The organism is Isoptericola sp. NPDC057191, assembly GCF_042670225.1.
Taxonomy (GTDB): Bacteria; Actinomycetota; Actinomycetes; order Actinomycetales; family Cellulomonadaceae; genus Isoptericola.
This window is the reverse complement of the sequence record NZ_JBHUWC010000003.1, coordinates 1-56479: the sequence shown is the minus strand read 5'-3', so window position 1 is coordinate 56479 and position 56479 is coordinate 1. Positions and strand designations below refer to the sequence as shown.

The window sequence follows — 56479 nt, the reverse complement described above, 5'->3', positions numbered from 1 at the left end:
GCGGCCTGCTCACCACGGTCGGCGTCATCGTCGCGATGGACACCTTCGGCCCCGTGAGCGACAACGCGCAGGGCATCGCCGAGATGTCGGGCGACGTCGACGAGGAGGCCGCGCAGATCCTCACCGACCTCGACGCCGTCGGGAACACCACGAAGGCCATCACCAAGGGCATCGCGATCGCGACGGCCGTCCTCGCCGCGACGGCGCTGTTCGGCTCGTACGCCGACGCCGTGTCCGGCGCGCTGGGGGACGTGAAGGAGGTGGGCGCCGGGCTGGTGCCCGCGATGCTCAGCTTCGAGATCGTCTCGCCCGTCACGCTCGTCGGGGTGATCCTCGGTGCCGCGACCGTGTTCCTATTCTCGGGCCTCGCGATCGACGCCGTGACCCGCGCCGCCGGCGCGATCGTCTTCGAGGTGCGCCGCCAGTTCCGCGAGCACCCGGGGATCATGACGTACGAGGAGCGGCCCGAGTACGGCCGCGTCGTCGACATCTGCACCCGCGACTCGCTGCGCGAGCTCGCCACGCCCGGCCTGCTGGCCGCGTTCGCACCGATCGCCGTGGGCTTCGGCCTCGGCGTCGGCCCGCTCGCCGGCTTCCTCGCCGGCGCGATCGGCGCCGGCGTGCTGATGGCCGTGTTCCTCGCGAACTCCGGCGGCGCGTGGGACAACGCGAAGAAGATCGTCGAGGACGGCGCGTACGGCGGCAAGGGCTCCGAGGCGCACGACGCCACCGTCATCGGCGACACCGTCGGCGACCCGTTCAAGGACACCGCCGGCCCCGCGATCAACCCGCTCATCAAGGTGATGAACCTGGTGTCCGTGCTCATCGCGCCGGCCGTGGTGATGCTGAGCGTGCCCGCGGACGCGAACCAGGTGGTGCGCATCGTCATCGCCCTGGTCGCGGCGGCCGTCGCCTTCGGGGCGGTCATCATGTCCCGCCTGCGCGCCGCCCGCGTCGACCGCGAGCAGGCCGACGAGACCGCGAGCGTCCCCGCGAGGTAGTCGAAGAAACCGCGAGGTAGTTCAGGTCCCGGCGAGGTAGTTCACCGAACCGCGAGGTAGTTCAAAGCACCGCGAGGTAGTCCGGGTTCTCGCGAGGTAGTTGAGGGAACCGCGAGGTAGTTGGCTACCTCGCGGGTTCCTCGACTACCTCGCGGTTTCTTCGACTACCTCGCGGTGCTCGGAACTACCTCGCGGTGCTTGGAACTACCTCGCGGTGCTTGGAACTACCTCGCGGTGCTCTGGACTGCCTCGGCGGGTGGCTACTGGCCGGTGCGGCCGTCGATGCACTCGCGCAGGAGGTCGGCGTGGCCTGCGTGGCGCGCGTACTCCTCCACCAGGTGCTCCAGGACGTCACGGACGGGCAGCAGCTCGCCCCGGCGCTCGACGGTGCGGCCCATGTCGGCGTCGGTCTGGGTGGCGAGCCAGGCGTCGGCGTGCGCCGTCTCGCGCCGCCACGTGGTCCACGCCTCGTCGACGACGGCGGGGTCGGCGACGGCGCCGTCGAAGTCGGTGTCCGGGACCTCGTCGCAGTCGTACAGCGACGGCAGGTGGGCCTCGCCCTGCAGGACGCGGCAGAACCACGCGTGCTCGACCTTCGCCAGGTGTCGCACCAGGCCGAGCAGCGACAGGGTGGACGGCGGCACGGCGCGACGGGCGAGCTGTTCGGCGTCCAGCCCGTCGCACTTCATGACGATCGTGTGCCGGTACATCTTGAGGTAGGACCAGTGGGTCTCCAGCTCGCCCACCGGGTGCGCCCACTGCTCGCGGGGGTCGTCCTCGGGGTCCACCCACATGTCGGGGGACTGCCTCTGCGTGGTGTCGCTCATGCGCTCATCCGACCGTCGGGCGCGGGCCGGGGCAAGCGATTTCTCCGCAGCACGCCGGCGGTGACGGCCGAGCCGACGCACACGGCCGCCGCGATCCCGCACGCCCACCACAGCTGGCTCCGCAGCGGCACGAGGAGCGCGTCGACGATGTCGTCCACCGCCTCGCGGCCCGACGAGCTCACGTCCAGGCCCGCGACCACCGTCTGCGCCGCCTCCGGGAGCAGGACCAGGAGCAGCAGCATCGCCGCGGCGACCAGGCCGCCCGTGACGGCGAGCGTCCGCAGGTGGCGGCGCGGACGGGCGACGACGGCGGCCAGCACGGCGAGGAGGACGGTCGCCGGCAGCGCCCACGGCGTCCACCGGTCGAGCGTGGCGACCACGGACTGCGCGGTCGACAGGTCGTCCGAGGAGTAGAGGACGACGTCCGCGCCCGTCGTCGCGAAGCCCTCCGGGACGGGGAGGCCGCGGTCGCGCAGCGCCTGGCCGACGGACTCCAGGAACGGGTCCAGCGGCAGCGTCACCACGCCGTCGGCGGCGTCGACCACGTCGCTGTCCTCGCGCAGCACCGCCACCGTGGCGGCGTGCCCCTGCCGGCTCGCCTCCTCCCACGCGGGCGCGAACGCGTCCGACCGCACGAAGACGTCGGCCACCTCACCGATGACGGGCCGCAGCGCCCCGGCGAGGAGGCCCGAGTCGATCCCGCCGGCCACGGTGTCGGTCAGCGCCTCGGCGACGGCGTCCTGCGTGGTGACGTCGTCCGCCAGCGGCGCGGTCGCGGCCACGTAGGCGTCGGTGTCAAGGAGCGTGCCCTCCACGTACCGGGCCGGGACGGTCACCATCGCCGCCAGGACGGTCAGCGCGACGAGGACGCCGCTGAGGAAGCTCCGCATGGTGGCACGCTACGCGGCCGGACGGCGCGACGGCCCGGCACCGCGCGGTCCTGGCTAGAGGCCCGTGCGCCCGTCGATGCACTCGCGCAGCAGGTCGACGTGGCCCATGTGGCGGGCGTACTCCTCCAGCACGTGGAGCAGCACGTCGCGCGCCTCGACGGTGCCGCCGTCGTACGGCACCTCGCGGCTCATGTCCTCGCCGGCGAACCAGTCGTCGGCGACCTCGACGGCGCGGTGCCAGGCGTCCCAGGCCTCGTCGACGCAGGTGGCGTCGGGGAGGGCGCCGTCGAAGTCGACGTCGGGGTAGCCCGGGAGCTCGAACGGGCCCCGGTCGGAGGTGCCCTGCAGCACGCGGCGGAACCAGTGGTGCTCGACGTTCGCGAGGTGCCGCACCAGGCCGAGCAGCGACAGGGACGACGGCGGGACGGAGCGGCGCGCGAGCTGGCCCGCGTCGAGACCCTCGCACTTCATGACCAGCGTCATGCGGTACCGGCAGAGGTACTCCCAGAGCGTCTCCTTCTCGCCGACAGGGTCGACGCCTGTCGCTCGAGGATCGTTCTCGGGATGCACCCAGAGGCCGGGCGTGGTAGAGGTCACGCGCGTAATCTGGCCGAACGCCAGCCGCCGGTCAAGCGGCGCCCTCCCACCTGGGGCGACATACCGCCCGGGCGGCCTCCAGCGGTACCCTTCGCGACCATGAAGGCCAGCCGGACACGAGCGCGAGGGCTGCCGCGCGCCTGGTCGCGACCGGTGCCGGGCCCGTGGCGCCGGCGCTCGTCGCTCGCGGCCGCCGGCGCCGTGGCGCTGCTCGCCGGGCTGGGTGCCGGATTCGCGACGGGCCTCGTGCCGGGTTCCGGCGGCGACGCGCTGCCCGACGGTCCCGCCGACGCCTGCGGCGTGGTGCAGGCCGCGTGGTCGCGGTCGGCGAGCCTGCAGGTCGGGATGACGGTGGACGACCCGGAGTCGCTGCGGCACGGGTTCGTGGGCGCGCGCGACGCGCTCGCGGACGTGCGCCCTCCGGACGCCGTCGCGGAGGACTGGCGGACCGTGACGACCTACGTCGGGACGGTCGCGGACGCCGTCGAGAGCGCCGACGAGGACGACGTGGCAGCGGCGGTGGCCTCGGCGATCGCGACGCTGGACACGGACGCGATGACGCAGGCCTCCGACCGCATCACGACGTTCCTCAAGGACGACTGCGGGGCGGGGACGGCGGACGAGGGCGCCGGCTGACCCCGGGCAGCGGGCCCGACGGCGCGGGGCCTGCGGGAATTTCCGCGCGCGCCGACGGTGGTTCACCATAGGTGGATGCGCCGCGCCCGCCTCCAGCCACGTCAGCTCTCGATCGTCGTCGCGGGGATGCTCGTGACCGGCGCCGCGCTGGCGGCGTGCGGGCAGGCGGGCGGCGACGGTGCGGAGCCCGCTGCGGCCCCGGCCCCGGCGGTGTCGATCCCCGCCGACCTGAGCATGGGCATGGAGGGCGAGGGGTCGGGGTCGGCTCGCACGTCCCCGAGCCCGACGGGTGGCGCGAAGGACGACGCGGCGGCGGTCGACGCCGAACGGTGCACCGCGCTGCAGCAGGCCTGGTCGACCACGAACCGGGCGCTCGTCGACCTCAGCCCCGACCACCCGCGTGCGCTGGTGCAGAGCTTCCGGACGGCGGACCGTGCGATGGAGAAGGCGGAGCCGACGGAGGACGTCGCGACGGCGTGGGGCACCATGGCCGACTACCTGGGCAGCGCGGTGTCGGCGTTCGAGGACGTCGACGAGGACGACGCGAACGCGGTGAGCTCCGCGATGGCCGGCGCGATCACCGCGGACGACACCGCGGAGGCGACCTCGGCCGCGAAGGACATCACGCAGTACCTCTCGACGTCGTGCGCCGCCCGATGAGCGCGGCCGCGGGCGCCTCGACCCCTGTGCCCGGCGCGACGGAGGACGCCGCCCCGCTGGTGGGTGCCCTGCGGGCCGACCTCGAGTCCGCCGGCTACACGGTGGACGGCGTCGAGGAGGCGCTCGGCGAGGTCGCGTCGGCGGCGCTGCACCGCGAGCAGACCGTGCCGGCCCGGCGCGCCCTCGCGCGGTCGGTGACGCCCGCCCGTGCACCGCGGGCGGCCCTCGCCCGGCTGTTCCTGCTCGGCGACGACGTGTCGCGCGGCGAGCTGGACCGCGCGCTGCCCGGCCTCGGGACCTCGGGAGCCGTGCGTCTCGGGCTCGTGACCGCTGCCGGCGAGGGTGACGACGACGCCGTGCGCGCCGTCGTCGACCTGCGCCCGTACGCCGCCGTCGACGCCGCGGGCGAGGCGTCGTGGTGGCTCTCGAGCGACCTCGCCGAGCTCGCCACGGGCGGCCGCCTCGCGACGGACCACGTGCTCGGCGCCGGCGGGGCGTCCACGACGCTGGCGCAGGTCACGGCCCGGACGCCGGTCGGTCGGGTGCTCGACCTCGGCACGGGCTGCGGCATCCAGGCCCTGCACGCCGCGCGGCACGCCCGCGCGGTGGTCGGCACGGACCTCTCGCGCCGCGCCCTCAACTTCGCGCGCTTCAACCTCGCGCTCAACGCGCCGACGACGGGCCCCGCCGCGGCGGTCGAGCTGCGGCACGGGTCGATGCTGGAGCCGGTGGCCGGCGACCGCTTCGACCTCGTCGTGTCGAACCCGCCGTTCGTCATCACGCCGCACGCGGGCGCGGCCGGCCGGGCGGTGGCCGCGGCGCTGGGCGACTACGAGTACCGCGACGGGGGCCGGTCGGGCGACGACCTGGTGCGCGACCTCGTGCGGGACGTCGGGCAGGTGCTCGCCCCGGGCGGTGTGGCGCAGCTGCTGGGCAACTGGGAGCACCGTCGCGGCGAGCCGTGGTCGGAGCGCGTCGGTGAGTGGCTCGACGCCTCCGGCCTGGACGGCTGGGTGATCCAGCGCGAGGTGCTCGACCCGGCCGAGTACGCCGAGACGTGGATCCGCGACGGCGGCACGACGGCCGAGCGCGAGCCGGCCGCCTGGGCGGCCGCGTACGGGGCGTGGCTGGACGACTTCGCCGGCCGTGACGTCGAGGCCGTCGGGTTCGGCATCGTCACGCTGCGCCGGCCCGTCGACGGCGGGCGCCCGACGCTGCGTCGCCTGGAGGAGCACACCGGCTCGGTGCACCAGCCCCTCGGCGCGCACGTCGCGGCCTCGCTGGCGGCGCACGACTGGCTCGCCGCACGCGACGACGCCGCGCTCGCGCAGGCGCACCTCGTGGTCGCGGACGACGTCTCCGAGGAGCGGTTCCACACGCCCGGCCAGGCCGACCCGAACGTCGTCGTGGTCCGCCAGGGCGACGGGCTGGGCCGTGGCGTGCACGCGTCGACGGGCCTCGCGGCGTTCGTCGGGGTGTGCGACGGCGAGCTCGCCGTCGGTCAGATCGTCGGCGCGCTGGGGGCGCTGCTCGACGTCCCCGTGGACGACCTGCGGGCCGAGCTGCTGCCCGCCGTCCGCGGCCTGGTGCGCGACGGCTTCCTGCGCCCGGCAGGCTGAACCGTCCGGGCCCTGCGGCCCGGGGACGGGCCGGTGGGGAGCTCTCCCCACGCGCGGGGTACCCGCGGGCGGCGCGGGTCCGTCACCATGGGTCCATGCGCAACCGACAGACCATGACCCGTGCCATGACCCGTGCCACCGCCGTGGCTGCCAGCGCCCTGATCGCCCTCGGCCTCGCCGCGTGCAGCGGTGGGGGCGAGGAGGGCTCCGCGGACGACGGCGGCAGCGCCACCGCCGGGGAGCAGGCGACCCCGGAGGGCGCCACCGAGGAGACCCCGCAGGAGGAGGCCCCGCAGGAGGAGGCGGCGGCCGGCGACGGCGACGTCTGCTCGGCGTTCGCCGCCCTCACGGACGCCTCGTCCGCCATGAGCGACGTCGACCCGTCCGACCTGCAGCCCACGCTCGACAAGCTCGAGGACCTCACGACCACGCTCGAGGACGTCAGCGAGCCGCCCGCCGAGATCGCCGACGACTGGGCGACCCTCACGACCTCGTTCCGCACTGCGACCGACGGCATCGGCGCCGCGGTGCAGGACCCGACGGACGCCGACGCGCTGTCCCAGGTCAACGACGCGATGACCGCGATGACCGGCTCGGACTTCCAGGATGCCGCCCAGTCCGTCGCCACCTACGCGGGCGCGCACTGCTGACCACCGGCAGGGCCGACCACCGGGCGGCGCCGACCGCTCCGCGGGGCTGAGAGCCTCGCGGAGCGGAGCGCGCCCGCCCGGGTGTCAGCCGATGACCGTCAGCCGATGACCGTCAGCCGATGACGACGGCCGCCCGGGGGCGCCGGTACAGCCGCTGCCGGTCGCGCATCGCGAGGCCGGTGCCGAGGGTGATGGGTCCGAGCCGGCCCAGGAACATCAGGGCCACGAGGACCAGCTGGTGCCAGGCCTGCATGTCCGCGGTGATCCCCGTCGACAGGCCCGTGGTGCTGAAGGCGGACACCACCTCGTAGAGGACCTGGTCGAGCGTGAAGCTGCTGGTGGACAGCGTGATGGCCAGGGTCGGCAGGACGACGGCCGCCACCCCGATGAGCGCCACGGCGAGGGCCTGCCGCTGCGTGCCGGGCGCGAGCCGGCGGTCGAAGAGGGTGGCGTCGGGGTCGCCCCGCAGCTCGGACCAGATGGCGACGGCGAGGACGGCGAAGGTCGTGACCTTGATGCCGCCTGCCGTGCCGCCCGACCCGGCACCGACGAACATCAGCATGTCGGTGAAGAACCAGGTGCCGTTGTTGGCCTGCGACAGGTCCACCGAGTTGAAGCCGGCGGTGCGGGGCATGACCGCCTGCGTGAACGCCGCCAGCACCTTCGCGGCCGGGTCGAGCGGGCCGAACGTGCCGGGGTTGCCCCACTCCGCGGCGAGGAAGAACCCGGTGCCCACCACGAGCAGCACCGCTGTCATCAGCAGCGTGAGGCGGGTGTGCACGCTCCAGCGCGACAGGCGCCGCAGGTCCGTCGGCCCGTCGTGCGTGCGGCGGGTGCGGTGCAGCCGCCACAGCTCCAGGAGCACCGGGAAGCCGAGACCGCCCACGATGATCGCGGCACAGATCGGCAGGCACACCCACGGGTCGGCCACGAACGGCATGAGGTTCTCGCTGTAGATCGAGAACCCGGCGTTGTTGAAGGCTGACACGGCGTGGAACAGCCCCGACCAGACCGCGTGCCCGAGGGGCTCGTCGTAGGCGGTGGCGAACCTGGCCGCCAGGACGGTGCCCACGACGAGCTCGCTGACGACGGTGAACCGCAGCACGCCGAGGAGCACCCGCCGCACGTCGCCCATCCCGACGGAGCGCGTGGACTCGGTGGCCACGAGCCGGGTGCTCAGCCCGAGGTGCCGCGTCAGGAGCAGGCCGAGCAGGGAGGCGAGCGTCATGACGCCGAAGCCGCCCACCTGGATGAGCAGCAGGATCACGGCCTGCCCGAACGGGGTCCAGAAATGCTCGGTGTCGACGACGGCGAGGCCCGTCACGCAGGTCGCGGACGTCGCGGTGAACAGGGCCTCGACGAACCCGGCGCTGCGACCCGTCGCGCTGACGGGGAGGCTCAGGAGGGCGGTCCCGGCGCCGATCGTGGCGAGGAACGCGAGGGTGACCACCTGGGCGGGGCGGCGGCGGAGGCTGGCGGGGGAGGCGGACACCGACACGGGTCGGTGCCACGGGATCGTGCGCACGACCGCCCAGTGTGGCACCGCCCGGGGCGATGCCGCGCGTCAGTCGACGACGGGGCGCCCGCCGGGGGCGGCGAGCGCGGCCGCGAGGATCGCCTCGATCGCGAAGGCGGTCTCCTCCGCGAGGTCGACCGCGTCCGGCGCGAGCAGCCACTGCACCTGCAACCCGTCCATGACGCCGATGACGGCGCTGGCGGCCCGCCGCGCGCGGGCCTCGTCCAGCTCGACGCCCCGCTCCCGCGCCACCTGCAGCAGGGCCCGGGTGATCTCGCCGCGCAGCACCGCGAACCGCTCGGTCACCCAGGCCGCAGCGGGGTGGCCGTCGGTCACGGACTCGCCGGTCAGCACGGAGTAGGCCTGCACGATGCCGCGCCGGTCGGTGTTGATCCGCGCCGTGGTCATGAGGTGACGGAACAGGTCGAGGCCGCCGGGGATGTGCTTGCCCTCGAGGTGCTCCACGTCCACTCGGTCGCGGTACTCGAGCACCGCCCAGAGCAGCTTGTCCTTGCTGCCGAAGTGGTGCAGCACCCCGGCGTGGGTGATGCCCACCTGCTCGGCCACGTCCACGAGCGAGCCCGCGTGGTAGCCCTTCGAGCCGAACACGCGCGTCGCCGCGCCGAGGATCTCCTCGCGCCGCTCGGCCTTCGAGGGGCGGGTCCGCCGGGGCGCGCTGCCGTCTGCCATGGCGTCACCATACTGTGACCTTGCTCTACTTACTTACCTGTCAGTAACTGTGGTTCACTGGCGCCAGTCGACGCCGACCGGGACGAGGGAGTACCACCGCGTGTCATCGCAGACCGCCACCACCAGCACCGCCGCCGCCGCGCGGGTCGTCGCCCCCAGCGGCGCCGGCACGCGACGCGGCGACACCTCGATCCCCGAGCCGTCGGCAGCGACGATCGACGCGCTGGTCGACCGCCTGGACCTCGAGGAGAAGGTCGCCCTCGTCGTCGGCGCCTCCCTGTGGACCACCACCCCGGTCGAGCGTCTCGGCCTCGAGCCCGTCGTCATGTCCGACGGCCCCGTCGGCGTCCGCGACCCCCACCACGGCGGCACCTCCGCGATGCTGCCCGCGCCGTCGGCGCTCGCGGCGACGTGGGACGTCACGCTCGCCCGCCGCGCGGGTGCGCTGTTCGCGGCGGAGGCCCGCCGGCACGGGGTGGACATGGTCCTGGCGCCCCAGGTGAACCTGCAGCGCACGCCCGTGGGCGGGCGGCACTTCGAGTGCTACTCCGAGGACCCGCACCTCACCGCCGAGGTCGCCGTGGCCCTGGTGACCGCCGCGCAGGAGCGCGGGGTCGGCATGTGCGTCAAGCACTACGTGGCCAACGACTCCGAGACCGATCGCACCCGCTACGTCGCCCGGGTGGACGAGCGCGCCCTGCGCGAGGTCTACCTCGCGCCCTTCGAGCGGCTCGTGCGTGCCGGGGCCTGGAGCGTCATGGGCGCGTACAGCGGCGTCGACGACGGCCGCGTGGCGGCGCCCGCCCTCGAGCACCGTCCGCTGCTCACCGGCGTGCTCAAGGAGGAGTGGGGTTTCGACGGGCTGGTCGTGAGCGACTGGGTGGCCACGCAGTCGGTGGCCCCCGCCGTCCGCGGCGGCCTCGACCTCCAGATGCCCGGGCCGGACGGCCCGTGGGGCGACGGGCTGCTGGACGCGGTGTGCTCCGGAGCCGTCGACCCCGCCGACCTCGACGACAAGGTCCGCCGCGTCCTGCGCCTCGCGCACCGGGTGGGCCGGCTCCGGCTGCCCGGCGACGACGCGCAGCCCGCGGACCACGCCCCCGTGGACGCGGTGCCGCTGCTGCGCGAGCTCGTCGCGCGCTCCGTCGTCGTGCTCAAGGACGACGCCAGGCTGGTGCCGCTGGTCGACCCGGCGGCCGGCGGGGCCAACCCCGTGCGCGTCGCGCTGCTCGGCGCGCACGCCGTCGAGCCGTTCTTCCAGGGCGGGGGCTCGTCGTTCGTCGTGCCCGACCGCCTCACCTACCCGGCGGACGCGCTGCGCGACGCCTTGCCGGCGGGCTCCGTCGTGGACGTGGTCGCCGGGTCCCGGGTGCTGCGCAACCCGCCCGCGCTGGACCTGGCACGCTGCACCGACCCGGTCACCGGCGCCCCCGGGCTGCGGGTGGAGCTGCTGGACGCCGAGGGGACGGTGCGCCGCACCGAGACCCGCACGACGTGGGACGGCTGGTGCGCCGACGTCGGCCCCGACGACGTGACGCTGCGCCTCACCGCGCGGGTGCGCACGGACGAGCCCGGCACGCACGAGCTCGGGGTGGGGACCGTCGGTGTCCACCGGGTCCTCGTGGACGGGCGCCTCGCCTCCGCCGGCGACGCGCTGGCGCGCGAGGACGTCATCCTCGCCTCCGCGCACAACCACCCCGTCGCGGCGACCGTCGACGTCGAGGGCGGTGAGGACGGCGCCCTGCTCCAGGCAGACCTGCAGGTGGTGCACCCGGTGGGCTACGACCGGTTCGTACGCGGCGCGCTGGTGCACCGGCTGCCCGGCCCGTCCGCCGACGACGAGCTCGCGGCGGCCGCCGACGCCGCCCGCGCGGCGGACGTCGCCGTAGTCGTCGTGGGCACCACGCCCGAGGTCGAGTCCGAGGGCTACGACCGCGCCGACCTGGCGCTGCCCGGCACCCAGGACGAGCTGGTGCGACGTGTCCTCGCCGCCAACCCGCGCACCGTGGTGGTCGTCAACGCCGGCGCGCCCGTGCTGCTGCCCTGGTACGACGACGCCCCGGCCGTCCTGTGGGCGTGGCTCCCCGGCCAGGAGGCCGGCACCGGCCTCGCCGACGTGCTCACCGGGATCACCGAGCCGTCCGGGCGCCTGCCGTGGACGCTGCCCGCACGGGCCGAGGACGTCCCCGTCCCGGACGCCGTCCCCGTCGACGGCGTCGTCGACTACGCCGAGGGGCTCGACGTCGGCTACCGCGCCTGGGAGCGCCGGCTCGACACGGCCGGAGGGCCCGCGCCCGCCGCCCCGCTCGGGCACGGCCTCGGCTGGACCACGTGGGAGCACGAGTCCGCGGCCGTGCTGCCCGGCGGCGCCGCCGACGACGTCGTCGTGCGCGTGACCGTGAGGAACACGGGCGATCGCCCGGGCCGCGAGGTCGTGCAGGTCTACGTCGTGCCGCCCGCCGGCACCGCCGCGACCGACCCGGCCCGCCCCGTGCGCTGGCTCGGCGGCTTCGCCGTCGCCGACGCCGCACCCGGCGAGCGCGCCACCACCGACGTGCGCGTGCCCCGCCGCGCCCTCCAGACGTGGGACGCCGCCGCCGGCGGCTGGACCACCCCGCCCGGCACCTACCGGCTCGTCGTGAGCCGGTCGGTGCGCGACCCGCGGCTCGACGTCGACCTCGTGGTCGATCCCGGCACCGGCCCCCGTACCGGTCCCCACGCCGAGCCCGACAGCCAGCACTGACCACCCACCCCAACCGCCCCGCCGTCGGCGGGGCACGTGCAAGGAGGCACACCGTGAGAATCCGCAAGCTCAGCACGGCGGTCGTGAGCGCGGCGGTCGTCGCCCTGCTGGCCGCAGCCTGTGGCGGCGGCGGCACCGGCGACGGCGGTCCGTCCGCCTCGGCGGACGGGGTCGGCACCGAGACCCTGACGGTCGGCATGCCCAACGGCGTGCAGACGGAGAACCAGTCGCCGTTCGCCACCGGCTCGTCCGCGCTCTCGCTCGGCTACGCGTTCGTCATCTACGAGCCCCTCATGATGCGCAACCAGGCCAAGCCGTCCGAGGAGCCGAAGCCCTGGCTGGCCGAGAAGATCGAGTGGAACAAGGACTACACGCAGGCCGTCATCACGCCCCGGTCGGGCGTGACGTGGTCCGACGGCGAGGACTTCACCGCGAAGGACGTCGCGTTCTCCATCCAGCTGCGCATCGACAACGACGGCCTCAACGCCGCCGCCCTGCCGTACGACAAGGTCGAGACCGACGGGTCCACCGTGACCGTGTCGTTCACCGCGCCGCAGTACGTCAACCAGTCCAAGCTGTACGACCTGCTCATGGTGCCCGAGCACCTGTGGAAGGACGTCAAGGACCCGACGACCTACACCAACACCGAGCCCGTCGGCACCGGGCCGTACACGCTGAAGTCGTGGACGCCGCAGGCGGCGACCGTCGTCGCCCGCGACGACTACTGGGGCGGCCAGCCCAAGGTCCCGGAGATCCGGTACTCGTCGTACAACGACAACAACGCGCTCACCACGGCGCTCACCACCGGCGAGGCCCAGTGGGGCTGGACGTTCATCGCCGACTACGAGAACGTCTACATCGCCCAGGACCCGGAGCACTACCACCAGTACGCCGCCGCGGGCCTCGGCATCGACGCCCTCTTCCTCAACACCGAGAAGAAGCCGTTCGACGACGTCGCGTTCCGCAAGGCGCTCAACATGGTGATCGACCGCCAGGAGCTCGTGGACGTCGCGACGTCCGGCGTCAACCCGCCCCTGACCAACGCCACCGGCCTGCCGCTGCCCGCCGGCGAGGAGTTCCTCACCGACGCCTACGCGGACACCGACCTGGCCGTCGACGTCGACGGCGCCAAGGCGCTGCTCACCGACGCCGGCTACACCTGGGAGGGCGACAAGCTCGTCGACCCCGACGGCGAGAAGGTCACCTTCGAGCTCACCAACCCGGCGGGCTGGAACGACTACCTCACCGCGCTCGACCTCATCAAGAACGCCGCCGCCAAGCTCGGCGTCGACGCCACCGTCAACCCCGTCAACCAGGACGGCTGGTTCGCCGACGTCATCCCGCCGGGCGACTTCCAGGCCACCCTGCACTGGACCGACGGGGGCGCGACGCCGTGGGACATGTACGCCGACCAGTTCGACGGCGCGCAGTACAAGAAGCTCGGCGAGGCCGCGACGTGGAACTTCGGCCGCTTCCAGGACGACGACGCCACGAAGGCGTTCGCCGACTACGCGGCGGCGACCGACGACGCGACCCGCGCCGCCGCGATGGAGACCATCCAGAAGGTGTACGTCGAGCAGGTCCCGGCCATCCCGATCTGGTCGCGCCCCGCCACCGCGCAGTACTCCTCGCTGAACTACACGGGCTGGCCGTCCGAGGACGACCCGTACAACCAGCCGCAGCCGACGGGGGTCCAGGCCGCCCAGATCGTCATGAACCTGGAGCCCGCGTCCTGATGCCCGTGCAGACCACCTCCCCCGGGGCGCCCGCCGGCGCCCCGGGGGAGACCCCCCAGCCCGATCCCGGGGCGCCCGTGCTGGAGGCCGCCGGGATCACGAAGCACTACCCGGTCAAGGGCGGTCGCGGCACCCGCCGCGGCGCCGTCGTGCACGCCGTCGACGGCGTCGACCTCACGCTGCACCGCGGCCGCGTCGTCGCCCTCGTCGGCGAGTCCGGCTCCGGCAAGTCGACCGTGGCGCGGCTGCTCGCCCAGCTGCAGCCCCTCACCGCCGGGCGGCTGCTGCTCGGCGGCGAGGACGCGCAGGCCCGCGGGCGGCGCGCGTTCCGGCGCTACGTCCACCGCGTCCAGATGATCTTCCAGGACCCGTTCGCGTCCCTGAACCCCGTGCACCCCGTGCGGTACACGCTCACGCGCGCGCTGCGGATCCACCGCGGCCGGCTGCGCGGTCCGGAGCTGGAGCGCGCGCTCGGCGAGCTGCTCGAGCGCGTGCACCTCACGCCCGCCGCACGGTACGTGGACAAGTACCCGCACGAGCTCTCCGGCGGGCAGCGGCAGCGCATCGCCATCGCGCGGGCGCTCGCCGCGGACCCCGAGGTGCTGCTGGCCGACGAGCCCATCTCGATGCTCGACGTGTCCATCCGGCTCGGGATCCTCAACCTGCTCGCCGACCTGCGCGACCGCCTGCACCTGGCGATCCTCTACATCACGCACGACATCGCGTCGGCGCGGTACTTCGCCGACACCACCCTCGTCATGTACGCCGGGCGGATCGTCGAGTCGGGGGACAGCGAGTCGGTCACCCAGGACCCGAAGCACCCCTACACGCGGCTCCTCCTGGCGTCCGCGCCCGACCCCGAGGACCTGGCCGAGCGGCCCGCGGGCGCGGCGCGCGGCGAGCCGCCCAGCCTCGTCTCCCCGCCGAGCGGGTGCCGGTTCCACCCGCGCTGCCCGTTCGCCACCGACCTGTGCCGCACCGAGGCGCCGCCCCTGCTCGACGTCGGCCTCGGCCCGGCGGGCGAGCCGCGGCAGGCCGCCTGCTGGGGGTACTCCGACCGGGACGACGCCCCGGCGCTGACGACGACGGGGGTGGACGCATGAGGTTCGTGCTGCGCCGCGCGCTGTTCTACCTGTTCACCGCCTGGGCCGCGATCACGATCAACTTCTTCGTGCCCCGCCTCCTGCCGGGCGACCCGGTCACCGCCCTCATGGGGCGGATGCAGGGCCGCATCGACTCCAACGCGGAGGAGTCGCTGCGGGTGCTGTTCGGTCTCGACCAGGACATGTCGCTGTGGGACCAGTACGTGCACTACTGGCAGATGCTGCTGCACGGCGACCTGGGGCTGAGCTTCACGCACTTCCCGACCCCCGTGTCCGAGATCGTCGTGCAGGCGCTGCCCTGGACCGTGGGGCTGGTCGGCATCGCCACGATCATCGCGTTCTTCCTCGGCACCGCCGTGGGCACCGGGATCGGCTGGCGCCGCGGCACCTGGGCCGACTCCCTGCTGCCGATCACCACGTTCTTCTCGGCCGTGCCGTACTTCTGGCTGGGCCTCATCGCCATCGCCGTCTTCGCGGTGAACCTGGGCTGGTTCCCGTCCAACGGCAGCTACGACCGCGGCATGGTCCCGTCGCTCAGCTGGGACTTCGTCGGCTCGGTGATCTACTACGGCACCCTGCCCGCCCTGACCATCGTCGTGTCGTCGGTCTCCGGCTGGATCCTCGGGATGCGCAACATGATGGTCACCGTCTCCAGCGAGGACTTCGTCACCGTGGCGCACGCCAAGGGACTGCCGTCCCGGGCGGTCGTCGTCGGGTACGCCGCACGCAACGCCGTCCTGCCGCAGGTGTCGAGCTTCGCGCTCGCCCTCGGGTTCGTCGTGGGCGGCACGCTCGTGATGGAGATGGTGTTCAGCTACCAGGGCATCGGCTACACCCTCTACCAGGCGGTCTCCACCCACGACTACCCGCTGATGCAGGGCTGCTTCCTCGTCATCACGCTGTCCGTGCTGGTCGCCAACCTCGTGGCCGACCTGGCGTACGCGGCACTCGACCCCCGCACCCGGCAGGAGGGCTGACATGGCCACCGGAACCACCGCGATCGAGGTGGCGGCCCCGACCGGGGCGGACGACGTCGGCCCCGGAGTCTCGCGCCCCGGGCGGCGCCCCCGGCTGCTGTTCCTGCGCAACTCCAAGGCGCTGGCCGGCATCGTGATCCTCGTCTTCTTCGGGATCCTCGCGGTCGTCGGCCCGTGGATCGCGCCCTACGACCCGAACCAGGTGAGCACCGCCCTGCTGCAGCCCCCGTCCGGCGCGCACTGGCTGGGCACCGACCACACGGGGCGGGACATCCTGTCGCAGATCATCGTCGGCACCCGCGGCGTGCTCGTCGTCGGGCTCGTCGCAGGGCTCAGCGCCACGGCGCTCGGCGTGGTCGTCGGCGTCACCGCCGGCTTCGTGGGGGGCCTGGGCGACGAGGGCCTCTCGGCGCTGTCGAACGTCTTCCTCGTCATCCCGCAGCTGCCGCTCATCATCATCATCGCGGCCCAGCTGCCCGGCGCCGGCGGCCTCACGGTGGCGCTCGTCATCGGCGCCACCGGGTGGGCGTGGGGAGCCCGGGTGCTGCGCGCCCAGACCCTCTCTCTGCGCAAGCGCGACTTCGTCGAGGCCGCGCGCGCCAGCGGCGAGCGCACCTGGCGGATCGTGCTGGCCGAGGTGCTGCCCAACCTCACCGCGATCATCGCGGCCGGCTTCGTGGGCACGGTGACGTTCGCGGTCCTGAGCCAGGTGACGCTCGCCTTCATCGGCATCACGCCGGTGAGCGAGTGGAACTGGGGCACCATCCTGTTCTGGGCGCAGAACAACCTGGCGCTGCAGCGCGGCGCGTGGTGGTGGTTCGTCCCCGCCGGGCTGTGCATCGCGCTGCTCGGCATGGCGCTCACGCTGATCAACTTCGGCATCGACGAGCTGGTGAACCCGCGCCTGCGCAGCACCGGCATGCACGCCCGCACCCTGCGCCGGCGGGGCATCCGCCCGCGCGTCGGCTTCACCCCGGTGGTCCGGGCCGCACGCCCGGCCGCCGCCCCCACCCCGACCTCCCGGGAGGACCGATGAGCGAGCCCGTGCTGGAGATCCGCGACCTGCGCGTGGACTACGGCTTCGGCGAGGACCCCACGCACGTGCTGCGCGGCGTCGACCTGACGCTGCACCGCGGCGAGGTGCTGGGGCTGGCGGGGGAGTCGGGCTGCGGCAAGTCGACCCTCGCGTACGCCGCGACGCGGCTGCTGCCTCCGCCCGGCCTCATCACCGGCGGGGAGGTGTGGCTCACCGACCGCGACGGGCGCCGCAGCGACGTCCTCGGCCTCACGGACGCACAGCTGCGGGCCGCGCGCTGGCGCGACGTCGCCATCGTGTTCCAGGGCGCGATGAGCTCCCTGAACCCGGTGTTCCGGATCGGGCGTCAGCTCACCGACGGCATCCGCGCCCACCGCCCGGGGCTGTCCGCGCGGGACCTGGAGGCGCGCGCGGCAGAGCTGCTGGAGATGGTCGGCATCTCCGCCGACCGTCTCCGGGCGTACCCGCACCAGCTCTCCGGCGGCATGCGGCAGCGCGTGATGATCGCGATGGCGCTCGCCCTCGAGCCGCAGGTGCTCCTCATGGACGAGCCGACGACGGCGCTGGACGTCGTCATGCAGCGCCAGATCCTCGAGCAGATCATGGAGCTGCGCGACCGGCTCGGGTTCTCCGTCGTGCTCATCACGCACGACGTGTCCCTGCTGGTCGAGGTCGCCGACCGCATCGCGATCATGTACGCGGGGGAGATCGTCGAGGAGGCCACCGCGCAGGAGGTCTACCGGCGGCCGCGGCACCCCTACTCCGCCGGGCTGCTGGGCTCGTTCCCCCCGCTGCACGGGCCGCGCCGCGAGCTGACCGGCATCCCGGGCGCACCGCCAGACCTGCAGCAGCTCGGCGCGGGCTGCCCGTTCGCCCCGCGCTGCCCGCACGCGATGGACGTGTGCCGGGACGTGCGGCCGGTGCTCGGCCCGCCGGTCACGGGGGAGGCCCGTCGGGTGGCCTGTCACCTGCACGACCCGGCTCTCGTCGGCGCCGGCATGCCGGAGGCGCTCGCCCGCTGACCCGTCCCGCGCGCCCCGGCGGCGGGGTCGCCTCGGCGGGCCTGGATCGGTGGCTGACCAGCCGCTATGTTGCACGCAATATCGACGAGGGGTGGTGTGCGCGTGGGCGCAGGTGCACGGCGACGGATGGCGGCTGTCGGGGCGCTGCTGGCCCTGGCCCTGGTCTCGACCGGACTGGTGGTCCCGTCGGCGGTGGCTGACGACGTCGTCGGCGACCCCACCGTCACCACGTCCTCGGAGGACGCCACCGTCATCACGACGACCGAGGACCACTGGTGGGTGGGACAGGACGTCACCCTCGACGTGAGCGTGACGCGTGACGGCGTGCCGGGCACCGGGTACGTCCAGTGGCTGGAGGACGGCGTGACCGGGTTCCTGAGGCGCGTGCCCCTGTCGGACGGTCAGGCCACGATCGTCGTCCCCAGCGTCTACCTCGGGCCAGGCCACCATGCCATCGCCGTGCGGCACGTCGACTCGTCGGCGTCCGTCGACCCGGTGACCCGGGAGTGGCCCTACCACTCGGCCGACGAGATCGCGTTCGAGGTCACCGAGCCCGCGAGCCCGGTCCTCGATGCGACGTCCTGGTACTACGGCGACGCGCACGAGCTCCGCTTCGACCTCACCGGCACGGACCAGCCGCAGGACGGCATCGTGACCGCCGTCCTCGACAGAGGTGTCGAGCGGTCGGTGCCGGTGGTCGACGGGGTAGGCACGTTCGCCCTCGACGGCACGGAGGTGGGCGGCGGCGCGAACCTGCACCTCCGCCACACGACGACATCCGGGTCCCTCGTGGCGACCTGGATGTTCTCGGTCGACACGAAGAGCAAGCCGGTCACCGTGACCGTCTCGGGGCCGGCCGCGGTGCGTTACGGGTCGGACGTCGTCGTGCCGGTCCGCGTCACTTCGCCGCTCGGGACGCCCGAAGGACGCGTGTTCGTCACGCGCGACGAGACTCAGACCCTGGCCTCGGCCGTCGTGGTGGACGGGCGGGCGACCCTGCGTTTCCCGGCGAGCAGGCTCCCGTTCGGCGAGGCGCGCATGGTCGTGACGTTCAACGGCTCGTGGGAGTACGGGCAGACGGACCGGACGTATGCGGTCGTCGTCCGTCCCAGGGCCACGTCCGTCGCCGTGTCCACCTCGAAGACGTGGACCTATGGGAAGGCGCGCCGCGTGTCGGTGGCGGTGTCGTCGCCGGGCGCGACGCCGACCGGCCGGGTCGAGCTGTGGTGGAACGGCCACAAGGTGCGTTCCGCCACGCTCGCGCGTGGGAAGGCGTCCCTGTACGTCCCGGCGACGCGTGCCTCCGCGGGGAAGCACCGCATGGTGGTCAAGTATGTCGGGCCGTCGACGTTCGCGAGGGCGGAGCGCGTCTGGTACCAGAGGGTCGCCCAGGCGCGACCGCGCGTCACCTTCCGCATGGATCGCACGTCGCTGCCGAACGACTGGTCGACGCGCTCGGTGGGTGGGACGGTCACAGTCCGGACGCCGGGCCTGCCGGAGCGGGGCAAGCTGTGCGTCTGGTCGCGCGACCCGCACGACCTCCACACGCAGTGGAGCGGCTGCTGGATCAACTGGTCGTGGACGGTGAAGGACGGGCAGCGGCGGATCCGCGTGCCCGGTCATGTCCTGGGGATCTCGAACGTGAGCTCGGGGAAGACCTACGTGAAGGTCCAGTTCATCCCCGCGAACCACAACGTCCGGTCTGTCTTCTCCAACACCATCACGCTGAGGCACTACGCCCCCTAGCGGCCATGACGCCACCGCCCGCGCGGCGGTCGCGCCGGCCTGTGCGGGAGCGGGGAGAGGTCCCCACGGCGTGCGTACGTTTTCGTCACACCGAGTAGGTAGCGTGACACCGTGCTGACCGCGACGCGCCCGCTGCCGCCGCCGACCCCCTCGGAGGGGACGGCGGGCGTCGGCGCGCCGATCCTGCGGGTCGGTGCGTGGCGCGGCGAGCAGCCCCGGCCGCAGACCCGCACCGCGCCGCGCGTCGTGGCCGGCGTGGTCGCCCTGCTCGCCGTCGTCGGGGTCTGGCTCGTGTGGCGGTTCTTCGTCGGCACGGCGGCCGGGCAGCGGGTAGACGAGCTCGCGTTCCTCGGGGCCACGCACGGCCAGGGCCGGCTGTGGCAGGTCGCGGAGCCGGTGCTCGACGTCGTGTCCGTGGCCTTCGTCGTCGCGGGCGTCGGGGTCGCGGTGCTGGTCGCCGTCCTGCGCAAGCGCTGGGTGCTCGCGCTGCAGGTCGTGGTGCTCGTGGCAGGTGCCAACATCACCACGCAGGTGCTCAAGCACGGCATCCTCGACCGGCCCGAGCTGCTGGACGGCTGGACGGGGCCCAACACGCTCCCCAGCGGTCACACGACGGTCGCCGCGTCGGTCTCCGTCGCGCTCCTGCTCGTGACCCCGCGCGCGTGGCGCCCCGTCGTCGCGCTGCTCGGCGCCGCGTACACGGGGGCGACGGGCGTCTCGACGCTGGTCGGTCAGTGGCACCGCCCGTCGGACGTCGTCGCCGCGGTCCTGGTCGTGCTCGCCTGGGGCGCGCTGGTGTGCGCCCTCACGCCGGGGTCGTCCACGGACGAGCTGCGCCGCGAGGGCGCGTCGTACGCCGCGCCCGGGTCGTACGTCGTCGCCGGCCTGCTGCTGCTCGCGTCGCTGGCCGGGGCCATGGTCTCGGGAGCGACGCTCGTCGGCCTGGTCCGCAGCGGCGACCCGGTGCCCCTCTCGCCCGACCTCACCGCGTACGCGGCGGGTGCCCTCGGGGCCCTCGCCGTGACCGCCGCGGCGTTCGCCGCGCTCCTCGTGCTGCGCCAGCTCACCGCGCAGCCTCGCCGCACGTCTCGGTAGAGTGCCGCCCGGCGCCCGTGTCGGGGAAGTGACGAGCGGATGTCGTACCGTGACATGACCGGTCGGCCGGCCGCCCGCGTCGCCGCCCGCACCGCCGCAGCAACAGGGAAAGCAGGAACGGATGCCCCAGCCACGCAAGCTCGTGATCGTCGAGTCGCCCACGAAGGCTCGCAAGATCCAGGGCTACCTCGGCGACGACTTCGAGGTCGAGGCGAGCGTCGGGCACATCCGTGACCTGCCCCAGCCGCGGGACCTGCCCACGGAGATGAAGAAGGGCCCGTACGGCAAGTTCGCCGTCGACGTCGACAACGGGTTCGACCCGTACTACGAGGTGCACGCGGACAAGAAGCAGAAGGTCCGTGAGCTGAAGAAGGCCCTCAAGGAGGCCGACGAGCTCTACCTCGCGACCGATGAGGACCGCGAGGGCGAGGCCATCGCGTGGCACCTCATCCAGGAGCTCAAGCCCAAGGTCCCGGTCAAGCGGATGGTCTTCCACGAGATCACCCGGGAGGCGATCCTGCGGGCGCTGCAGAACACCCGCGAGCTCGACGAGGACCTCGTCGACGCGCAGGAGACCCGCCGCATCCTCGACCGCCTGTACGGCTACGAGGTGTCGCCGGTGCTGTGGCGCAAGGTGCGCCAGGGGCTGTCGGCCGGCCGGGTGCAGTCGGTCGCGACACGGCTCGTCGTGGAGCGCGAGCGTGAGCGGATGGCCTTCGTCGCCGCCGACTACTGGGACGTCTCCGGGCAGTTCGCACCCACCGACGGGGACGACGCCGGCCAGGCGTTCCGTGCCCGGCTCACCGGCCTCGGGGCCGAGCGCGTCGCTTCCGGCCGCGACTTCGACGACCGCGGCCGTCTCAAGGTCCGCACGGGCGTGGTGCAGCTCGACGAGGCGTCGGCGAACGCCGTCGTCGCGGGCCTGGCCGACGCCGCGTTCGCCGTCCGCTCGCTGGAGACCAAGCCGTACTCCCGCAAGCCGGCCGCGCCGTTCACCACCTCGACCATGCAGCAGGAGGCGGGTCGCAAGCTGCGCATGAGCGCGCGGCAGGCGATGCGCACCGCGCAGGCGCTGTACGAGAACGGCTACATCACCTACATGCGGACCGACTCGCCGTCGCTGTCCTCCGAGGCGACGGACGCCGCCCGGCGGCAGGCGGCCGAGCTCTACGGCCCCGAGTACGTGCCGGGCGCGCCGCGCCTGTACGCGCCGAAGAACAAGGGCGCGCAGGAGGCGCACGAGGCCATCCGCCCCGCCGGGGACTCGTTCCGCACCCCGGCCCAGGTGGCGCGAGAGATCTCCGGCGACCAGTTCAAGCTGTACGAGCTGATCTGGAAGCGCACCGTCGCCTCGCAGATGGCGGACGCCAAGGGGTCGACGGCCTCGGTGCGCGTCGCCGCGCGCCTCGGGGACGCCGCGGGCGAGCTCGCGGGGCGGGACGCCGTGTTCTCGGCGTCGGGCACGGTCATCACCTTCCGCGGCTTCCTCGCCGCGTACGAGGAGAGCACGGACGTCGCCGAGGGCGAGCAGGGCGGTGCCGCGTCGGCCAAGGAGACGCGCCTGCCCCGCATGGCCGAGGGCGACGCGCTGCGCGGCGACGACCTCGCCGCCGAGGGCCACTCGACCACGCCCCCTGCCCGCTACACCGAGGCCTCGCTCGTGAAGGCGCTGGAGGAGCTGGGCATCGGCCGGCCGTCGACCTATGCCGCGACGATCTCGACCGTCCAGGACCGCGGCTACGTGCGCACCAAGGGTCAGGCCCTGGTGCCGACGTGGCTCGCGTTCGCGGTCGTGAAGCTGCTGGAGGAGCACTTCCGCTGGCTCGTGGACTACGACTTCACGGCCGAGATGGAGGCCGACCTCGACCAGATCGCCTCGGGCAGCCGGGACCGCGTGGCCTGGCTGAACCGGTTCTACTTCGGCGACGGCTCGGGCGAGAGCACGGGCTGGGGCCTGCACGAGCTGGTCGAGAACCTGGGCGAGATCGACCCGGTGGCGGTCAACTCGGTGGAGATCGGCGAGGGCATCCGGGTCCGCGTGGGCCGCTACGGCCCGTACGTCGAGGACCTCGGCGCCGAGGTGGCGGAGGGCCAGAACCCGCCGCGCGCGTCGATCCCGGAGGATGTGGCCCCGGACGAGCTCACCGTCGCGGCGGCGCGCGAGCTGCTGGCCGCGGGCGCCGACGACGGCAAGCAGCTCGGCGTCGACCCGGAGTCGGGCCACCAGATCATCGCCAAGTCGGGGCGGTACGGGCCGTTCGTCACCGAGGTGCTCGACCTGCCCGAGATCGACCCGAGCCTGTCCGCGGCCGCGCAGAAGAAGGCGAAGGCCGCGCAGCCGAAGCCGCGCACGGCGTCGCTGTTCAAGGACATGTCGCTGGAGACGGTGACGCTCGACGACGCGCTGAAGCTGCTGTCGCTGCCGCGCGTGGTGGGCACCGACCCCGAGTCGGGCGACGAGATCACCGCGCAGAACGGGCGCTACGGGCCGTACCTGAAGAAGGGCACCGACTCGCGGACCATCGCGTCGGAGGACCAGCTCTTCACGATCACGCTGGACGAGGCGCTGAAGATCTACGCCGAGCCCAAGCGGGGCCGTGGTGCGCGGGCTGCCACGCCGCCGCTGCGCGAGCTGGGCGACGACCCGACCACCGGCAAGCCGATCGTCGTGAAGGACGGCCGCTTCGGCGCGTACGTCACCGACGGCGAGACCAACCGGACCCTGCCGCGCGACCTCACGCCCGAGAGCATCACGCCGGAGCGGGCGATCGAGCTGCTGGCGGAGAAGCGCGCGGCCGGCCCGGCGAAGAAGCGCCGCACCACCACGACGAAGACGGCGGCCAAGAAGCCTGCCGCGAAGAAGCCCGCCGCCAAGAAGTAGCCCGGCCCGGACGTTGTGAGCGGAAGATTGGCCCTGTCTCGACGCGAAACAGGGCCAATCTCCCGCTCACAACACGGTGGGGTGGGTGTCAGTCCCGGCGCTCGACGAGGTAGACGTGCCCGTCAGGACGGGTGACCCGCTCGAGCGTGCGTCGCAGCCGGGTGTCCCGGGCGATGTCCTCCGCCGTCGGCGGGATGGGTGGGGTCTTGCGGATCGAGGCCGGCCCGAAGAACGGCAGGAAGAGCTCGGTGACCTTCATGCCCCAGGTCCGGTCGTCGTTCTCGCGCCGTGCCATGCCGCTCCTCGCAAACACTTGGTGGGCCAACTGTTGGTGCACCAACTATAGGCCGGATCGTAGGCTGGGCGCATGCAGATGCCCGCCGACCCCCTCCGCCTCGAGGCCCAGGTGTGCTTCTCGCTCTCGGCGGCGGCGCGTGCGATGGTTTCGATCTACCGGCCCATCCTGGAGCCGATGGGCCTCACGCACCCGCAGTACCTCGTGATGCTCGGGCTGTGGCAGGACGAGCGGGCGGGCGCCACGACGACCGTCACCGGGCTGTCCGCGCGGCTCCTCCTCGACCCCGGGACGCTCTCGCCGCTGCTCAAGCGCCTGGAGCGGCAGGGGCTCCTGGAGCGGCGCCGGGCCAGCGGCGACGCGCGCGTCGTCGAGCTGCACCTCACCCCGGCGGGCCGCGACCTGCGCGCCGAGGCGGAGAAGGTGCCCGCGGCCGTGGTCGCGGCCAGCGGGCTGAGCCTCACGGAGCTGGAGCAGGTGCGCGACGTCGCGAACCGGGTGGTCGCCGCGGCGCAGGGCGTGCCCGCCTGAGGCCTGGGGCAACCGCTCCGCAGGCACGGGGCGACGGTGGTTTCATGAGCGAGGACCGCACAAGGACGTGCGGCCGCACCGCGCGGCCTCTGGCCGCCGGTGCCTCCACCACCCGGTCCGCCGCGCCGGAACCCGGCCGCACGGGCCACGCCGGAGGGAACCACGCATGCTCCGTGGACGACGCAGAGCCACCATCCTCCTGAGCGGCGCGGGTGCGCTGCTCCTGACCGCCGCCACGACCCTGCCCGCGACCGCGGCGGCCGACCCGGACAACCTGCCCGGGGACGACACCATCACGCTGCCGATCAACGACAGTGCGGCGGGCGGCACCTACGACCAGGACTTCGAGCGCGTCTACGCGGGGGAGACCCCGGACGGCACGCCCGTGTACATCTACGTCCCCGCGGGCACGCCGCTGGACGGCAGCGCGCCGACCGGGGTGGACAGCCTCGACCCGGCGTTCGACCACGACCCCGGCGACGACTTCGTGCCGTGCGGGGACCTCACCGCGGAGGACTTCACCCTCACCCAGGCGCAGATCGACTACCTCGGCGACGAGCTGTCGAGCCAGATCGTCGCCGTCGACGAGGAGCACTACGGCCCGATGCAGGCCGCCGACCCGGACGAGCCCGCCACGGACTCGCTGGTGATGGTCGTCTACAACGTGCAGGACGACCTGTACTACGACTGCGAGCAGGACTCGTACACGGCCGGCTACTTCGCCCCGGACTTCATCGACTCGGTGGGGATGAACGCCATCGTCGTCGACGCCTTCGACTGGCAGAACCGGCTCGGCGGCGCGGACGCGCCGTGGAACGACGACGACCCGGACAACGACCAGGCCGAGCTCTACGAGGGCGTGGTGGCCCACGAGCTGGAGCACCTGCTGCACAACTACAGCGACCCGGGCGAGCTGTCCTGGGTGGACGAGGGCCTGGCCGACTTCGCCGTCTTCCTCAACGGGTACGACGTCGGCGGCTCGCACCTCACCTACCACCAGGTGTTCTACGCCGACACGTCGCTCACCCGGTGGGCCGGGGGGCTGCAGAACTACGGGGCTGCGTACACGTTCTTCCAGTACCTGTGGGAGCGCGCGGGCGGCAACGGCGACGGCACCTACACGCCCGACCTCACGTACGACGGGGCCGGCGGCGACCTGCTGATCAAGCAGATCTTCGCGAACCAGGCCGACGGCATGGATGGCGTGCAGGCGGCGATCGACGAGTTCAACGCCGCCACGGGGGGTGACCTGCCCGACGTCGCCACGCTCTACCAGGACTGGGCCGTGGCCGTGTACCTCGACGACGAGGACAGCGACGTGTTCGACATCAAGGCCGTCGACTTCGGCGACCCCGCGTTCACGGACTGGACGATGGACCTCGCGGACGACCAGTTCTGGGAGGGCCGTGGGTCGAACCAGGGCGCGCAGCCGAACGCCAAGTGGGACCGCCGCAAGAACGGGCAGTCGCCGGTCGCCGTGCCGTACGGGATCCAGGTGGAGCGGTTCCGCAACCCCGGGCCGCGCGTCACGGTGGGGCTCGACGGCGACGACACGACCGCCGTCGCGCCGCACTCCGGAGCCACGCACTGGTACGGCGGGTACGAGAGCCAGTCGGACAACGTGCTCGACGTCGCCACCGACGGTGCGGTGTCCAGCCTGGACTTCTGGACCTGGCACTTCATCGAGGAGGGCTGGGACTACGGCTTCGTCGAGGCGCAGGTGGGCGGCGAGTGGGTCACCGTGCCGCTCGTGGACGACTCCGGCGCGGTCGTCACGACCGACGACGACCCGCACGGCAACAACACGGAGGGCAACGGCCTGACCGGGACGTCCGGCGGCGCGTACTTCGTGGACGAGCCGGAGTACGTGCACCTGACGGCCCAGCTGCCGGCAGGTGCGACGGACGTGCGGTTCCGCTACTCGACGGACGCGGCCTACCTCGACACGGGGTGGTTCGTGGACGACGTGATGGTGGACGGCGCGACCGCGGCCGTGTCGTCCGAGGAGGGGCAGTGGTTCGAGACCACCGGGGTCCAGGACAACAACTGGACGCTCCAGGTGGTCGCGACGTGCGACCTCACCCCCGGCGTGACGAACTCCTTCGAGATCACCGACGGGGCCGGCAACTACGTGTACCGGCTCTCGGGCGACCAGATCTCGCAGGGCGGGTTCACGACGAAGTGCGCCAACGGCAAGCAGCGTGACTTCGCGACGCTGGTGTCCAACCTGCCGACCGGTGACCTGACGTTCCTCGACGCCGGGTACGTCCTGACGGTGCAGAACAAGAAGTAGCACCCGGCAGAGCCCTGTTGTGGGTACGAAAAGGGCGGGAATCCGAGGCCGGCTTCCCGCCCGTTTCGTACCCACAACAGGGCCGGGTCGGGTGGCGGGCCGGTACGGTGTCGCCATGACCGACGTCACACCTGCCTCGTTCGCGCCCGGCCTCACCCCCGACGACCTCGTGGGGACGGTGCCGGACCCGCGCACGGCGCCCGCCGTGCGCTGGGGCGTGCTCGGCGCCGGCAACATCGCCGGGTCGTTCTCCGACGGCGTCCGCGAGCACACGGCGTCGGCGGTCGTCGCCGTCGGGTCGCGCGACGTGACGAAGGCCGAGGCGTTCGCCGCCGCGCACGCGCCGGGCGCCCGGACGCACGGCGGCTACGAGGAGCTCGTGACCGACCCCGAGGTCGACGTCGTGTACGTCGCGACGCCGCACAGCCACCACCACGAGCACGCCCTGCTTGCGGTGCGCGCCGGGAAGCACGTGCTGGTGGAGAAGGCGTTCACGCAGGACGCCGCCCAGGCGCGCGAGGTCCTCGGCGCCGCCCGCGAGGCCGGCGTCTTCGTCATGGAGGCGATGTGGACGCGCTTCCTGCCGCACGTGGCGGCGCTGCGTGGCGTCCTCGCCCGAGGCGAGATCGGGCGGGTGGTCAGCGTGATCGCGGACCACGGCCAGCACTTCCCGTTCGCCCCCGAGCACCGGCTGTACGCCCCCGGCCTCGCGGGCGGCGCGCTGCTGGACCTCGGTGTCTACCCGGTGTCGTTCGCCCACGACCTGCTCGGCGCGCCCGAGTCCGTCACCGCCGTCGGGGCGCTCACCGAGACCGGCGTGGACGGGCAGGTCGGCATGGTGCTCGGCTACCCGGAGGGCGTGCAGGCCACCCTCTCGACCACCCTCTGGTCACGGACCGCCAACACGGCCGTGATCTCCGGGACGGAAGGTCGCATCGAGGTGGCGCGCACCTTCTACGCGCCCACGTCGTTCACCGTCGAGCGGCACGACGGCGCCACGTGGTCCTACGACGGCTTCCGCGGCGAGGGCAAGCAGTTCCAGGCCGCCGAGGTCGCGCGGCGCGTCGCGGCGGGGGAGCAGCAGTCCCCCCGCATGTCGTGGGACGGCACGCTGGAGGTCATGGACACGCTCGACGCCGTGCGGCGCCAGGTGGGCGTCGTCTACCCGGGGAAGTGAGGCCGGCGGGCCGCCCGCGCGTCAGCGGGTGAGCCGACGCCCGCTGACGTCGGACGGGGTGATGCTCACCCAGACGTTCTTGCCGTCGTCCTGGAAGCTCGTCAGGCCGGTGGCACCGGCCGCGGCGAGCTCCGCGTCGGTCTCCAGGATCCGCGCGGTGCCCTTCACGACGACGCTCGTCGCGACGGCCTCGCCCCACTCGTCGGCCTCGAACGCCACCCGGGAGTTCACCGTGAGCTCGACCAGCTTGGTGCCCGGGCGGGTGCGGAAGTACACGACCCCGTCCGCGGCGGCGAAGTTGACGGGGAAGATCTCCGCCTCCCCGCCCACCGCCGTGGCGAGCCGGCCGACGGACTGCGTGCTCAGGAACTCCCAGCAGGCGTCCTCCGTGAGCAGGGTGACGGACGGCGTGGACGACGACTCGGCAGGCATGCGACCTCCAGGGGCGACGGGCGGTGTCCCTCCCATCGTCACGCCGCCGGGCGCCTACCGCGCGTCGGGACGGGGTGGGGCTGGTCACGCAGCGGCACCGCGGAGCAGGAGTGCCGCCGGGCGCACGCTCCCGGCACTGCGCGGCCGGGTGTCGCCGCCACCGACTACCGTGTCTGCGTGAGCAGCGCACCTGGGTACTTCGTCTCGTTCGAGGGCGGCGACGGCGTCGGCAAGTCGACGCACGTGCGCCTGCTGGGCGACTGGCTGCACGAGGTGACCGGGCGCGAGGTGGTCGTGACGCGCGAGCCGGGTGGCACCCCCCTGGGTGCCGAGCTGCGGCGTCTCGTCCTGCACGGCGACCACATGGACGCCCGCACCGAGGCGCTGCTCTACGCGGCCGACCGCGCCCACCACGTGGCGACGGTCGTGCGGCCGGCGCTGGAGCGCGGCGCGGTGGTCCTCACGGACCGCTACCTGGACTCCTCGGTGGCGTACCAGGCCGGGGGGCGCGAGCTGTCCGAGGAGGAGATCGAGGCGCTGTCGTCGTGGGCCACCCGCGACCTGCTCCCCGACGTGACGGTGCTGCTCGACCTCGACCCGGTCGTGGGTGCCGCCCGCCTGTCCGGGGAGCCGGACCGGCTGGAGCAGGCGGGCGACGAGTTCCACCGCCGCACGCGCGACACGTTCCTGCGGCGCGCCGCCGCCGAGCCGGAGCGCTGGATGGTGGTGGACGCGTCCGCGCCGCTCGACGACGTGCAGGCCCAGGTGCGGGTGGACGTCGCCGCCCGCCTCGACCTGACGCCGGTGGTCGAGGAGGCCGTCTCCGAGCCCGTCGCAGAGGCCGACGAGGACTCCCCGGCGGCTGCGCAGGACCGGACCGGCGGGGGGCGGCCGTGAGCGTGTGGGACGACGTCGTCGGGCAGCCGGACGCGGTCGCGCTGCTGCGCCGGGCCGCGACCGACCCGGCCGCGATGACGCACGCGTGGCTGCTCACGGGACCGCCGGGCTCCGGCCGGTCCGTCGCCGCGCGCGCCTTCGCCGCAGCGCTGCAGTGCACGGGCACGGACGGCGAGACCGGCGGTTGCGGGCGGTGCCACGCGTGCACGACGACCCTCGCGGGCACGCACCCGGACCTCACCGTGGTGGCCACGGACAAGGTGGTCATCACCATCGACGAGGTGCGCGACCTCATCATGACCGGCGCGCGCACGCCGTCCTCGGGCCGCTTCCGCGTGATCGTCGTCGAGGACGCCGACCGCATGGCCGAGCGCACCACGAACGTGCTGCTCAAGGCCATCGAGGAGCCGCCGCCGCACACCGTGTGGGTGCTGTGCGCCCCGAGCGCGCAGGACGTGCTGCCCACCATCCGGTCCCGCTGCCGCGGCGTGGTGCTGCGGGTGCCGCCGGCCCAAGACGTCGCGGACCTGCTGGTGCGCCGCGACGGCGTCGACCCGGGCGTGGCGCTGACCGCGGCCCGCGCCGCGCAGTCCCACGTCGGGCTGGCGCGCCGCCTCGCGCGCGACGACGACGCACGACGGCGGCGCGACGCGGTGCTGGAGATCGCACGCCGCATCCGGGGGGTGGGCGACGCCGTCCTCGCGGCGGGCGAGCTCGTGGACGTCGCCACGGCGGAGGCCGTGGCGACGACGGCCGAGCGCGACGCCGTCGAGAAGGCGGAGCTGCTGCGTGCCCTCGGCGTGCACGAGGGCGACACGCTGCCCCCGCGGCTGCGCTCGCAGCTCAAGCAGCTCGAGGACGACCAGAAGCGCCGTGCCACGCGCCGCCAGCGCGACGTCCTGGACCGGTCGATGGTGGACCTGCTGTCCCTCTACCGCGACGTGCTCGTGGTGCAGCTCGGCGCCACCGTGGACCTCGTCAACGCGGAGCACGACGCGACCGTGCGGGCGCTGGCCGCCGACTCGACACCGGAGCAGACGATCCGCCGGATGGACGCGATCGGCACGGCGCGCGAGCGGCTCGAGGGCAACGTCGCGCCCCTGCTGGCCCTCGAGGCCATGACGGTCGCGCTGCGCCCGCAGGGCTGACCTGCACGGCGACGACTCCGGGCGACAGTTGCCTGATGACCCCTTCATGCGGTGAGGTGTTCCGCGGCGGGGGCCACGGGGGCCCCGTGCCTGACTGGGGGTTGGCATGAGGATCCTGCTGCTCGTCTCGGCGTTCAACGGCCTGACGCAGCGCGTGTGGGGGCATCTGGTGGACCGGGGGCACGACGTCGGCGTCGAGCTGGCTCCCGCGTTCGGGTCGCCGGAAGAGCTCACCGCGCGCGTCGAGGAGATCGGTCCGGACCTGATCCTGGCGCCGTTCCTCAAGCACCGCGTGCCCGAGGACGTGTGGCGGCGCTGGACGACCGTCGTCGTGCACCCCGGGCCGGTCGGAGACCGGGGGCCGTCGTCGCTGGACCACGCGATCCTCGACGGGCGCGAGCGCTGGGGCGTGACCGCGCTGTCCACGGTGGAGGAGATGGACGCCGGCCCGGTGTGGGCGACGTCGACCTTCGCGATGCCGTCGCCGCCGGTCGCCAAGAGCGCCCTGTACAACGGGCTCGTCGCGGACGCCGCGATGGAGTGCGTCGACGAGGTGCTGCGGAAGCTGGCGGACGGCGAGGAGCCGGTCCCGGCGGACGAGGCGGAGCGCGAGGTGCCGGGCACGGGCGAGCTGCCGCTGCTGCGCCGGGTCGCGTTCGAGCTCGACCTGTCCCGGCCGGCGGCCGAGCTGGCGCGCATCGTCGCCGCGGCGGACGGCGCACCCGGGGCCCCCGCGACGGTGGGGGGCGCGCGGGTCTGCCTGTTCGACGCCGTGGCGACGGCCGGCTCGCTCGTCGCGGACGCCGCGCCCGGCACGGTGGTGGGCCGCGACGAGGACGCGGTGGCGCTCGCGACCGGCGACGGCACGCTCTGGGTGGGGTACGCCGCCACGCTGGCCGACAAGCGGGGCACCAAGCTGCCCGCGGCGTGGGTGCTCGACGTGGCCGGCGTGCCGTTCCATCCCGCGCCGCAGGAGCTCGCCGAGTCCGTCTACGAGCGCGACGGCGACGTCGGTTACCTGACGATCCGCTCGTACAGCGGGGCGATGCACACCGAGCAGTGCCGCCGTCTGACCACCGCCGTCGAGAAGGCGCTGACGGAGGACACGAGGGTGCTCGTGGTGCGCGGCACCGAGCACGCGTTCTCGAACGGCATCCACCTGGGCGCGATCGAGGCCGCCGACGACCCGGCCGCGGAGGCGTGGGCCAACATCCAGGCCATCGACGACCTGTGCGAGGCGATCGCGCGCGCCGACCAGCTCACCGTCGCCGCCTTCACGGCGAACGCGGGTGCGGGCGGCGTGATGACGGGCCTGTGCGCCGACGTCGTGCTCGCCCGGGACGGCGTGGTCCTCAACCCGTACTACGACATGGGCATCTTCGGGTCCGAGCTGCACACGTGGACGGTGGCGTCCCGGCTCGGCGAGGTCGACGCCGACCGGCTGCTGGGTGCGAAGCTGCCCGTGTCGGTGGCGGAGGCCGCCCGCCTCGGGCTGGTGGACGCCGTCGGGCCGCGCGACCCGCAGCGGTTCGCCGCCTGGCTGGCCGACCGCGCCGCCGCGCTGACGTCCGGGGAGGAGCGCGAGGAGGCCGTCGCCGCCGCTCGGGTGCGCGCGCCGCGCCGCCCGTTGTCCTACTACCGCACCGTCGAGCTGGCGGAGATGGCGCGCGACCTGTTCGACGACCGGCGGGGGTTCGCCGCCAAGCGCCGCGACTTCCTGCGCAAGGCCGCACCTGCCGCGACGCCGGAGCGGTTGCGGTTCGCGGACCTCCGCGAGACCGTCGCCGGGTGACCGTCCCTGTGCCTCGCGGCGCCCGCCGGCTCCTGCTGGCGGGCGTCCTGGGCGTGCTCGCCCTGGGCGTGACGGCGGCGTGCGCGTCCGGCGCGCCGGGCGACGGCGCGACCTCGGGCTCGCCGTCGGCCCCGTCCTCGGGGACGGGGGAGGAGCCGGCCGCCCCGGCGCCGGGCGAGCACGTGCGCGGTCTGCCCGAGGGCGTCCAGGGCACGATGGACAGCCCTGCGGGTGCCGCCTGGTCGCCCACGCCCGGCGTGCTGCTGGTGGTGACCTACGGGTCGAGCTCGTGCCCGCTCGTCGCGGAGCCGGAGGGGCGGTGGGACTCGTCCGGCGGCACGGTGGTCGTGCCGTTCGAGGACCGGTCCGACGGGCCGTGCACGATGGACTACACGCCCACGACCAGCGCCGTCGCCCTGCCGGCTGCCGCCGACTCGGGCGAGCCGGTGTCCGTGCGGCTCGGCGACCAGGGCACGGTCGACGTCGCGCCGCGGGCCGCGGACGGCCGGACCGGGCCGGTCGCCTGGGTGGCTCCCAACGGCTGACCGGTCCCTGGACGTACCACGCGGGGGGCGACGGTAGGTTGGGCGGGTGAACTTCGACGAGCGCCGCCCGACCGCCCGCCGCACGACCACCCTTCGCCGCACCTCTCGCCGTCCGGCCGCGGTGCGCGCGTCCGCCGCCCTCGTCGCCGGGCTGCTGCTGCTCGCCGGGTGCACGACGACCCCCGCGAAGGAGCAGGCGCCCGCGGGGTCGGCGTCGGGACCGGCCGCGTCGCAGGCGCCGGACGGGTTCGAGAAGTTCTACGGCCAGACGCTGGAGTGGACCGACTGCAAGGACGGTCTGCAGTGCGCGACCGCCGCGGCGCCGCTGTCGTGGCAGGACGCGGGGGCGGGCAGCATCGAGCTCGCGCTGGTCCGCAACCCCGCCGACGGCAAGGACCCGCAGGGTTCCCTGCTGGTGAACCCGGGCGGGCCGGGGGCTTCCGGAGTCGACTTCGTGCGCAGCGACGCCACGAACAACGGCTCGACGTTCGGCAAGAAGCTCCGCGACGCGTTCGACATCGTCGGCTTCGACCCCCGCGGCGTGCAGGACTCGACGGCGGTGAAGTGCTTCGACGACGCACGCAAGGACGAGTCGCTGGCGAAGGACTTCGACCCGAGCACCGACGACGGGCTGGCCGCCATGGAGGCGGAGTCCCGCGCCTGGGGCGAGGCGTGCGCGAAGAACAGCGGCGACGTGCTCGGGCACGTCGACACGCAGAGCGCCGCCCGCGACATGGACATGCTGCGCGCCGTCCTCGGCGACGACCAGCTGCACTACCTCGGGTACTCCTACGGCACCCAGCTCGGGGCGACGTACGCGGGCCTGTTCCCGGACCGTGCGGGGCGTCTGGTGCTGGACGGCGCCATCGACACGACGCTCTCGTCGGACGAGATCTCCGCCGGGCAGGCGGTCGGCTTCGAGAACGCCCTGCGCGCGTACGTCGCGGACTGCCAGGCCGGGCAGGACTGCCCGCTGCCCGGGTCGGTGGACGACGGGATGCAGCGGATCCATGCGCTGTTCGACCAGACGCACGAGCGGCCCCTGCCGACGTCGGACCAGGACCGCCCCCTGACGAGCACGCTCGCGTTCTACGGCGTCGCGCTCACGCTGTACAACCAGGCGAACTGGCCGGTCCTCACGCAGGCGCTCGACGAGGCGATCAACAGCGGCACCGGCGACACCCTGCTCTACCTGGCCGACACGTACAACGACCGGAACGCGGACGGCTCGTACTCGACGAACTCGTCCGAGGCGTTCCGGGCGGTCGGCTGCCTGGACGACCGTGGCACGACCGACCCGGACGAGATGCGCGCCGAGGCGGCCGAGATCGAGAAGCAGGCGCCGACGGTGGGGGAGTTCTTCGCGTACGGGGGCACGTCGTGCGCCGACTGGCCCGTCCCGATGGCGAAGAAGGAGTACGACGTGCACGCGAAGGGCGCGGCGCCCATCGTCGTCGTCGGCACCACCAACGACCCGGCGACCCCGTACAAGTGGGCCGAGGGGCTGGCCAAGACGCTCGACTCCGGCGTGCTCGTCACCTACGAGGGCGAGGGGCACACCGCGTACTCGCCGTCGCGCCCGTGCGTGGCGGACGTCGTCGAGTCCTACCTCGTGGACGGTGACGTGCCGAAGGAGGGCACGACCTGCTGACCTCGCCCGCGGGCGAGGTCAGGCGAGCTGCTCGACCGGCCGGCGCGCGCGGGACCAGTGTCGCAGGGCCAGGACGCCGAGCACGGAGATGACGGCGAGCCCCACCACGTAGAACACGGTGGACCAGGTCGACGCGTTGTCGGACGTGGCGGGCAGGAGCTGCCCGTACGCGAGCACGTAGTGCAGACCGCCGGTGACCTTGACGGCCAGCCACGCGGAGAGGAAGCCCATCGAGTCCCACAGGGCGTGCAGGCCGACGACGGTCAGGTAGGCGAGCAGCACGCCGCCGGTGAACCGGTACTTCCCGGCGGCCGAGGCGGCGCCGAAGATCGCGGCGCCCAGGATCGCCGTCCACAGCACGTGGCCGACGGGGGTGAGCAGGCCGCGCACGGCCTCCGTCTGGAGCAGCGAGTTCAGGTCGATCTGGCCGAGGCGGGTCAGGCTGGCGTTGAACGCGTAGCCGGCCGACTCGAACGCCGCGAACCCGGCGCCGACCACCGCGCCGAGCAGCGCGCCCTTGAGCCCTGTCTTCTCGGCGACGCGCGCCCCGACGACGAGGAACACGACCGCCTTGACGAGCTCTTCGATCGCGCCGACGCCCACATAGATCCACCACGACGGCGACAGGTGCGACTCGAGGATGGACGCGCCCAGCACGCCGAAGATGCCGCCGAAGAAGAACGCCGCCAGCAGCAGCATGATGTCGATCGACCCGTAGGCCCGCTCGACCACGAACAGCACCACCGTGAACGGCACCAGGAAGCTGCCGAGCAGGATCACCGTGGGGATGAGGTTCGAGTTCTGCGTGCCGAACGTGACCGCCGCCGTGATGACCCACAGCAGCACGCCGATGATGAGCGACTTCCACCACCAGCCCCGGCCTGTCGGCACGGGGACCGCCTGCGGCGCGGGGGTGGGGTGCATGGTCGTCCTCCAGACGGTTCGGCCGGGTGCCCGGCGTACGGCGGTGCGCGTGCTGGGCACGAGTATGCGGAGGTCAGCGCACGATGTCGCGTCGAAGCGGGCGTCGTGCCCGTCGTCGGTTTGGAACCCGCCGCGCACGTCAGGTACTGTGGGCGCGCTCGTTGATCCGGCAGCAGCCGGCCAGGAGCGCGCCGCCTTAGCTCAGTCGGTAGAGCGATTCACTCGTAATGAATAGGTCATCAGTTCGATTCTGATAGGCGGCTCCGACACAGAAGCCCTCGCTGACCTGGACCACAGTCCGGGGACGCGGGGGCTTCTTGCATCCCCGCCGGGTTGGAACGTATCCGTGGCGTGCCCTGCCCTGAAACCGTTCGGATCGCTACCCGTCCTGACGGGGAATCCGTTCGGCTGGGTGCGTTCGGCGCGTGACACACACGATCTCCCGTCGCAGCAGCACGGGCCCGTGAGGTGCGGTGACCTGGGGTTTTACGCGAGGCGGCCGCGCCCTCCGGGGGCGCGGCAGGGTCGGCGTGCAGATTCTGCAATCCAGGCAGAAACGCAGCGCTGAGGTGCTGGAGTGAATCCGAGCCCGCTCGCCGAGGAGGGGCGCAAAGCACAGGAGCGCCAGATGAGAATCACGTACTCCAAGACCCTGACCGCCAGCGTGGGCGCCGTGGCGCTGGTTGCGGTAGGTGGTGTGGCCACCGCCAGCGCCGCGCAGGACCCGGCCGAGGCCACGGCGAACCTCATCGACGAGGTCTCCCCCGACCAGGGCGCCCAGCTGGAGGTCAACCTCCCGAAGGAGATCACCACCCAGGACGCCGACGGGCCGCACGAGTTCACCGACACGTTCGGCGACGACATCACGCCAGTCCTGGCCGACGACGGGACCGTCGAGCTGCGTCAGACGGTCCAGGACGGCGTCGTGATCGCCATCGGGACGGTGGACAAGCCGTGGGCGGCGGACGCGAATGGCGCTGCCGTGCCCACGAACTACTCCGTCAGGGGCGGCGCCCGGGTCGGTCCGCGGGCAAAGTGCGTCAGGTGAGCAGTTCCAAGGCTGGTAGGTCCAGGTACCGGCGCGCCATCATCTCGGGCTTCGCGGTGGTCGTGGCGCTGTGCGCGGTCCAGTGGGACCCGCATGACGTCGTGGAGTCCATCCGCACCATGGTGGTCTACGCGGTGGGTGGAATCGTGGGAGTCGCGCTCGTCGTCAGCGTCATCTACATCTTCGATCGTCGCGCCGAAACACACGGATTCCGTCGCAGTACGCGCCTCTGAGTGCGCTGACCTGGGGTTTCATGCGAGTCGGCCGCGCCCTCTGGGCGCCCGGCCGGGTAGGCGTGCAGATTCTGCAATCCCGACACAGGTGGTCGTTCTGGGTGAGCTACCCGCTGCCCTGGGTTCCTGCACACGTGGTCACGGCCTGGTGCATCTGACCGCCCCGGGCGCGAGGAGGTCAGATCATGGCTAGGAACCCACATCGACTTTCGAAGACTGGCGTGAAGGTCCTCCCAGTCCTGACGTTCGGGCTCGGCCTTGCTGTGGCTGATCTTCCGGACCCGCTATGGACGATCCGAGGCACGGGCATGGCCTTGCTTGACGCTCTCGGGCTCGCGTTGATCTGGTCCCCGTTCGAGTGGTACTGGCGTCGTCACGAAAGGGAAGACGAGCACCAGAATCCGCGCTGAAGACTCAACTCTGCGACGACTGCGTGTCATTGATCGCTCGCCTCGGCGTAGTTTCCAGCTGCAGCCAGCGGCGGACGCTACTCCAGCGCGTCCATCGCGAGCAACGCAAAGAATGTCGGGGCGGTCGGAGGGAGTGCCCTGTCACGAACTCATCTCGACCAGGGCGGCGGACCGTTCCCACAGTTCTCGCGCGACCCGGACGTCCCCGACCTCTCGGCTGACCTTCGTCGCGACCTTGCGGGACTCGTAGTAGGCGCCGGGCAGGAAGTCGGTGCCGGGTGCTCCTTCGGAGAGCCAGACGAGCTGGTCGGCACCCTGGTCGGCGGTGATGGTGAAGAGCCGCTTGAGGGGCCCGTGGTAGAGGTACCGCATGGCGTGGGTGGTGTCGCTGGCGAAGCCGCTCGCCACGACACCGGGATGGAACGCGACGGCGCTGATGCCCTGGTCGCCGTACCGGCGCTGCAGCTCCTCGGTGAAGAGGATGTTGGCGAGCTTGCCGTTCCCGTAGGCCCGCAGCGGCGAGTAGCCGTGCGTGTTCTGGAGGTCGTCGAGGTCGAACCTAGCGAACCGCTTCGCCGCCACGCTCGCGGTCTGGACGACCGTCGCGCGGCTCGCGACGAGGGTCGGCACGAGCAGCGTGGTCAGCAGGAACGGTGCGAGATGGTTGACCTGGAAGGTCTTCTCGTACCCGTCGACCGTGAGGGCGCGGTCGCCCATCATCCCGCCGGCGTTGTTGGCCAGCACGTCGATCCTCGGATGGTCGGCGGAGAGCCGGGCGGCGAGCTCGCGGACCTGTGCCAGGTCCGCGAAGTCGGCCACGAGGTGCGGTGCGCCCAGCTCGTCCGCGACGGCCCTGGTCTTGGTCGCGTTCCGCCCGACGATCACGACCTCGTGGCCGTCGCGATGCAGCTGGCGCGCGGCAGCCGCGCCGATGCCGTCGCTGGCTCCCGTGATGACGATGGTCTTCCGCATGGGTGTTCTCCGTCAGCCCGTTCCGGGCAAGGTCGTCGGGGTCAGGCCAGGTCGTGCCGGGGCCGGTGTCGTGCCGGTGCCGGTGCCGGTGGGGAGCCTCAGCGGAGGCGGTGAACACCTCCACGGGAGTCGATGGCGAAGTGCCCCGACCGCCGCCAGTTCAGCGTCCGGTCGCTCGCGACGACCTCCCACGGCGTCCATCCGTCGTCGTCGCGCCGACGCACGACGGCACCCGACCTGAGGCCGGCCAGCGCGATCTCCGACAAGCCCATGACGCGGTCGGGCCTGAGGCCGTTCCTGAACTGCGACTTGCGGACGCCGGCCTCGCGCAGCCGCCGCACGGCCGCCGCCTTGTCGGGGGCGACCACACCGAGCTCGGCGCGCCAGCAGGCTGCTTCCGCGTCCTCGACCGCGAAGACGAAGATCTGGTCCATCGCCGGAGTCTGCCACGCGCAGGTGAGCGACCACGAGCGCCCCACTGTCCGGGACAGGAAGTGGGGCGCTCGCGCCTCGACTGGGTGTGATCGAGGTGACCGGCCCGGGTGGCGCTGGTCCGCGACGACGACGGCCCGGCCGCCGGTACTGGGGTGAGCCGCACCGGCTCGACCACGGTAGCGCCGCAGACGACGCTCGCCGGGCTGCGTGCAGATTCTGCACGGCGGGCCGCGCACCGAGCCTCGAAGTTGCCCATTGACAGCCCGCGGCGCCGGTCCCAGAATGGCGAAACTGCTTTCACAACGGTCGTGGAAGTCACTTCGGAAGTGGGGTCAAGGATGTCTGCCATCGACGTGAAGCTCGTCGCCCAGTGCCTGGCGAGCCTGCGCGACCTGGAGCGGGCGACCATCGCGGACCTCGCCGAGAGCACCGGGCTGTCGCGACCGACGGTCACCGCGGCGCTGGGCGAGCTGATGGAGTCCGGGCTGGCGGTCGAGCACGAGGCGCGGGTCGCGTCGGGCCGCCCGGCCCGCACGTTCTCGCCCGTGGCGGGCTCTCCGGTGGTCGTGGGCATCGACCTCACCCGCAGCGCGGTGCGTATCGTCGTCGCCGACCGCACCGGACGCGTGCTGGGTCGGCAGGACTCCGCGGTCGCCCCGCCCACCACCGCGCAGCCGTCGCTCGCCCCCGTCCGCGCCCTGCTGCAGCAGACCCTGGAACGGGCCGGCCACCGCCAGTCGAACGTCGCCGCCATCGGCGTCGCCATCGCCGGCCTGATCGACGAGGACGGCATCCTCGTCTCCGCCCCGCAGATCACCGAGTGGAACGGCCGCAACCTCGCCGCGATGCTCACCGAGTACTTCGGCGCGCCGGTCGTGGCGGACAACGACCTGTCCCTCGCGGCCGAGGCCGAGTCCCGCGGCGGCGCCCTCACCGACGCGGAGACCGGCGTGTACGCGCTCACCTGGCACCACGTGTCCGCGCGGGTCACGGCGGACGGCCACGTCGTGCGCGGGCGCCGGGGCCGCGCCGGGGAGGTCGGCCTGCTCCGCGCCTTCAGCGACGTGGAGGTGCCGGCCGGCCCCATCCTCGAGGCCGCGCCGAAAGTGGGCGCCGAGCTGCGCAAGCTCCGTGACGACCCGGCTGACCTGTCCGGCCTCACGGCGCTGGAGGGCCTGAGCGCCGCGATGGCGCCCGCGCTGGCCGCGCTGCTGCTCACCGTCGACCCCGACGTCATCGTCCTCGGCGGCGAGCTCGGCGAGTTCGCCGACCTCGTGGCCGGGCCGCTCGCCGACAACATCCGCACCGCCGTCACGGGCGTGCAGCCCGGCCCCCGGCTGATCCGCGGCGGCGAGCTCGGCGCGGACGCGACCGTCCTCGGCGCCCTCGGCCTGGCCTTCACCAAGCACTCCACCCGCATCTACGGGGTGCCGGACGTCCCGGCACCCGTCGTCACCATCGATCCGGAGAACGAACAGATGAGCACCGACAGCGTCGCCGAGACGACACCGTTCCGAGCCGCCGCGATCGGCATCGGCGCCCGCGCCGGCGTCGCGCTGCACGTGCAGGAGGCGGGCGGCAGCGTCGTCGCCGCCGTCGACCCCGACCCGCGCACCCACGCGCGGGCCGCGCGACTGTTCGGGGACGTGCCCGTGTTCGCCTCCGTCAAGGAGCTCATCGCCTCCGGCCTCGAGATCGACGGCGCGTTCGTCACCACCCCGGACTTCACGCACGCCGACGTCGCCGTCGAGCTGCTCGAGGCCGGCATCGCCACCTACATCGAGAAGCCCCTCGCCATCTCCATCGAGGACGCCGACCGCATCCTCGAGGCGGGGCACCGCACCGGCACCAAGGTCTACGTCGGCCACAACATGCGGCACATGCAGGTCGTGCGAATGCTGAAGGACATCGTCGACCGGGGCGAGATCGGCGAGGTCAAGGCGATCTGGTGCCGGCACTTCGTCGGCCACGGCGGCGACTACTACTTCAAGGACTGGCACGCCGAGCGCGACAAGGCCATGAGCCTGCTCCTGCAGAAGGGCGCGCACGACATCGACGTCATGCACTGGATCGCCGGGACCTCCACCCGGTCGGTCGTCGGCGTCGGCGACCTCGCCGTCTACGACAAGGTCGACTCGCGCCGCGACAACTCCGACCGGCGGATGGGCGACTGGTTCTCCATGCAGAACTGGCCGCCGCTGGCCCAGCAGGACCTCAACCCCGTCATCGACGTCGAGGACATCTCGATGATCATGATGCGCACCGACTCGGGCGTGCTGATGAGCTACCAGCAGTGCCACTTCACTCCGGACTACTGGCGCAACTACACGGTGATCGGCACCGAGGGCCGCATCGAGAACTTCGACGACGACGCCGGCGGCGAGATCCGGGTGTGGAACCAGCGCAGCGACTACCTCGAGAAGGGGCACGTGCGCTACCCGATCGAGGACGGCGGCGACGGCGGCCACGGCGGCGCCGACCCGCTCACGGTCGCCGAGTTCGTCGAGTTCGTGCGCCGCGGCACCCCCACCGACACGAGCCCGGTCGCGGCGCGGGACGCCGTCGCCGCGGGCGTCGGCGGCGCGCTGTCGATCCGCGCAGACTCCACGCCGTTCGAGATCCCCCAGCTCCCCGCCGAGCTGCTCGACTACTACGCGGCGCACCAGCCCGCCCGGCGCTGATGGGGCGGTACGCGCTGCGGCGCATCCTCATGATGGTCCCGACGCTCGTCGGGTCGACGTTCCTGGTCTACCTGCTGGTGTTCCTCATCCCGGGTGACCCGGTCACCCGGCTGGCCGGCGGCGAGAAGCGGCTCTCGGACTCGACGATCGCCGCCATCCGCGACCAGTACAACCTCGACGACCCGTTCTTCGTCCAGTACGCGAAGTACCTGTGGGGCGTGCTGCACGGCAACTTCGGGCACGACTTCAACGGCAACTCCGTGTCCGCCCTGATCGCGACGGCGCTGCCCTACACCCTGGTGCTCGCGCTGACCGCGTTCGTGCTCAAGCTCGTCATCGGTGTGTGCCTGGGCGTCTGGGCCGGGCTGCGGCAGGGGAAGCTGCCGGACAAGTTCAACCTGTTCTTCACGATCTTCTTCCTGGCGGTGCCCGGCTTCATCATCGCGTACTTCTCGCAGTACGTGTTCGGCATCAAGCTGCACTGGCTACCGATCTCCGGGGTGCAGGCCGGGTTCCCGCTCGCGTTCGTCATGCCCGCCCTGGTGCTCGCGCTGGAGACCGCGTCCCCGCTCGCGCGGCTGAGCCGTACGAGCCTCGTCGACACGATGCGGTCCGACTACATCGTCACGGCCACCGCGAAGGGGATCGGACCCCACCGGATCATGTGGGTGCACGCGCTGCGCAACGCCTTCATGCCGGTCGTGACCTACCTCGGGCTGAGCATGGCGGCCCTGCTGGGCGGGTCGGTGCTCATCGAGACGATCTTCAACCTGCCCGGCCTCGGCGGCACGCTCGCCCGCGCCATCGACACCCAGAACGGCCCGGTCGTCGTCGGCGTCTCCGTGTTCCTCCTGCTGTTCTACCTGGTCGCGGCCCTCGTCGTGGACCTGCTCTACCCGATCATCGACCCGAGGGTGCGTCATGTCTGACCCCACCATCGCGCCGCCCGCGGCAAGGACGCGCCAGGGCCGCCCGCGCAGCGGCCTGCGCACCCTGTGGAAGAGCCCCTGGTTCGACCTCGCGGCGCTCATCATCGTCGTCGTCGTGCTCATGGCGCTGTTCCCGTCGCTGTTCACGCAGCTCGACCCCCGCGACTGCGACCTGTCGCAGTCCCGCCTCGGCCCGGCGCCGGGACACCCCATGGGCTTCGACATCCAGGGCTGCGACTACTGGTCGAACGTCGTCCACGGCGCGCGCACCTCGCTCGAGGTCGGCGTCTACACCGCGGCGATCTCGTTCCTGATCGCGCTCGTCGCGGGGTCGCTCGCCGGCTACTTCGGCGGGGTCGTGGACACGGTCATCTCGTGGACGTCGAACGTGATCCTCGGCATCCCGGTCGGCATCGCCAGCCTGGTGATCCTGTACCAGTTCCGCTCGCGCACGGTGTGGACGATCGTCCTCGTCCTCGTGCTGTTCAGCTGGGCCGCGACCATGCGCTACATGCGCAGCTCGGTCATGCAGGTCAAGAACCTGGAGTTCATCCAGGCGGCCCGCGGCCTGGGCGTCGGTCCGTGGCGCATCCTCGGCTCCCACGTCATCCCCAACGCCGTCACGCCGCTGATCGTCATGACGACGCTGTCGGTCGGTGCGGGCATGGCCGCCGAGGCCGGGTTCTCCATCCTGGGCGTCGGGCTCAAGCTGCCCGCCTTCTCCTGGGGCATCCAGATCGCGCTCGCGAGCCAGGACGGCAACTGGCAGATCGCGCCGCTGCTGATGTTCTTCCCCGCGCTGATGCTCGGGCTCACCACGCTCGCCTTCGTCGTGCTCGGCGAGAGCCTGCGCGACGCCCTCGACCCGAAGGCCCGCCGATGACCCCGCTCCTCGACGTCCAGAACCTGTCCCTCGAGTTCCGCTCGCCGGGCAACCCGCCGGTCGCGGCGCTGCAGGACGTGAGCTTCACGCTCCACCGCGGCGAGACGCTCGCCGTCCTCGGCGAGTCCGGGTCCGGCAAGAGCATCACCGCCAAGGCGATCATGGGCATCCTGCCCAAGCCGGCGTCGCGCATCACCGGCGGCCGGATCATGTTCGACGGCGACGACCTGCTCACCCTCCCCGCGCCGCGCCTGCGCCGCGTGCAGGGCGCCCGCATCGCGATGGTGTTCCAGGACGCGCTGAGCGCCCTCAACCCCGTGCAGACCGTGGCCACCCAGATCGCCGAGCTCTACCGCGTGCACCGCGGGATGGGGAAGAAGCAGGCGCACGCCGCCGCCGTCGACATGATGCGCGCGGTGCGGATCCCCGACGCGGCGCACCGCGCCGACGACTACCCCTTCCAGTTCTCCGGCGGGATGCGCCAGCGCATCATGATCGCGATGGCGCTCGCGCTCGACCCCGACATCCTCATCGCGGACGAGCCGACGACCGCCCTCGACGCCACCGTGCAGGCGCAGATCCTGGACCTGCTCGGGGAGATCACCGAGCGGCGTCAGATGGCGCTGCTGATGATCACCCACGACCTCGGCGTCGCCGGACAGCTCGCCGACCGGGCGCTCGTCATGTACGCGGGACGGGTCGCCGAGTCCGGCCCCATCGACACCCTGTTCGACCACCCCGCGCACCCCTACACCCAGGGCTTGCTGGGTTCCATCCCGAGCGCCGCGCACCGCGGCGGCGACCTGCCGACGATCCAGGGGCTGCCGCCCGACATCGCCCGCCGGCCGCCCGGTTGCAGCTTCAACCCGCGCTGCGGGTACGCCACCGACCGGTGCCGCACCGCGCTGCCCGTCCTGGACGCCTTCACGCCGGACCGCGCCGCGGCCTGCCACCACAAGGAGGAGGTGATCGCCCGTGCCGTTGTTGGAGCTTGAGTCGGTGCGCCGCTTCTACAAGCAGAAGCACACGATGTTCTCGCGCGGGGCGCACGGGCAGGTCCGGGCCGTCGACGGCGTGGACTTCACGGTCGCCGAGGGCGAGACGGTCGGCCTGGTGGGCGAGTCCGGGTGCGGCAAGTCCACGCTCGCACGCATCATCTGCGGCCTGGAGGCACCCAGCGAGGGCACCGTCCGCTGGAACGGCGCCGACGTCGGTGCGATGTCGCACGCCGACCGCAAGACGCTGCTGCACCGCGAGGTGCAGATGGTGTTCCAGGACCCGCACGCCTCGCTGGACCCGCGCCGTTCGGTCGGGCAGTCGATCGCGGAGGGCGTCACGACGCACCGGCTGCTGCCCGCGTCGAAGGTCGACGCCCGGGTGGGCGAGCTCCTCACCCAGGTCGGCCTGAACCCCGAGCACGCGCACCGGTACCCGCACGAGTTCTCCGGCGGCCAGCTGCAGCGCATCGGCATCGCGCGGGCGCTCGCCGTCGAGCCGAAGCTGCTGGTGTGCGACGAGCCGGTCTCGGCCCTCGACATCTCGGTCCGCGCGCAGGTGCTCAACCTGCTGAACCGCCTCAAGCGGGAGCTCGGGCTGTCGATCATCTTCATCGCGCACGACCTCGACGTCGTCCAGCACATGTCCGACCGCATCGTGACGATGTACCTCGGCAAGGTCGTCGAGCAGGGGGACTGCGACGACGTCTACGGCGCCACCGCCCACCCGTACACGCGGGCCTTGCTCTCGGCGATCCCGCGCAAGCTCGCGCCGGGGGAGCACCTCGAGCGGGTGGTGCTCGAGGGCGACCCGCCGTCGCCGATCGACCCGCCGCCGGGCTGCCCGTTCCACACCCGCTGCTACGCGGCGGTCGAGCGGTGCGCCACCGACGTGCCCGACCTGCGGTCCGTCCCGGGCGGACGCCCGGCGCACCACGCCTCCTGCCACCTCGCCGAGCAGATCACGCGCTCCCGCGTCGGCATGGTCACCATGCTTCCCTCCTCCCTCACCCTGTCCGAAAGGAACCACTGATGAACCGTAGGAGCAGCCGCATCGCGGTCGGCATCGTCGCCGCCGCTGCGTGCGCCTCGATGCTGTCCGGCTGTCTCGGCGAACCCGCCGAGACCGCCGACGGGACGACGTCCATCGTCGCCGTGAACAACGGCGAGATCGGCCGCATCACCGGCGCCCAGAACCCCGGCAGCCAGATCGCGATGGCGCTCTGCGAGCCGCTGACCGGCATCGACGAGGACGGCAAGGTCTTCATGCGCGGCGCCGAGTCGCTCGAGAGCGACGACCAGGTCACCTGGACCGTCAAGGTGGCCGACGGCCACACCTTCTCGGACGGCACGCCGATCACGGCGAAGACGTACGTCGACACGTTCAACTTCGTCGGCGCCGGCGCCAACGCGATGCCCTCGAACTACGCCTACGGCCCGATCAAGGGCTACGACGAGCTGAACCCCGCGAAGGGCAAGGCGAAGGCGACCGAGTTCTCCGGCATCACGCTCGTGGACGACAGCACGTTCACGATCGAGATGAAGTCGCCCAACAACGACGTGCCGTACATCCTGTCGCAGCTGGCCTTCTGCCCGATGCCCGAGAGCGCGTTCGCCGACCCCGTCGCCTACGACAAGAAGCCGGTCGGCAACGGCGTCTACACGCTCGAGAAGCTCGACCCGCAGGTCGAGGCCGTGCTGAAGAAGGACCCGAAGTACCAGGGCTGGGTGCCCGACGGCGCGGCCGACCAGATCACCTTCCGCGTCTACACCGACACCAACACGGCCTACCAGGACGTCGTCGCCGGCAACGCCGACGTGCTGCGCAGCCTGCCGCCGGGGCTCATCGCGCAGGGGCGCAACTCGCTCGGCGAGGAGGGGCTCACCGCGATCGACCGCAACACGCTGGAGACCTACTTCACCTGGCCGACCTACCTCGACCACACGTTCCCGAAGGAGGTGCGCCAGGCGTTCTCGATGATCGTCGACCGCGAGACCATCTCGAAGGACCTGTTCAAGGACGCGACCGTCCCCGCCGGCTCCCTCATGCCGAACTCGGTGTCCGCCTACCGCGAGGACGCCTGCGGCCAGTACTGCATCTACGACCCGGAGGCCGCCAAGGCGCTCGTCAAGGAGTCGGGCTTCACGGGGACCATCCCGCTGAGCTACTCCTCGGAGAACACCACCGACGCCGCGACGGCCCTCGCCGTGTCCAACTCCGCCAAGGAGATCGGGCTCACCGTCGAGCCGAAGCCGGTGCCCGCGGCCGCCCTGTCCGAGACGATCAACTCGTACAAGCTCGACGGGCCCGTCATCCAGCTGTGGGGCTCGTCGTTCCCCGCGGCGTCCGAGTGGATCGCGTCGGTCTACGTCGACGCGAACTACCGCCTGAAGTACAGCGACCCCGTGGGCCAGGCCGCCGTCGACGCCGCGCTCGCCGCGCCGACCCAGGACGCCGCGGACGTCCTGTGGAAGAAGGCGGAGGACCGCATCCTCGCCGACCAGGTCATCCAGCCGCTCTACCAGCAGGTGATGTACGTCGCGCACACGAAGTGCGCGACCCCGCACGCCGCGGGCGGCGACATGCAGATCTACCGCACCGAGGTCACCTGCTCCTGAGCGGGCGACCGCCGAAGGGCCGGACAGGGTTCCCGTCCGGCCCTTCGGTCGCGCTCAGCGCGCGCGGCGCGGGCCGGCGAGCTTGTCGAGGACGACGAGGTAGCGGCACGGCGCGCCCGACGCGTTGACGAAGGTGCAGTCGGCGGGAGGCCCCAGCTGGAGGCAGTCGCCCGCGCCCAGCTCGTGCACCGTGCCGCCCTCGACGAACCGCAGCGCGCCGTCCAGCACCCAGATCTGCTGGTCGGCGAAGCGGTAGGCCTCGGCGGGGTAGGCGACCTCCGCGCCGGGCGGGAGCTCGACCTCGACGAGCTCGAGCGAGGCGCTCGCCGGAGGGGAGACCGCGCGGCGCACGTAGCCGGTCTCGCCGTCCGTCCAGACGGGCTGCTCGGCGCGGCGCGCCAGGCGGCGGGTGTCGCCCTCGGCACGGGCGACGAGCTCCGAGAGCGTCATGCCCAGCGCAGCCGAGAGGCGCCCGAGCAGCGCGGCGGTGGGCTGCGCCTCGGCGCGCTCGACGCGGGAGATCATCGCCCGCGAGACGCCGGAGGCCTCCGCGAGCGCCGCGACGGTCAGCCCGCGGGCGACACGGGCGGACTGCACGGTGCCGGCGAGCGCGGCGCCGAGGTCGTGGTCGGCCGTCATACGGACCCGCCGGATACGATAAGAAGCACGGCGTCTACTATATGCGCATGATCCTCCGCGACGCGCGCGACTCCGACCTCGACGGCATCCTGACCATCCACAACGCCGCCATCCGCTCGTCGACGGCGATCTGGACGGACGACGAGGTGCCGCGCGACGAGCGCGCAGCCTGGTTCGCGGCGCAGCGCGCCGCCGGCAACCCGGTCCTCGTGGCGGACCACGACGGCGCCGTGGCCGGGTATGCCACCTACGCCCAGTGGCGCGCCAAGGCCGGGTACCGGCACACCGTCGAGGACTCGGTCTACGTCGCGGACGGGTTCCAGGGCCGCGGCCTGGGCCGGGCGCTCATGACCGAGCTCGTCGCCCGGGCGCGGGCCGCGGGCCACCACGTGATGCTCGCCGACATCGAGGCGGGCAACGCCGCCTCGGTCCGGCTGCACGAGTCGCTCGGGTTCACCCACGTGGGGCGCCTGCCGGAGATCGGCACCAAGTTCGGACGGTGGCTCGACCTGGCCGTCCTCGCCCTGCCGTTGCAGGGCGGTGGGAAGGTGGACCCATGGCGAGCAACGAGGTGAAGTTCCAGATCGACGTGCCCTCCGACCTGGAGGGCGGGGTCCCGGCGGACTTCGCGTCTCTGTGGCACACGTCGACGTCGTTCGTCATCGACTTCGTGGCGGCGACGAAGCCGCCGCAGCCGGTGACCGACCCGGAGACGGGCGCGGTCACCGGCCGGGTGGTGCCCGGGCGGGTGGTGTCGCGGGTGCGCATCCCGCCGCAGCAGGTGTTCGAGCTCGCGCGGGCGCTCACCCAGCAGCTCGACGCCTGGGAGCGGGAGACGGGCAAGAAGACCGACGGGGGAGCGTGACCCCCACCGGCCGGCCCGTCAGAGCGCGCGCTCGGGCCGGGCGAGGATGCCCGGCACGAGCCGCGCGCTGAGCGCGGCAGCCCCGCGCACCGCGAGGAAGCCGAGCGCGAACACGGCCAGCGCGGTGACCACGGCGACCGGCTGGATGAACACCGCCATCCCGACCAGCGGGAAGATCAGCACGGCCGCGCACAGCGCCGAACCGCCCGCCACCATCCACAGGGCCGACATCACGGCGCGGCGGGACGCCTCGCTCATCACCGAGCGCGGCACGCCGAGCCGGTCGAGCGACACGTGCACCGCGGCCCGGTCGAGCGTCGCGGCGGCCTGGTTGATGGCCACCGAGCAGGCCACCATGAGGAACGACCCGGCCACGGTGACGAGCACGCCCGTCGAGATGTCGTGCATGAGCCAGCGCGCGTCGTCGTCCATCTCGACCGTCGTCCCTTGGTTCGCGAGCGCCAGGCCGACCGCGCCGAACACGCCGACGAAGCTCGTCATGGCGACCCCGCTGACCTGACGCCACGCCGCCTTCGGGTCCTCCAGGATCATGCGCGCGGCGAGCAGGCGCGGCACCGTGGCCGCCTTGCGCGCCTGCCGGCGGGCGCGCACCCGCACGAACCAGGGGCCCAGGGCGTCGAGGGCCAGCAGCATGCCGCCGAAGATCGCGGCGAGGGTGCCGACGATGGCGACGATGCCGCCCAGCTCCCCGAGCGTGCCCAGCACCTGCATGAGGGCGAGACCGCCGAGGAGCACGCCCACCGCGATCACGACGCGCACCCAGTGCGCGGTGCCCGGGCGCTGCCGGGTGCGGACGCCGAGCGGCGTCACGACGACGGCCCGCAGGCCGACGACGGCGCTCCCGGCGGCCAGCAGCGCGACGGCGAGCACGGCGAGCGGCAGCCACCACCACGGCACCCACATCTGCGACCCGAGCGCCTCGCCACGGAAGTGCAGCAGGCCCACCAGCGGCGCGGTGACCGCGTAGACGACGACGCCGAGCACGGCACCCACCAGGGCCGTCACGGCCGCCTCGAGCACGGTGAGCACGGTGATGGTGCCGGTGGTGGCACCCAGCAGCCGCAGCGACGCGAGGCGCTCGTCGCGGCGTCGGGCCGCCAGGCGCGCGGCGGACGCCCCGACGGTGGCCAGCGGCACGAGGAGCAGCACGACGGCGATGACGGCGAGCGTCGCGTACGTCGAGGCGAGCTCGTCGTGCCAGCCGAAGAACGCCTGCGCGCCGCCCAGCACGATGAGCAGCAGGGCGGTGACGACGGCGAAGCTCACCACGGGCAGCGCGGTCGCGAGGCGGTCGCCGTCGCGGCGGCGCGCGAACAGGGGCGCGAGGTGGACCGCCGTGGTGAACGGGCCTGCCGCGCGGGCACCGGGGACGGCGGGGGCGGCGGTCATCGGGCGACCTCGGTGGCGTCCGCCGGGGCGGCGGCAGGGGAGCCCGTGTCCGAGACGACGCGCCCGTCGCGCAGCACGACGGTGCGGGCGCAGCGGCGCGCGACGTCGGCGTCGTGCGTGACGACGACGAGGGTGCGGCCGGCCTGCGTGGCCGAGAGCAGCAGGTCGAGGACCTCGACCGACGTGGCCGAGTCGAGCGCCCCGGTGGGCTCGTCCGCGAAGATGAGGCGGGCGCCGGTGACCTGGGCGCGCGCGATCGCGACGCGCTGCGCCTGCCCGCCGGACAGCTCGCCCAGCCGTCGCTGCTCCAGCCCGGCCAGACCCAGGTACTGGAGCCACTGCGCGGCCTCCGCCTCGGCCTGGCCGCGCGGCACCCCGCCCAGCATGCGGGCCACGGCCACGTTCTCCAGCGCCGTCAGCTCGTCGAGCAGCAGCCCCTGCTGGAAGACGAACCCGAGCTCTTCGCGCCGCAGCCGGGAGCGGCCCGCGTCGTCGAGCGACTCGACCCGCACCGGGCCGCCGGCGGACGCGAACGTCACCGAGCCGCCCGTCGGCCGCAGGATGCCGGCGAGGCAGTGCAGCAGCGTCGTCTTCCCGGAGCCGGAGGCGCCCATGATGGCGACCGACTCGCCCGCGGCGATGTCGAGGTCCACCGCGTCGAGGGCGGGCGTGACCCCGCCGGGGTACTGCATCGTCAGGCCGCGCGCGCTCAGCAGAGGTGTCATGTCACCACCCTCGCGCCCAGCCGCGGCCCGGCGCGTCGGACCAGGAGCGGATCCGCGGTCGTCGCGGGTCCCCCTGCGGTATGACATGCGCTCAGGGTGCCCCGCGGTCAGGTGTCACGAGCCGCCCGCGCGGCGGTCGCGAGGTCCGCGACCAGGGCGGCGAAGGCCTCGTCCCAGCCGGACCGGTCCCGCAGGCGCAGCAGCGCCGACGGGTGGGTGGTCACGACGACGGCCGCACCGTCCTCCGGCGCGTCCAGGACACGACCGCGCAGCTCGCCGACCCGGGCCGGCCGGCCCAGCACCGCGCGGGCCGCCGTCGAGCCGAGGGCGACGACGACGCGCGGGCGGACGGCGGCCAGCTCCGCCTCGAGCCACGGCAGGCAGGCGCGCACGTGCGCGACGGCCGGGGTCTTGTGCAGCCGGCGCCGGCCGCGCTCGGGCAGCTCGACGTGCCGGAAGTGCTTGACCGCGTTGGTCAGGTAGACGGTGCCCACGTCGATCCCGGCGGCCTCGAGCGCGTCCTCGAGGACCCGGCCGGCGGGTCCGACGAACGGCTCGCCCTCCCGGTCCTCGCGGTCGCCGGGCTGCTCGCCCACCAGCACGAGCGCCGCGTCGGGCGGGCCGGACGAGAACACGACCTGGGTGGCGTCGTGCCACAGCTCGCACCCCCGGCACTCCCGCGCCGCGCGGGCGAGGCGGCCGACGTCGGGCGTGTCGCCGGGCACCCAGCGCCCGGCGCCGGGACGGTCGGTGGGGCGGGCCACGGGTTCCTCCGGGGGTCGACGGCGGCGGCACCGCCAGGATCGCGCCCGCGCCCGGTGCTCGCCCCTCGCCGCCCACGGCCGGCGCGGGTGCCCCCCGACCTGAAATAGGCTCGGCGGCATGGCTTGGAGCTTCGGTCGTCGTCGGCCCACCACGTACCTGCTGGGCGAGCCGGTCGACCCGTACCCCGCTCAGGCGCCCGAGGCCGCGCGCGGCCGGGTGCTGCGGATCACCGAGATCGGGGAGCCCGTGCTGCACGCCCCGGCCGCGACGGTGGAGGAGTTCTCGACGCCGGAGCTCGCGCGCCTGATCGACGACATGTTCGCCACGATGGAGAACGCCGAGGGCGTGGGCCTCGCAGCCCCGCAGGTCGGCGTCGGGCTGCGCCTGTTCGTCTACGACGTCACCGACGAGCGCGGCGACCGGCACGTGGGGCACGTCGTGAACCCGGTGCTCGAGGTCGACACCGAGGCGGAGCCCGAGACCGAGGACGAAGGGTGCCTGTCCGTGCCGGGCGCGTACGAGCCGCTGGAGCGGCCGGGTGCTGCGACCGTGCGGGGCGTCGACCAGCACGGCGGGCCGGTGCAGCTCTCCGGCAGCGGGTTCCTGGCCCGGGCGTTCATCCACGAGGCGCAGCACCTGGACGGCACCCTGTACTGGGACCACCTGTCGCCCGACCTGCAGGCCGACGCGCTGCGCCAGCGCGACGAGGAACGGCCCGACATCCTCGCCGGCCGCCACGAGCTCGCCGTCGAGCTGGGCAAGAAGCCGGCCGACTACCCCGAGCGGCCCGCCGGCGGACGCTGAGCCGCCGGGGAGCGCGTCAGAGGGCGCTCGCCCAGTCCGCGACCGCGGCCGCGACGTCGGCGTCCTTGCCGCGCAGGTCGTGCGCGCCGGGCAGGACGACCGTCGTGACGGGCCCGGGGATCGTCGCGGCGTGCTCGGCCAGCTCTGCGGGGGTGCCGAACGGGTCGCGGTCGCCCGAGACGAGCAGCACCGGCACCTCGAGCTGCGGCAGGTGCTCGACGCGCAGCTTCTCCGGCTTGCCCGGCGGGTGCAGGGGATAGCTGAGGAGCACCAGACCCGCGGCGGGCAGCCCCTCGGCCACCGCCATCGAGCACATCCGCCCGCCGTACGACCGCCCGCCCAGCAGCAGCCGGTCCGTGCCCACGCCGAGCGCGGCGGCGAACCGCTCCGCCTCCGCGCGCAGGTGCGCGACCGCCACCGGCGGCCGGTCGGGCATCCGCTTGCCCGCCAGCCGGTAGGGGAAGTCGACCCGCTCGACCGGCAGCGGCGGGTCCAGCTCTGCGAGCCGCTCCTCCACCGCGACGAGCGTGTGGTGGTCGCGGCTCGCGCCCGCGCCGGGAGTCAGGATCAGGCCGCGCGGCGGCGTCGACCGGGGCGTCGTCGTCTCTGGCACGAGACCAGTGTCCCCCGCCCCGCTGCGTCCTGCGGCGAGGTAGCACGAGCCCTGCCGAGGTAGTGCGCAACGCGGCGAGGTAGTGCGCAGCGCGGCGAGGTAGCAGGGGGCGTGCCGAGGTAGTGCGCACCGCGGCGAGGTAGCAGGGGGCGTGCCGAGGTAGTTCCACAACGGGCGAGGTAGTGGGCCCTCTTCCGAAATCTGTCCGGCGGGGGAGGTTGCCGTCCTGCTGCGCGGAGGGTTTCACCCCCTTCGTCCCGGAGGGACTACCTCACCGGGGGTTGACCTACCTCGCGGTGGGTTGAACTACCTCGCGGTGGGTTGAACTACCTCACCGGGGGTTGAACTACCTCGCGGTGGGGTGGCCTACCTCGGCTGCCCCGGAGGCGCCTCGCCGACGAGCGGCTTCGGGACGACGACGGCGGGTGTCCGCGGTCCCGGCTAGCGTCCGGGGGGTGAGCGAGATCGAGGCGGGCGGCATCGGACCGGGCGACGTCGAGCCGGGCAGCACGGTCCGGGGGGAGGACTGGTACGGCAGGGACCTGTCAGGGCTGGTGCTCCAGGACGTCGAGCTGGTGGAGGTGGACCTCACCGAGGCGACCGCCACCGGCGCGACGTTCGACCGGTGCACGTTCCGGGGGGTGCGGTTCAACGCGTCGGTGTGGACGGAGTGCGCGTTCACGGGCTGCACGTTCGGCCGGGCGAACCTGTTCGACGCGCGGTTCGAGCGGTGCAAGCTCGTCGGCTCGCGGTTCGACGACTGCCGGTTCGACCTGCTGCGCGCGGAGCGCGGCGACTGGTCGTTCGTCTCGCTGCGACGGGCGGCGCTCGACGGCGTGCACCTCGAGGGCCTGCGGATGCGGGAGGCCGACCTCGACGGCGCGCGCCTGTCCGGCGCCTCCGTGCTGGGCGTCGACCTGTCGGGAGCGGAGCTGGGCGACGTCGACCTGAGCGGCGCCGTCCTGCGCGGCAGCGACCTGTCGGCGCTGGACCCGCGGTCGGCACGGCTGTCCGGTGCCGTGGTCGACCCGGCTCAGGCGGTCGTCGTCGCCGAGGCGCTCGGGCTCGTCGTCACGCCCTGACCGTCGGCCGGCCCGTCGTCCCGACGTGGTCCTCGTCACACTGTCGCCACCTTCCCCCAGGTCATCGCGCCGATCTCGCCCTCGAAGGTCCAGACGTCTCCGCAACAGTCCGTTTACATCGTTTACATTCTCTGTGGAGCAGCGCCCGCTGAGCCGACGCCGGACCAGTGCAGGACACCGGAGGATGAGACAGCCAATGACGGACCAGGTCACGGTCAACCCGATCGTGCTGCAGCGCGCCGACCCGTGCGTGCTCCGGCACGAGGGCACCTATTACTTCACGGGATCCCATCCGCAGTACGACCGCATCGTGCTCCGCCGGGCCGAGCGGCTGGAAGACCTGCAGGCGGCCGACGAGGTCACCATCTGGGAACGGCACGCCGACGGCCCGCAGTCCCACCTCATCTGGGCGCCCGAGATCCACCGCGTCGACGGCGCGTGGTACGTCTACTACGCCGCCGCCCCCGACGAGTCCGTCACCGTCGACGTGCCGGGCACCGACGACACCTTCAACCATCGCGTCTTCGTCCTGGAGAACACCGCCGACGACCCGTTCGAGGGGGCGTGGGTGGAGCGCGGCCAGGTCGACACCGGCTGGGAGTCGTTCGCGCTGGACGCCACGAGCTTCACCCTCGACGACGCGCAGTACCTCGTGTGGGCGCAGCAGCACCCGGACGTCAAGGGCCACTCCAACCTCTACATCGCCCGCATGGCGAACCCGTGGACCCTCGCGACGCCCGCCGTCGAGCTCACGCGCCCCGAGTACGACTGGGAGACGAGCGGCTTCTGGGTCAACGAGGGCCCGTCCGTCCTCGTGCGCGACGGCCGCGTCTTCCTCACGTACTCCGGTGCCGCCACCGGCATCGACTACGCGATGGGCCTGCTCACCGCCGACGCGGGCGCCGACCTCCTCGACCCGGCGTCGTGGACCAAGAGCGCCGACCCTGTTTTCGTGAGCGACCCGGCCGCCGGCCAGTACGGACCGGGCCACAACTCGTTCACCCAGACGCCCGACGGCGACGCCGTGCTCGTCTACCACGCCCGCACCTACACCGAGATCACCGGCGACCCGCTGCGGGACCCGAACCGGCACGCCCGCGCGCAGGTGCTGCCCTTCGACGCCGACGGGAACCCCGTGTGGGGCACGCCCGTCCCCGACACCCGCCCGGTCCCCACCTCCACCGAGATCCTTCCCGCCGACGGAGCATTCTGATGAGCACCACCACCACTGCCACCACCCCGGACGACGGCGTCGCCAAGCCCCGCGCCCGCGACTCGCTGCGCAAGCCCGCGTTCTGGAACTTCGGCGGCCTGTTCTTCTTCTACTTCGCCATCTGGCAGCTCGCGTTCACGTTCCTCAGCCGCTGGCTGGAGACCGAGGCCGGGATGTCGCACGGCAACATCGGCCTCCTCAACTCGGTGATGGCGTTCACGGCCTTCTGCCTCCAGCCGTTCTACGGCTTCATCCAGGACAAGCTGGGCTTCCGCAAGAACCTCTTCGCGTTCGTCGTGCTGGTCGGCGCCATGATGGGGCCCTTCTTCGCGTTCGTCTTCACCCCGATCGTCAACGCGAACCAGGTGCTCGGCGCCGTCGTCGGCGGTGTGTTCCTGTCCCTGACCCTCAACGCCGGCGTCGGGATCGTCGAGACGTTCAACGAGCGCAACGCGCGCGCCAACGGCTTCGAGTACGGGCACGTGCGCCTCTTCGGCTCGGTCGCGGGCGCCACCGCCTCGCTCGTGGGCGGGTTCATCTGGGCGTCCAACCCGGACAACATCTGGTGGGCCGGTACCTTCTCCGCGATCGTGCTCGGGGTGCTGCTCCTCGTGGCACGCACGCCGAAGCCCGGGGAGCCCGGGTACGCGGCCGTGAGCGGCGACGCGACCGGCGAGTCCCGCACGAAGGTGTCGCTCAGCACGGTCAAGGAGCTGCTCCGGAACCGTTCGTTCGTCGGCTTCATGGTCCTGATGTTCGGCACGGCGGCCCTCTACGACGTCTTCGACCAGCAGTTCCCGAACTACTTCGCGCAGTTCGTGACCGGCGGCATCGACTCGCAGGTGCTGTTCTCGCGCGTCGTCTTCGTGCAGATCCTCGCCGAGGCGCTCGTCATGATCGTGACGCCGTTCCTCATCAACCGCATCGGGGCCAAGAACGGCCTGCTGCTCTTCGGGCTCGTCCTCGTGGTCCGCGTCCTGGGCTCCGCGTTCTTCACCTCGACGGAGATGCTCATCGTCTGGCGCCTGCTCGCGGCCATCGAGATGCCGCTGATGCTCATCTCGGTGATGAAGTACCTGACGCGCATGTTCGACGTCCGGATCTCCGCCACCGCTTACATGCTCGGTTTCAACATGGCGAAGCAGATCGGCATCGTCATCTTCTCCTGGGCGTTCGGCGCGGCGTACGACGCGATCGGTTTCGGTCACTCGTACCTCGTGATGGGCGCCGTCGTGGTCGTCGTGACCGTCGTGGCCAGCGTCCTCATGCGCGACGACCGGCGTCATGCGCTGTCGGACGGCGCCTCGCCCGCGCTTCTCGCCGAGGCCCGCTGACGCAATCGCGCCGACGCGCGCGGCACCCGGGAGGGAGATCGGGTCCGGCAGGGCCCGATCTCCGTCGGCGGAATCGGCGTACCAGTGCCAGGGTGGGCCCATGACCGCACCGCTCGTCGTCCGCGCCCTGGCGCTGGGCCTCGCCGCGGGGTCCCGCGCGACGCTCGGTGTCGCTGCCCCGCTGCTCGGCCCGGCCCCCGCCCACCGGGCGCCCACCCACGGTCTGCGCCGCCCCGCCGGGGCGCTGCGCCTCGTCGGCGGGCTCGCCGTCGCCGGGGAGATCGTGGGCGACAAGCTGCCCGCCACGCCCAGCCGGCTCGACCCGCCGGGACCGAACGTCCGAGCCGGGAGCGGGGCCGCAGGCGGGCTGCTGCTCGCCGTCCGCCACCACGCGACCGCCGGGTCCACGATCGCGGCCGGTCTGGCGGGAGCCGCGGGAGGCGTCGTCGGGACGGGCGCGGGTGCCGCCTGGCGAGCGGCCTTCGCGAAGCGCGGCTGGCCCGACCTGCCCGCGGCGCTCGCGGAGGATGTCGTCGCCCTCACGCTCGCCGCGTGGGCCACGCGCTCCTGACCCGCGCGGTCCCCACCCACGCCGTCCCCACCCGCCGTCGAGTGCCGAACAGGTGGTTGCGCACGTTCTGAACGCTCAGAACGTGCGTTACCACCAGTTGGGGACGACGGCGCGCCGCGCGGACGCGCTGTGGCGCAGTCGTT

Annotated in this window: 52 protein-coding genes and 1 tRNA gene (1 of these 53 cut by a window edge); 38 read left to right on the top strand and 15 right to left on the bottom strand. The window is 73.0% G+C overall.

Features of this window, described 5'->3' with window-relative positions:
* Positions 1–1001, top strand: partial view of a sodium-translocating pyrophosphatase gene (locus ACFT55_RS01210; protein WP_380240636.1) — the 3' portion only. Its footprint begins 1288 nt before the window's first position; the window shows 1001 of its 2289 coding nt (coding positions 1289–2289); its start codon lies beyond the left edge, outside the window; it ends in the stop codon at positions 999–1001.
* Between the two features lie 260 nt (positions 1002–1261).
* Here ACFT55_RS01210 and ACFT55_RS01205 read toward each other — a convergent pair whose 3' ends face one another.
* The 3 genes from ACFT55_RS01205 to ACFT55_RS01195 are packed head-to-tail and all read right to left on the bottom strand — an operon-like array spanning position 1262 to position 3315.
* Positions 1262–1828, bottom strand: a complete 567-nt coding sequence (locus ACFT55_RS01205) for a DinB family protein (RefSeq protein ID WP_380240634.1) — start codon at positions 1826–1828, stop codon at positions 1262–1264.
* Complete coding sequence (locus ACFT55_RS01200; protein WP_380240632.1) at positions 1825–2718, bottom strand: hypothetical protein; 894 nt, start codon at positions 2716–2718, stop codon at positions 1825–1827. The genes ACFT55_RS01205 and ACFT55_RS01200 overlap by 4 nt, the downstream gene beginning before the upstream one ends.
* A gap of 54 nt (positions 2719–2772) precedes the next feature.
* Positions 2773–3315, bottom strand: a complete 543-nt coding sequence (locus tag ACFT55_RS01195) for a DinB family protein (RefSeq protein ID WP_380240630.1) — start codon at positions 3313–3315, stop codon at positions 2773–2775.
* A gap of 99 nt (positions 3316–3414) precedes the next feature.
* On the opposite strand from ACFT55_RS01195, the gene ACFT55_RS01190 reads away from it, so the two are divergent.
* The 4 genes from ACFT55_RS01190 (at position 3415) to ACFT55_RS01175 (ending at position 6880) form a co-directional block, all read left to right on the top strand.
* Complete coding sequence (locus ACFT55_RS01190) at positions 3415–3951, top strand: hypothetical protein (protein WP_380240628.1); 537 nt, start codon at positions 3415–3417, stop codon at positions 3949–3951.
* Between the two features lie 75 nt (positions 3952–4026).
* Positions 4027–4611: a hypothetical protein gene (locus tag ACFT55_RS01185; RefSeq protein WP_380240626.1), complete on the top strand. Its 585-nt coding sequence runs from the start codon at positions 4027–4029 to the stop codon at positions 4609–4611.
* On the top strand, positions 4608–6230 hold the full coding sequence (locus ACFT55_RS01180; RefSeq protein ID WP_380240697.1) for a methyltransferase: 1623 nt from the start codon (positions 4608–4610) through the stop codon (positions 6228–6230). The genes ACFT55_RS01185 and ACFT55_RS01180 overlap by 4 nt, the downstream gene beginning before the upstream one ends.
* Before the next feature lie 95 nt (positions 6231–6325).
* Positions 6326–6880, top strand: coding sequence for a hypothetical protein (locus ACFT55_RS01175; protein ID WP_380240624.1), 555 nt, complete (start codon positions 6326–6328; stop codon positions 6878–6880).
* Positions 6881–6992: 112 nt separating this feature from the next.
* On the opposite strand, the gene ACFT55_RS01170 is transcribed toward ACFT55_RS01175, so the two are convergent.
* Both ACFT55_RS01170 and ACFT55_RS01165 read right to left on the bottom strand, forming a co-directional pair.
* Complete coding sequence (locus tag ACFT55_RS01170; protein WP_380240622.1) at positions 6993–8405, bottom strand: TrkH family potassium uptake protein; 1413 nt, start codon at positions 8403–8405, stop codon at positions 6993–6995.
* Positions 8406–8444: 39 nt separating this feature from the next.
* Positions 8445–9086 carry a TetR/AcrR family transcriptional regulator gene (locus ACFT55_RS01165; RefSeq protein ID WP_380240620.1) on the bottom strand — a complete coding sequence of 214 codons (642 nt, stop codon included), beginning with the start codon at positions 9084–9086 and terminating at the stop codon, positions 8445–8447.
* Between the two features lie 100 nt (positions 9087–9186).
* On the opposite strand from ACFT55_RS01165, the gene ACFT55_RS01160 reads away from it, so the two are divergent.
* The 9 genes from ACFT55_RS01160 (at position 9187) to topA (ending at position 23425) form a co-directional block, all read left to right on the top strand.
* Complete coding sequence (locus ACFT55_RS01160) at positions 9187–11829, top strand: beta-glucosidase (RefSeq protein WP_380240618.1); 2643 nt, start codon at positions 9187–9189, stop codon at positions 11827–11829.
* Between the two features lie 53 nt (positions 11830–11882).
* On the top strand, positions 11883–13565 hold the full coding sequence (locus ACFT55_RS01155) for an ABC transporter substrate-binding protein (protein WP_380240616.1): 1683 nt from the start codon (positions 11883–11885) through the stop codon (positions 13563–13565).
* On the top strand, positions 13565–14668 hold the full coding sequence (locus ACFT55_RS01150; RefSeq protein WP_380240614.1) for an ABC transporter ATP-binding protein: 1104 nt from the start codon (positions 13565–13567) through the stop codon (positions 14666–14668). Before ACFT55_RS01155 ends, ACFT55_RS01150 begins: the two co-directional genes overlap by 1 nt.
* A complete protein-coding gene (locus tag ACFT55_RS01145) occupies positions 14665–15645 on the top strand; it encodes an ABC transporter permease (protein WP_380240612.1) in 981 nt (326 codons plus the stop codon). Before ACFT55_RS01150 ends, ACFT55_RS01145 begins: the two co-directional genes overlap by 4 nt.
* 1 nt (position 15646) lies before the next feature.
* Entirely contained in the window at positions 15647–16681 is a 1035-nt protein-coding gene (locus ACFT55_RS01140; protein ID WP_380240610.1) for an ABC transporter permease, read from the top strand.
* Complete coding sequence (locus ACFT55_RS01135; protein ID WP_380240608.1) at positions 16678–17703, top strand: ABC transporter ATP-binding protein; 1026 nt, start codon at positions 16678–16680, stop codon at positions 17701–17703. Before ACFT55_RS01140 ends, ACFT55_RS01135 begins: the two co-directional genes overlap by 4 nt.
* A gap of 126 nt (positions 17704–17829) precedes the next feature.
* Entirely contained in the window at positions 17830–19449 is a 1620-nt protein-coding gene (locus ACFT55_RS01130) for a hypothetical protein (RefSeq protein ID WP_380240606.1), read from the top strand.
* A 111-nt stretch (positions 19450–19560) separates the two neighbouring features.
* Positions 19561–20544: a phosphatase PAP2 family protein gene (locus tag ACFT55_RS01125; RefSeq protein ID WP_380240604.1), complete on the top strand. Its 984-nt coding sequence runs from the start codon at positions 19561–19563 to the stop codon at positions 20542–20544.
* A gap of 121 nt (positions 20545–20665) precedes the next feature.
* Entirely contained in the window at positions 20666–23425 is a 2760-nt protein-coding gene (gene topA / locus ACFT55_RS01120) for a type I DNA topoisomerase (RefSeq protein WP_380240602.1), read from the top strand.
* Between the two features lie 88 nt (positions 23426–23513).
* Here topA and ACFT55_RS01115 read toward each other — a convergent pair whose 3' ends face one another.
* Positions 23514–23720: a hypothetical protein gene (locus tag ACFT55_RS01115; RefSeq protein ID WP_380240599.1), complete on the bottom strand. Its 207-nt coding sequence runs from the start codon at positions 23718–23720 to the stop codon at positions 23514–23516.
* Between the two features lie 72 nt (positions 23721–23792).
* Here ACFT55_RS01115 and ACFT55_RS01110 point away from each other — a divergent pair, with 72 nt between their 5' ends.
* From ACFT55_RS01110 to ACFT55_RS01100, 3 genes are all read left to right on the top strand, one after another.
* Entirely contained in the window at positions 23793–24251 is a 459-nt protein-coding gene (locus tag ACFT55_RS01110; RefSeq protein WP_380240597.1) for a MarR family winged helix-turn-helix transcriptional regulator, read from the top strand.
* 166 nt (positions 24252–24417) lie between these two features.
* Entirely contained in the window at positions 24418–26544 is a 2127-nt protein-coding gene (locus tag ACFT55_RS01105; protein WP_380240595.1) for a hypothetical protein, read from the top strand.
* A gap of 115 nt (positions 26545–26659) precedes the next feature.
* A complete protein-coding gene (locus ACFT55_RS01100) occupies positions 26660–27721 on the top strand; it encodes a Gfo/Idh/MocA family protein (RefSeq protein WP_380240593.1) in 1062 nt (353 codons plus the stop codon).
* A 21-nt stretch (positions 27722–27742) separates the two neighbouring features.
* Here the strand turns inward: ACFT55_RS01100 and ACFT55_RS01095 are convergent, their stop codons facing one another.
* Positions 27743–28153 carry a pyridoxamine 5'-phosphate oxidase family protein gene (locus ACFT55_RS01095; RefSeq protein ID WP_380240591.1) on the bottom strand — a complete coding sequence of 137 codons (411 nt, stop codon included), beginning with the start codon at positions 28151–28153 and terminating at the stop codon, positions 27743–27745.
* Positions 28154–28330: 177 nt separating this feature from the next.
* Between ACFT55_RS01095 and tmk the strand changes: the two genes are divergently transcribed.
* The 5 genes from tmk to ACFT55_RS01070 all read left to right on the top strand — a co-directional run bounded on the left by tmk (position 28331) and on the right by ACFT55_RS01070 (position 34186).
* On the top strand, positions 28331–29050 hold the full coding sequence (gene tmk, locus ACFT55_RS01090; RefSeq protein ID WP_380240588.1) for a dTMP kinase: 720 nt from the start codon (positions 28331–28333) through the stop codon (positions 29048–29050).
* On the top strand, positions 29047–30198 hold the full coding sequence (locus ACFT55_RS01085; protein ID WP_380240586.1) for a DNA polymerase III subunit delta': 1152 nt from the start codon (positions 29047–29049) through the stop codon (positions 30196–30198). The genes tmk and ACFT55_RS01085 overlap by 4 nt, the downstream gene beginning before the upstream one ends.
* 106 nt (positions 30199–30304) lie before the next feature.
* Positions 30305–31990, top strand: a complete 1686-nt coding sequence (locus ACFT55_RS01080; RefSeq protein WP_380240583.1) for an enoyl-CoA hydratase-related protein — start codon at positions 30305–30307, stop codon at positions 31988–31990.
* A complete protein-coding gene (locus ACFT55_RS01075) occupies positions 31987–32535 on the top strand; it encodes a hypothetical protein (RefSeq protein ID WP_380240582.1) in 549 nt (182 codons plus the stop codon). The genes ACFT55_RS01080 and ACFT55_RS01075 overlap by 4 nt, the downstream gene beginning before the upstream one ends.
* 46 nt (positions 32536–32581) lie before the next feature.
* On the top strand, positions 32582–34186 hold the full coding sequence (locus tag ACFT55_RS01070) for an alpha/beta hydrolase (RefSeq protein ID WP_380240580.1): 1605 nt from the start codon (positions 32582–32584) through the stop codon (positions 34184–34186).
* Between the two features lie 18 nt (positions 34187–34204).
* Here the strand turns inward: ACFT55_RS01070 and ACFT55_RS01065 are convergent, their stop codons facing one another.
* Positions 34205–35110, bottom strand: coding sequence for a PrsW family intramembrane metalloprotease (locus ACFT55_RS01065; RefSeq protein WP_380240578.1), 906 nt, complete (start codon positions 35108–35110; stop codon positions 34205–34207).
* Between the two features lie 190 nt (positions 35111–35300).
* Between ACFT55_RS01065 and ACFT55_RS01060 the strand changes: the two genes are divergently transcribed.
* From ACFT55_RS01060 to ACFT55_RS01050, 3 genes are all read left to right on the top strand, one after another.
* Positions 35301–35373, top strand: a tRNA-Thr gene (locus tag ACFT55_RS01060).
* 365 nt (positions 35374–35738) lie between these two features.
* Positions 35739–36158, top strand: a complete 420-nt coding sequence (locus ACFT55_RS01055; RefSeq protein WP_380240576.1) for a hypothetical protein — start codon at positions 35739–35741, stop codon at positions 36156–36158.
* A complete protein-coding gene (locus tag ACFT55_RS01050) occupies positions 36155–36391 on the top strand; it encodes a hypothetical protein (RefSeq protein WP_380240574.1) in 237 nt (78 codons plus the stop codon). The genes ACFT55_RS01055 and ACFT55_RS01050 overlap by 4 nt, the downstream gene beginning before the upstream one ends.
* A gap of 551 nt (positions 36392–36942) precedes the next feature.
* On the opposite strand, the gene ACFT55_RS01045 is transcribed toward ACFT55_RS01050, so the two are convergent.
* Positions 36943–37773 carry an SDR family NAD(P)-dependent oxidoreductase gene (locus ACFT55_RS01045; protein ID WP_380240572.1) on the bottom strand — a complete coding sequence of 277 codons (831 nt, stop codon included), beginning with the start codon at positions 37771–37773 and terminating at the stop codon, positions 36943–36945.
* Between the two features lie 98 nt (positions 37774–37871).
* On the bottom strand, positions 37872–38207 hold the full coding sequence (locus ACFT55_RS01040) for a hypothetical protein (protein WP_380240570.1): 336 nt from the start codon (positions 38205–38207) through the stop codon (positions 37872–37874).
* 339 nt (positions 38208–38546) lie between these two features.
* Here ACFT55_RS01040 and ACFT55_RS01035 point away from each other — a divergent pair, with 339 nt between their 5' ends.
* The 6 genes from ACFT55_RS01035 to ACFT55_RS01010 are packed head-to-tail and all read left to right on the top strand — an operon-like array spanning position 38547 to position 46315.
* On the top strand, positions 38547–40889 hold the full coding sequence (locus ACFT55_RS01035; protein ID WP_380240568.1) for an ROK family protein: 2343 nt from the start codon (positions 38547–38549) through the stop codon (positions 40887–40889).
* Entirely contained in the window at positions 40889–41818 is a 930-nt protein-coding gene (locus ACFT55_RS01030) for an ABC transporter permease (RefSeq protein WP_380240566.1), read from the top strand. Before ACFT55_RS01035 ends, ACFT55_RS01030 begins: the two co-directional genes overlap by 1 nt.
* Entirely contained in the window at positions 41811–42701 is an 891-nt protein-coding gene (locus tag ACFT55_RS01025) for an ABC transporter permease (protein ID WP_380240564.1), read from the top strand. Before ACFT55_RS01030 ends, ACFT55_RS01025 begins: the two co-directional genes overlap by 8 nt.
* Entirely contained in the window at positions 42698–43696 is a 999-nt protein-coding gene (locus tag ACFT55_RS01020; protein ID WP_380240562.1) for an ABC transporter ATP-binding protein, read from the top strand. The genes ACFT55_RS01025 and ACFT55_RS01020 overlap by 4 nt, the downstream gene beginning before the upstream one ends.
* Complete coding sequence (locus tag ACFT55_RS01015) at positions 43677–44729, top strand: ABC transporter ATP-binding protein (protein WP_380240559.1); 1053 nt, start codon at positions 43677–43679, stop codon at positions 44727–44729. The genes ACFT55_RS01020 and ACFT55_RS01015 overlap by 20 nt, the downstream gene beginning before the upstream one ends.
* Positions 44729–46315: an ABC transporter substrate-binding protein gene (locus tag ACFT55_RS01010; protein ID WP_380240557.1), complete on the top strand. Its 1587-nt coding sequence runs from the start codon at positions 44729–44731 to the stop codon at positions 46313–46315. The genes ACFT55_RS01015 and ACFT55_RS01010 overlap by 1 nt, the downstream gene beginning before the upstream one ends.
* Before the next feature lie 54 nt (positions 46316–46369).
* Here the strand turns inward: ACFT55_RS01010 and ACFT55_RS01005 are convergent, their stop codons facing one another.
* The gene (locus ACFT55_RS01005) at positions 46370–46954 is read right to left on the bottom strand and encodes a helix-turn-helix domain-containing protein (protein WP_380240555.1); all 585 of its coding nucleotides are present in this window, start codon (positions 46952–46954) and stop codon (positions 46370–46372) included.
* Positions 46955–47001: 47 nt separating this feature from the next.
* Between ACFT55_RS01005 and ACFT55_RS01000 the strand changes: the two genes are divergently transcribed.
* Together ACFT55_RS01000 and ACFT55_RS00995 are read left to right on the top strand one after the other, a co-directional pair.
* A complete protein-coding gene (locus ACFT55_RS01000) occupies positions 47002–47529 on the top strand; it encodes a GNAT family N-acetyltransferase (protein ID WP_380240554.1) in 528 nt (175 codons plus the stop codon).
* Positions 47511–47819 carry a DUF3467 domain-containing protein gene (locus tag ACFT55_RS00995; protein WP_380240552.1) on the top strand — a complete coding sequence of 103 codons (309 nt, stop codon included), beginning with the start codon at positions 47511–47513 and terminating at the stop codon, positions 47817–47819. Before ACFT55_RS01000 ends, ACFT55_RS00995 begins: the two co-directional genes overlap by 19 nt.
* Before the next feature lie 18 nt (positions 47820–47837).
* Here ACFT55_RS00995 and ACFT55_RS00990 read toward each other — a convergent pair whose 3' ends face one another.
* The 3 genes from ACFT55_RS00990 to ACFT55_RS00980 form a co-directional block, all read right to left on the bottom strand.
* Positions 47838–49229, bottom strand: a complete 1392-nt coding sequence (locus ACFT55_RS00990; protein ID WP_380240550.1) for an FtsX-like permease family protein — start codon at positions 49227–49229, stop codon at positions 47838–47840.
* Positions 49226–49954: an ABC transporter ATP-binding protein gene (locus tag ACFT55_RS00985; protein ID WP_380240548.1), complete on the bottom strand. Its 729-nt coding sequence runs from the start codon at positions 49952–49954 to the stop codon at positions 49226–49228. The genes ACFT55_RS00990 and ACFT55_RS00985 overlap by 4 nt, the downstream gene beginning before the upstream one ends.
* 107 nt (positions 49955–50061) lie before the next feature.
* Positions 50062–50718, bottom strand: a complete 657-nt coding sequence (locus tag ACFT55_RS00980; RefSeq protein ID WP_380240546.1) for a UdgX family uracil-DNA binding protein — start codon at positions 50716–50718, stop codon at positions 50062–50064.
* Positions 50719–50836: 118 nt separating this feature from the next.
* On the opposite strand from ACFT55_RS00980, the gene def reads away from it, so the two are divergent.
* Positions 50837–51523, top strand: coding sequence for a peptide deformylase (gene def, locus ACFT55_RS00975; RefSeq protein WP_380240544.1), 687 nt, complete (start codon positions 50837–50839; stop codon positions 51521–51523).
* A 16-nt stretch (positions 51524–51539) separates the two neighbouring features.
* On the opposite strand, the gene ACFT55_RS00970 is transcribed toward def, so the two are convergent.
* Positions 51540–52136 carry an alpha/beta family hydrolase gene (locus tag ACFT55_RS00970; RefSeq protein WP_380240542.1) on the bottom strand — a complete coding sequence of 199 codons (597 nt, stop codon included), beginning with the start codon at positions 52134–52136 and terminating at the stop codon, positions 51540–51542.
* A gap of 455 nt (positions 52137–52591) precedes the next feature.
* Here ACFT55_RS00970 and ACFT55_RS00965 point away from each other — a divergent pair, with 455 nt between their 5' ends.
* The 4 genes from ACFT55_RS00965 (at position 52592) to ACFT55_RS00950 (ending at position 56336) form a co-directional block, all read left to right on the top strand.
* Complete coding sequence (locus ACFT55_RS00965; RefSeq protein ID WP_380240540.1) at positions 52592–53218, top strand: pentapeptide repeat-containing protein; 627 nt, start codon at positions 52592–52594, stop codon at positions 53216–53218.
* A gap of 196 nt (positions 53219–53414) precedes the next feature.
* Positions 53415–54431 (top strand): family 43 glycosylhydrolase, encoded by a 1017-nt coding sequence (locus ACFT55_RS00960; protein WP_380240538.1) that lies wholly within the window; start codon positions 53415–53417, stop codon positions 54429–54431.
* On the top strand, positions 54431–55765 hold the full coding sequence (locus ACFT55_RS00955) for an oligosaccharide MFS transporter (RefSeq protein WP_380240536.1): 1335 nt from the start codon (positions 54431–54433) through the stop codon (positions 55763–55765). The genes ACFT55_RS00960 and ACFT55_RS00955 overlap by 1 nt, the downstream gene beginning before the upstream one ends.
* Positions 55766–55865: 100 nt before the next feature.
* A complete protein-coding gene (locus ACFT55_RS00950) occupies positions 55866–56336 on the top strand; it encodes a hypothetical protein (protein ID WP_380240533.1) in 471 nt (156 codons plus the stop codon).
* The last annotated feature ends 143 nt before the right edge of the window (positions 56337–56479 follow it).

Excerpts from the sequence above, each read along its gene's own strand:
- ACFT55_RS01205 (WP_380240634.1), bottom strand. The coding sequence starts at position 1,828 with ATGAGCGACACCACGCAGAGGCAGTCCCCCGACATGTGGGTGGACCCC.
- ACFT55_RS01200 (WP_380240632.1), bottom strand. The coding sequence starts at position 2,718 with ATGCGGAGCTTCCTCAGCGGCGTCCTCGTCGCGCTGACCGTCCTGGCG.
- ACFT55_RS01190 (WP_380240628.1), top strand. The coding sequence starts at position 3,415 with ATGAAGGCCAGCCGGACACGAGCGCGAGGGCTGCCGCGCGCCTGGTCG.
- ACFT55_RS01185 (WP_380240626.1), top strand. The coding sequence starts at position 4,027 with ATGCGCCGCGCCCGCCTCCAGCCACGTCAGCTCTCGATCGTCGTCGCG.
- ACFT55_RS01180 (WP_380240697.1), top strand. The coding sequence starts at position 4,608 with ATGAGCGCGGCCGCGGGCGCCTCGACCCCTGTGCCCGGCGCGACGGAG.
- ACFT55_RS01175 (WP_380240624.1), top strand. The coding sequence starts at position 6,326 with ATGCGCAACCGACAGACCATGACCCGTGCCATGACCCGTGCCACCGCC.
- ACFT55_RS01165 (WP_380240620.1), bottom strand. The coding sequence starts at position 9,086 with ATGGCAGACGGCAGCGCGCCCCGGCGGACCCGCCCCTCGAAGGCCGAG.
- ACFT55_RS01150 (WP_380240614.1), top strand. The coding sequence starts at position 13,565 with ATGCCCGTGCAGACCACCTCCCCCGGGGCGCCCGCCGGCGCCCCGGGG.
- ACFT55_RS01145 (WP_380240612.1), top strand. The coding sequence starts at position 14,665 with ATGAGGTTCGTGCTGCGCCGCGCGCTGTTCTACCTGTTCACCGCCTGG.
- ACFT55_RS01140 (WP_380240610.1), top strand. The coding sequence starts at position 15,647 with ATGGCCACCGGAACCACCGCGATCGAGGTGGCGGCCCCGACCGGGGCG.
- ACFT55_RS01135 (WP_380240608.1), top strand. The coding sequence starts at position 16,678 with ATGAGCGAGCCCGTGCTGGAGATCCGCGACCTGCGCGTGGACTACGGC.
- ACFT55_RS01130 (WP_380240606.1), top strand. The coding sequence starts at position 17,830 with ATGGCGGCTGTCGGGGCGCTGCTGGCCCTGGCCCTGGTCTCGACCGGA.
- topA (WP_380240602.1), top strand. The coding sequence starts at position 20,666 with ATGCCCCAGCCACGCAAGCTCGTGATCGTCGAGTCGCCCACGAAGGCT.
- ACFT55_RS01115 (WP_380240599.1), bottom strand. The coding sequence starts at position 23,720 with ATGGCACGGCGCGAGAACGACGACCGGACCTGGGGCATGAAGGTCACC.
- ACFT55_RS01110 (WP_380240597.1), top strand. The coding sequence starts at position 23,793 with ATGCAGATGCCCGCCGACCCCCTCCGCCTCGAGGCCCAGGTGTGCTTC.
- ACFT55_RS01105 (WP_380240595.1), top strand. The coding sequence starts at position 24,418 with ATGCTCCGTGGACGACGCAGAGCCACCATCCTCCTGAGCGGCGCGGGT.
- ACFT55_RS01100 (WP_380240593.1), top strand. The coding sequence starts at position 26,660 with ATGACCGACGTCACACCTGCCTCGTTCGCGCCCGGCCTCACCCCCGAC.
- ACFT55_RS01095 (WP_380240591.1), bottom strand. The coding sequence starts at position 28,153 with ATGCCTGCCGAGTCGTCGTCCACGCCGTCCGTCACCCTGCTCACGGAG.
- ACFT55_RS01080 (WP_380240583.1), top strand. The coding sequence starts at position 30,305 with ATGAGGATCCTGCTGCTCGTCTCGGCGTTCAACGGCCTGACGCAGCGC.
- ACFT55_RS01065 (WP_380240578.1), bottom strand. The coding sequence starts at position 35,110 with ATGCACCCCACCCCCGCGCCGCAGGCGGTCCCCGTGCCGACAGGCCGG.
- ACFT55_RS01055 (WP_380240576.1), top strand. The coding sequence starts at position 35,739 with ATGAGAATCACGTACTCCAAGACCCTGACCGCCAGCGTGGGCGCCGTG.
- ACFT55_RS01045 (WP_380240572.1), bottom strand. The coding sequence starts at position 37,773 with ATGCGGAAGACCATCGTCATCACGGGAGCCAGCGACGGCATCGGCGCG.
- ACFT55_RS01040 (WP_380240570.1), bottom strand. The coding sequence starts at position 38,207 with ATGGACCAGATCTTCGTCTTCGCGGTCGAGGACGCGGAAGCAGCCTGC.
- ACFT55_RS01035 (WP_380240568.1), top strand. The coding sequence starts at position 38,547 with ATGTCTGCCATCGACGTGAAGCTCGTCGCCCAGTGCCTGGCGAGCCTG.
- ACFT55_RS01030 (WP_380240566.1), top strand. The coding sequence starts at position 40,889 with ATGGGGCGGTACGCGCTGCGGCGCATCCTCATGATGGTCCCGACGCTC.
- ACFT55_RS01025 (WP_380240564.1), top strand. The coding sequence starts at position 41,811 with ATGTCTGACCCCACCATCGCGCCGCCCGCGGCAAGGACGCGCCAGGGC.
- ACFT55_RS01020 (WP_380240562.1), top strand. The coding sequence starts at position 42,698 with ATGACCCCGCTCCTCGACGTCCAGAACCTGTCCCTCGAGTTCCGCTCG.
- ACFT55_RS01010 (WP_380240557.1), top strand. The coding sequence starts at position 44,729 with ATGAACCGTAGGAGCAGCCGCATCGCGGTCGGCATCGTCGCCGCCGCT.
- ACFT55_RS01005 (WP_380240555.1), bottom strand. The coding sequence starts at position 46,954 with ATGACGGCCGACCACGACCTCGGCGCCGCGCTCGCCGGCACCGTGCAG.
- ACFT55_RS01000 (WP_380240554.1), top strand. The coding sequence starts at position 47,002 with ATGATCCTCCGCGACGCGCGCGACTCCGACCTCGACGGCATCCTGACC.
- ACFT55_RS00995 (WP_380240552.1), top strand. The coding sequence starts at position 47,511 with ATGGCGAGCAACGAGGTGAAGTTCCAGATCGACGTGCCCTCCGACCTG.
- ACFT55_RS00990 (WP_380240550.1), bottom strand. The coding sequence starts at position 49,229 with ATGACCGCCGCCCCCGCCGTCCCCGGTGCCCGCGCGGCAGGCCCGTTC.
- ACFT55_RS00985 (WP_380240548.1), bottom strand. The coding sequence starts at position 49,954 with ATGACACCTCTGCTGAGCGCGCGCGGCCTGACGATGCAGTACCCCGGC.
- def (WP_380240544.1), top strand. The coding sequence starts at position 50,837 with ATGGCTTGGAGCTTCGGTCGTCGTCGGCCCACCACGTACCTGCTGGGC.
- ACFT55_RS00960 (WP_380240538.1), top strand. The coding sequence starts at position 53,415 with ATGACGGACCAGGTCACGGTCAACCCGATCGTGCTGCAGCGCGCCGAC.
- ACFT55_RS00955 (WP_380240536.1), top strand. The coding sequence starts at position 54,431 with ATGAGCACCACCACCACTGCCACCACCCCGGACGACGGCGTCGCCAAG.
- ACFT55_RS00950 (WP_380240533.1), top strand. The coding sequence starts at position 55,866 with ATGACCGCACCGCTCGTCGTCCGCGCCCTGGCGCTGGGCCTCGCCGCG.